48 protein-coding genes, 2 tRNA genes and 1 riboswitch (1 of these 51 running past the window's edge) are annotated in these 57,671 nt (G+C 64.0%); of the genes, 18 read left to right on the top strand and 32 right to left on the bottom strand.

Going from position 1 to position 57,671, the window contains the following annotated elements:
• On the top strand, positions 1-152 hold the 3' end of the coding sequence (locus tag E1809_RS16665; RefSeq protein WP_133205360.1) for a PspA/IM30 family protein. Its footprint begins 637 nt before the window's first position; 152 of the gene's 789 nt are visible here — the last part of the coding sequence; its start codon lies beyond the left edge, outside the window; its stop codon occupies positions 150-152.
• 81 nt (positions 153-233) lie between these two features.
• Here the strand turns inward: E1809_RS16665 and E1809_RS16660 are convergent, their stop codons facing one another.
• From E1809_RS16660 to E1809_RS16640, 5 genes are all read right to left on the bottom strand, one after another.
• Positions 234-1,370, bottom strand: coding sequence for an acyl-CoA dehydrogenase family protein (locus tag E1809_RS16660; protein ID WP_133205359.1), 1,137 nt, complete (start codon positions 1,368-1,370; stop codon positions 234-236).
• A 43-nt stretch (positions 1,371-1,413) separates the two neighbouring features.
• Entirely contained in the window at positions 1,414-2,343 is a 930-nt protein-coding gene (locus E1809_RS16655; RefSeq protein WP_133205407.1) for a cytochrome b/b6 domain-containing protein, read from the bottom strand.
• Positions 2,344-3,329: 986 nt separating this feature from the next.
• The gene (locus E1809_RS16650; protein WP_133205358.1) at positions 3,330-4,838 is read right to left on the bottom strand and encodes a hypothetical protein; all 1,509 of its coding nucleotides are present in this window, start codon (positions 4,836-4,838) and stop codon (positions 3,330-3,332) included.
• A complete protein-coding gene (locus E1809_RS16645) occupies positions 4,838-5,125 on the bottom strand; it encodes a hypothetical protein (protein ID WP_133205357.1) in 288 nt (95 codons plus the stop codon). The genes E1809_RS16650 and E1809_RS16645 overlap by 1 nt, the downstream gene beginning before the upstream one ends.
• Positions 5,122-5,931: an ABC transporter ATP-binding protein gene (locus tag E1809_RS16640; protein WP_165962350.1), complete on the bottom strand. Its 810-nt coding sequence runs from the start codon at positions 5,929-5,931 to the stop codon at positions 5,122-5,124. The genes E1809_RS16645 and E1809_RS16640 overlap by 4 nt, the downstream gene beginning before the upstream one ends.
• A gap of 425 nt (positions 5,932-6,356) precedes the next feature.
• On the opposite strand from E1809_RS16640, the gene E1809_RS16630 reads away from it, so the two are divergent.
• Entirely contained in the window at positions 6,357-6,713 is a 357-nt protein-coding gene (locus tag E1809_RS16630; RefSeq protein ID WP_133205354.1) for a transposase, read from the top strand.
• Between the two features lie 48 nt (positions 6,714-6,761).
• Here E1809_RS16630 and E1809_RS16625 read toward each other — a convergent pair.
• The 4 genes from E1809_RS16625 to E1809_RS16610 form a co-directional block, all read right to left on the bottom strand.
• A tRNA-Met gene (locus tag E1809_RS16625) sits at positions 6,762-6,838 on the bottom strand.
• A 182-nt stretch (positions 6,839-7,020) separates the two neighbouring features.
• Positions 7,021-7,094: transfer RNA gene (locus E1809_RS16620), tRNA-Met, on the bottom strand.
• A gap of 193 nt (positions 7,095-7,287) precedes the next feature.
• Complete coding sequence (locus E1809_RS16615) at positions 7,288-10,275, bottom strand: UPF0182 family membrane protein (protein WP_133205353.1); 2,988 nt, start codon at positions 10,273-10,275, stop codon at positions 7,288-7,290.
• Between the two features lie 132 nt (positions 10,276-10,407).
• Complete coding sequence (locus E1809_RS16610) at positions 10,408-11,577, bottom strand: YlbL family protein (RefSeq protein ID WP_374102705.1); 1,170 nt, start codon at positions 11,575-11,577, stop codon at positions 10,408-10,410.
• Between the two features lie 218 nt (positions 11,578-11,795).
• On the opposite strand from E1809_RS16610, the gene E1809_RS16605 reads away from it, so the two are divergent.
• Positions 11,796-13,226 (top strand): zinc-dependent metalloprotease, encoded by a 1,431-nt coding sequence (locus E1809_RS16605; protein ID WP_133205352.1) that lies wholly within the window; start codon positions 11,796-11,798, stop codon positions 13,224-13,226.
• A gap of 33 nt (positions 13,227-13,259) precedes the next feature.
• On the opposite strand, the gene E1809_RS16600 is transcribed toward E1809_RS16605, so the two are convergent.
• The 3 genes from E1809_RS16600 to nudC are packed head-to-tail and all read right to left on the bottom strand — an operon-like array spanning position 13,260 to position 17,037.
• Entirely contained in the window at positions 13,260-13,922 is a 663-nt protein-coding gene (locus tag E1809_RS16600; protein ID WP_205754222.1) for a M48 metallopeptidase family protein, read from the bottom strand.
• A complete protein-coding gene (locus tag E1809_RS16595) occupies positions 13,919-16,054 on the bottom strand; it encodes an ATP-dependent DNA helicase UvrD2 (protein ID WP_133205351.1) in 2,136 nt (711 codons plus the stop codon). The genes E1809_RS16600 and E1809_RS16595 overlap by 4 nt, the downstream gene beginning before the upstream one ends.
• On the bottom strand, positions 16,051-17,037 hold the full coding sequence (nudC, locus tag E1809_RS16590) for an NAD(+) diphosphatase (RefSeq protein ID WP_133205350.1): 987 nt from the start codon (positions 17,035-17,037) through the stop codon (positions 16,051-16,053). Before nudC ends, E1809_RS16595 begins: the two co-directional genes overlap by 4 nt.
• 145 nt (positions 17,038-17,182) lie before the next feature.
• Between nudC and E1809_RS16585 the strand changes: the two genes are divergently transcribed.
• Positions 17,183-18,562, top strand: coding sequence for a macrolide 2'-phosphotransferase (locus E1809_RS16585; RefSeq protein ID WP_133205349.1), 1,380 nt, complete (start codon positions 17,183-17,185; stop codon positions 18,560-18,562).
• A 74-nt stretch (positions 18,563-18,636) separates the two neighbouring features.
• Here the strand turns inward: E1809_RS16585 and E1809_RS16580 are convergent, their stop codons facing one another.
• The 3 genes from E1809_RS16580 to E1809_RS16570 all read right to left on the bottom strand — a co-directional run bounded on the left by E1809_RS16580 (position 18,637) and on the right by E1809_RS16570 (position 26,050).
• Positions 18,637-22,176, bottom strand: a complete 3,540-nt coding sequence (locus E1809_RS16580) for an ATP-dependent helicase (protein ID WP_133205348.1) — start codon at positions 22,174-22,176, stop codon at positions 18,637-18,639.
• A complete protein-coding gene (locus E1809_RS16575; RefSeq protein ID WP_235835651.1) occupies positions 22,173-25,544 on the bottom strand; it encodes an ATP-dependent helicase in 3,372 nt (1,123 codons plus the stop codon). Before E1809_RS16575 ends, E1809_RS16580 begins: the two co-directional genes overlap by 4 nt.
• Positions 25,545-25,633: 89 nt before the next feature.
• Positions 25,634-26,050 (bottom strand): MGMT family protein, encoded by a 417-nt coding sequence (locus E1809_RS16570; protein ID WP_133205346.1) that lies wholly within the window; start codon positions 26,048-26,050, stop codon positions 25,634-25,636.
• Between the two features lie 87 nt (positions 26,051-26,137).
• Between E1809_RS16570 and E1809_RS16565 the strand changes: the two genes are divergently transcribed.
• From E1809_RS16565 to E1809_RS16550, 4 genes are all read left to right on the top strand, one after another.
• Positions 26,138-26,848 (top strand): 3'-5' exonuclease, encoded by a 711-nt coding sequence (locus E1809_RS16565; RefSeq protein ID WP_133205345.1) that lies wholly within the window; start codon positions 26,138-26,140, stop codon positions 26,846-26,848.
• Between the two features lie 339 nt (positions 26,849-27,187).
• Positions 27,188-28,141, top strand: coding sequence for an ABC transporter substrate-binding protein (locus tag E1809_RS16560; RefSeq protein WP_133205344.1), 954 nt, complete (start codon positions 27,188-27,190; stop codon positions 28,139-28,141).
• 12 nt (positions 28,142-28,153) lie between these two features.
• Positions 28,154-28,927: an amino acid ABC transporter permease gene (locus E1809_RS16555; RefSeq protein ID WP_133205343.1), complete on the top strand. Its 774-nt coding sequence runs from the start codon at positions 28,154-28,156 to the stop codon at positions 28,925-28,927.
• Positions 28,924-29,661: an amino acid ABC transporter ATP-binding protein gene (locus E1809_RS16550; RefSeq protein ID WP_133205342.1), complete on the top strand. Its 738-nt coding sequence runs from the start codon at positions 28,924-28,926 to the stop codon at positions 29,659-29,661. Before E1809_RS16555 ends, E1809_RS16550 begins: the two co-directional genes overlap by 4 nt.
• A 114-nt stretch (positions 29,662-29,775) precedes the next feature.
• Here the strand turns inward: E1809_RS16550 and E1809_RS16545 are convergent, their stop codons facing one another.
• The 10 genes from E1809_RS16545 to hemE form a co-directional block, all read right to left on the bottom strand.
• Positions 29,776-31,122, bottom strand: coding sequence for a glycoside hydrolase family 3 N-terminal domain-containing protein (locus E1809_RS16545; protein ID WP_235835644.1), 1,347 nt, complete (start codon positions 31,120-31,122; stop codon positions 29,776-29,778).
• Positions 31,123-31,203: 81 nt separating this feature from the next.
• Entirely contained in the window at positions 31,204-32,523 is a 1,320-nt protein-coding gene (gene hemL / locus E1809_RS16540) for a glutamate-1-semialdehyde 2,1-aminomutase (protein WP_133205341.1), read from the bottom strand.
• A 31-nt stretch (positions 32,524-32,554) separates the two neighbouring features.
• A complete protein-coding gene (locus E1809_RS16535; protein WP_133205340.1) occupies positions 32,555-33,631 on the bottom strand; it encodes an LLM class flavin-dependent oxidoreductase in 1,077 nt (358 codons plus the stop codon).
• The gene (gene hemB, locus E1809_RS16530) at positions 33,631-34,611 is read right to left on the bottom strand and encodes a porphobilinogen synthase (RefSeq protein WP_133205339.1); all 981 of its coding nucleotides are present in this window, start codon (positions 34,609-34,611) and stop codon (positions 33,631-33,633) included. The genes E1809_RS16535 and hemB overlap by 1 nt, the downstream gene beginning before the upstream one ends.
• On the bottom strand, positions 34,608-35,546 hold the full coding sequence (locus E1809_RS16525; RefSeq protein ID WP_308166966.1) for a uroporphyrinogen-III synthase: 939 nt from the start codon (positions 35,544-35,546) through the stop codon (positions 34,608-34,610). Before E1809_RS16525 ends, hemB begins: the two co-directional genes overlap by 4 nt.
• The gene (gene hemC / locus E1809_RS16520) at positions 35,533-36,519 is read right to left on the bottom strand and encodes a hydroxymethylbilane synthase (protein ID WP_133205338.1); all 987 of its coding nucleotides are present in this window, start codon (positions 36,517-36,519) and stop codon (positions 35,533-35,535) included. Before hemC ends, E1809_RS16525 begins: the two co-directional genes overlap by 14 nt.
• Positions 36,516-37,760 (bottom strand): ferrochelatase, encoded by a 1,245-nt coding sequence (locus E1809_RS16515; protein WP_133205337.1) that lies wholly within the window; start codon positions 37,758-37,760, stop codon positions 36,516-36,518. The genes hemC and E1809_RS16515 overlap by 4 nt, the downstream gene beginning before the upstream one ends.
• Positions 37,757-38,458, bottom strand: coding sequence for a hydrogen peroxide-dependent heme synthase (hemQ, locus tag E1809_RS16510; RefSeq protein ID WP_133205336.1), 702 nt, complete (start codon positions 38,456-38,458; stop codon positions 37,757-37,759). Before hemQ ends, E1809_RS16515 begins: the two co-directional genes overlap by 4 nt.
• A gap of 72 nt (positions 38,459-38,530) precedes the next feature.
• A complete protein-coding gene (hemG, locus tag E1809_RS16505; RefSeq protein WP_133205335.1) occupies positions 38,531-39,979 on the bottom strand; it encodes a protoporphyrinogen oxidase in 1,449 nt (482 codons plus the stop codon).
• Between the two features lie 5 nt (positions 39,980-39,984).
• Positions 39,985-41,142, bottom strand: coding sequence for a uroporphyrinogen decarboxylase (gene hemE / locus E1809_RS16500; protein ID WP_133205334.1), 1,158 nt, complete (start codon positions 41,140-41,142; stop codon positions 39,985-39,987).
• 161 nt (positions 41,143-41,303) lie between these two features.
• Between hemE and E1809_RS16495 the strand changes: the two genes are divergently transcribed.
• The gene (locus E1809_RS16495; RefSeq protein ID WP_133205402.1) at positions 41,304-42,665 is read left to right on the top strand and encodes a glutamyl-tRNA reductase; all 1,362 of its coding nucleotides are present in this window, start codon (positions 41,304-41,306) and stop codon (positions 42,663-42,665) included.
• Positions 42,666-42,894: 229 nt separating this feature from the next.
• Here E1809_RS16495 and E1809_RS16490 read toward each other — a convergent pair whose 3' ends face one another.
• Together E1809_RS16490 and moeB are read right to left on the bottom strand one after the other, a co-directional pair.
• Positions 42,895-43,881 carry an SDR family NAD(P)-dependent oxidoreductase gene (locus E1809_RS16490; RefSeq protein WP_133205333.1) on the bottom strand — a complete coding sequence of 329 codons (987 nt, stop codon included), beginning with the start codon at positions 43,879-43,881 and terminating at the stop codon, positions 42,895-42,897.
• Between the two features lie 52 nt (positions 43,882-43,933).
• Positions 43,934-45,145, bottom strand: a complete 1,212-nt coding sequence (moeB, locus tag E1809_RS16485; protein WP_165962348.1) for a molybdopterin-synthase adenylyltransferase MoeB — start codon at positions 45,143-45,145, stop codon at positions 43,934-43,936.
• A gap of 87 nt (positions 45,146-45,232) precedes the next feature.
• On the opposite strand from moeB, the gene E1809_RS16480 reads away from it, so the two are divergent.
• The 3 genes from E1809_RS16480 to E1809_RS16470 are packed head-to-tail and all read left to right on the top strand — an operon-like array spanning position 45,233 to position 46,520.
• Positions 45,233-45,889, top strand: coding sequence for a TetR/AcrR family transcriptional regulator (locus E1809_RS16480; RefSeq protein ID WP_374102704.1), 657 nt, complete (start codon positions 45,233-45,235; stop codon positions 45,887-45,889).
• Positions 45,890-45,941: 52 nt separating this feature from the next.
• A complete protein-coding gene (locus tag E1809_RS16475; RefSeq protein ID WP_133205331.1) occupies positions 45,942-46,166 on the top strand; it encodes a DUF3107 domain-containing protein in 225 nt (74 codons plus the stop codon).
• A gap of 51 nt (positions 46,167-46,217) precedes the next feature.
• Positions 46,218-46,520 (top strand): hypothetical protein, encoded by a 303-nt coding sequence (locus E1809_RS16470; RefSeq protein ID WP_133205330.1) that lies wholly within the window; start codon positions 46,218-46,220, stop codon positions 46,518-46,520.
• A gap of 94 nt (positions 46,521-46,614) precedes the next feature.
• Here the strand turns inward: E1809_RS16470 and E1809_RS16465 are convergent, their stop codons facing one another.
• The 4 genes from E1809_RS16465 to thiO all read right to left on the bottom strand — a co-directional run bounded on the left by E1809_RS16465 (position 46,615) and on the right by thiO (position 49,401).
• Positions 46,615-46,962 (bottom strand): 4a-hydroxytetrahydrobiopterin dehydratase, encoded by a 348-nt coding sequence (locus tag E1809_RS16465; RefSeq protein ID WP_133205329.1) that lies wholly within the window; start codon positions 46,960-46,962, stop codon positions 46,615-46,617.
• 61 nt (positions 46,963-47,023) lie between these two features.
• Positions 47,024-47,830, bottom strand: coding sequence for a thiazole synthase (locus E1809_RS16460; protein WP_133205328.1), 807 nt, complete (start codon positions 47,828-47,830; stop codon positions 47,024-47,026).
• A gap of 3 nt (positions 47,831-47,833) precedes the next feature.
• Positions 47,834-48,070 carry a sulfur carrier protein ThiS gene (gene thiS, locus E1809_RS16455; RefSeq protein ID WP_133205327.1) on the bottom strand — a complete coding sequence of 79 codons (237 nt, stop codon included), beginning with the start codon at positions 48,068-48,070 and terminating at the stop codon, positions 47,834-47,836.
• Positions 48,067-49,401: a glycine oxidase ThiO gene (gene thiO / locus E1809_RS16450; protein WP_133205326.1), complete on the bottom strand. Its 1,335-nt coding sequence runs from the start codon at positions 49,399-49,401 to the stop codon at positions 48,067-48,069. The genes thiS and thiO overlap by 4 nt, the downstream gene beginning before the upstream one ends.
• A riboswitch (TPP riboswitch) is annotated at positions 49,393-49,512 on the bottom strand. (Overlaps the previous gene by 9 nt.)
• Positions 49,513-49,539: 27 nt before the next feature.
• Between thiO and thiE the strand changes: the two genes are divergently transcribed.
• From thiE to E1809_RS16430, 4 genes are all read left to right on the top strand, one after another.
• Positions 49,540-50,229: a thiamine phosphate synthase gene (gene thiE, locus E1809_RS16445; protein ID WP_133205325.1), complete on the top strand. Its 690-nt coding sequence runs from the start codon at positions 49,540-49,542 to the stop codon at positions 50,227-50,229.
• A gap of 93 nt (positions 50,230-50,322) precedes the next feature.
• The gene (locus E1809_RS16440; RefSeq protein ID WP_133205324.1) at positions 50,323-51,846 is read left to right on the top strand and encodes an RNB domain-containing ribonuclease; all 1,524 of its coding nucleotides are present in this window, start codon (positions 50,323-50,325) and stop codon (positions 51,844-51,846) included.
• Positions 51,847-52,104: 258 nt separating this feature from the next.
• Positions 52,105-53,796, top strand: a complete 1,692-nt coding sequence (locus tag E1809_RS16435; protein ID WP_133205323.1) for a DEAD/DEAH box helicase — start codon at positions 52,105-52,107, stop codon at positions 53,794-53,796.
• A gap of 8 nt (positions 53,797-53,804) precedes the next feature.
• Positions 53,805-54,668 (top strand): DNA-methyltransferase, encoded by an 864-nt coding sequence (locus E1809_RS16430; protein WP_133205322.1) that lies wholly within the window; start codon positions 53,805-53,807, stop codon positions 54,666-54,668.
• A 50-nt stretch (positions 54,669-54,718) separates the two neighbouring features.
• On the opposite strand, the gene E1809_RS16425 is transcribed toward E1809_RS16430, so the two are convergent.
• On the bottom strand, positions 54,719-55,564 hold the full coding sequence (locus E1809_RS16425) for a PHP domain-containing protein (protein ID WP_133205321.1): 846 nt from the start codon (positions 55,562-55,564) through the stop codon (positions 54,719-54,721).
• Between the two features lie 80 nt (positions 55,565-55,644).
• Here E1809_RS16425 and E1809_RS16420 point away from each other — a divergent pair, with 80 nt between their 5' ends.
• Together E1809_RS16420 and E1809_RS16415 are read left to right on the top strand one after the other, a co-directional pair.
• Positions 55,645-57,228, top strand: a complete 1,584-nt coding sequence (locus E1809_RS16420; protein WP_133205320.1) for an aminopeptidase P family protein — start codon at positions 55,645-55,647, stop codon at positions 57,226-57,228.
• Between the two features lie 200 nt (positions 57,229-57,428).
• Positions 57,429-57,671 (top strand): helix-turn-helix domain-containing protein (locus E1809_RS16415; protein ID WP_133204173.1); only part of this gene is annotated, 243 nt, incomplete at its 3' end.

The raw sequence follows: 57,671 nt of genomic DNA, 5'->3' as shown, positions 1-57,671 counted from the left end.
AGTTCAACCAGCTCGAAGACCTCGGCGAACAGACCGAGATCGAAGCCCGCCTGGCCGCCCTCAAGTCCGGCGGATCGAAGGCCGCGATCGGTGCAGGCAGTGCCGCACCGGCCGAAGATACCATCGACGAATCGGACTTCGACAAGCTCTGACAAACAGCCGCAACGAAAGGATGGCCGGACCCGTACGGGTCCGGCCATCCTTGTTTCTGGTGCTGTTCGGGCGTGCAGCCTTTATGCCCCTACCGCTAGCCTGCCGATAATTAGTCGCATGATCTCGTTGCTGCCTTCGAGAATCTGATGGACCCGCAAATCCCTGGCGATCTTCTCAAGGCCGTACTCGGACAAGTACCCATAGCCGCCGTGCAGCTGGATGGCTTTGTTCGCCACATTGAATCCGGCGTCCGTGGCCACTCGCTTCGCCATGGCACAGAGCCTCACCGTATCCGGGGCGCCCCTGTCCAAGGCGTCTGCCGCGCGCATGACCAGCGTCCGTGCGGTCTCGAGTTCCGTGTCCATGTCCGCAATATCAAACAGCAGGGACTGCTGGTTGATGAGAGGGCCGCCGAAAGCCGAGCGTGATTTAAGGTACGCGATGGACTTGTCCAAGGCCGCTTGGCCACCCCCGAGTGAGCAAGCCCCCATATTCACCCGCCCGCCGTTGAGGCCTTTCATCGCAATGCCGAAACCGCTGCCTTCCTCGCCGAGCCGGTTCGCCACGGGGACGCGCACGTCCTTGAAGATGACTTGGCGGGTAGGTTGGGCGTTCCAGCCCATCTTCTTTTCGTTGGGGCCGAACGAGAGGCCGGGCGAGTCTGCCGGCACAACGATCGCCGTGATTCCGTGGCTGCCCGTGTCCGATGTCCGGGCCATCACCACATACAAGCTGGAGACTCCGGCGCCCGAAATGAACTGTTTGGTCCCGTTGAGAACGTAATTGTCGCCGTCGAGCACTGCCTTGGTGCTCAGCGCGGCGGCGTCGGAACCCGCTCCCGGTTCCGTGAGGCAATAGCTGCCCAATTCCTCCATGGCGGCAAGTTGCGGAACCCACTGCGCCCGCTGTTGATCGTTTCCGAAGGCGTCGATCATCCACACCACCATGTTGTGGATGGAAATGTAAGCCGCGATGGTGGGGTCGGCCTTGGACAGTTCCTCAAAAATCAGCGCGGCGTCCGAACGCGTGAGCCCCGAACCGCCGAACTCCTCGCTGACATAGATACTGCCCATGCCAAGAGTGCCGGCCTCGCGAAGGACATCCACGGGAAAGTGCTTGGTCTCGTCCCACTCGGCGGAGTGCGGCGCGATGGCCTTGGCGGCGAAGTCACGCACCATCTCCACCATCGCTTGCTGGTCCTCTGTGAGCTCAAACATTGGCACTCCTTCTGCCGGGTTGTCCGGCCTCATGGTTATGCGTTTACTTGCTGACTTTCCCCATCAACGAAGCGACAGGGCGGAGGAACAACGGCCTGGCAAGGAACCACGCGCCGACAATCACCAGGAGAGACACCGCGAAAATCGCGAAGCCCACCCAGTTGATGTCGTCGCTGCTGCCGTACATGTGGTTGAGGTTCCTCAGGGCCCCTGTGGCGAGGACCAGGGTGACATGCACGATGGTGAACAGCACGAAGTACACCATCGTGGGGAAGTGCACCGCCCGGGCCCACTCGATGGGATAGAACTTGTTGACCGCCGCCTTCTTTGGCCAAGCCGACGAGGTGCGAAGGCCCGTGAGGATGGCAAGCGGGGCGGCAATGAAGACGGTGACGAAGTAGGTCAGGAGCTGCAGGGCGTTGTAGTTGACCCAACCGTCCTCGGTAGGCCAATTCAACGAGGCGTACTGGAGTGCTGCAGAAATGGCGTTCGGGAAGACATCCCAATTGGTGGGGATGATCCGCATCCACTGGCCGGTCGCAAAGATCACGATGAGGAAGATAATGCCGTTCAGTACCCAGAGAGCGTCCAGGGTCAGGTGAAACCAGAGATCCAGGCTGATCTTGGTCGGGGCACCCTTGGTACGGATGAAGCCCTTGTTGTTCCGGGTCCACATGGCAGGAGGCCTCTTGGCCGTACGCACCTGCCATCCTGAGCGGACGATCAGCACCATGAAGAAGACATTCAGGAAATGCTGCCAGCCAAGCCAGGCCGGAAACCCGACGGGAGCATTGTCCGGCAGGCTTGACGCACCCGGATAGTCATGCAGGAACGATTGCACTCCCGACAAGCCGGTCAACCATTTGGCCAACAAGACAATGAGCAAAAGCACAATCAGCACGCCTGGAACCACCCAGAGGGGTTGGGACCATTTGCTTCTGGCAGCCGTCGACTTTTTGGCGGGGGTGGACATCTTCTCAGACACCTCTCGGAGGAACTTTGCAATCACGGACGCATCAAGCTAACAGGCTTCGGGCTGAACCGGCCAAAGCCTGTTACGCCGTCAGTTGCATCGGGCCATTGTGAGGCGGGTTTTGCACCGTTCAGCCGGGCCCTGCACGTGCTTGACGAGCATGGCGTTCTTCATTCAACAGCTCCCTCGATGCGGATGAACTCGCGTTGAGACGAGAATACTAGGAAATCCTAGTATTTGCTACGGAGCGGTCCAGCGGGCCCTGCCTCAGTGCCTCGCGCAGCATTTGTCCGTCGCCATCGTTGCGGAGCAACAAGGCAAGATGCGACACCGCCACCACCATTGAGGTCCAGAACGGGATGGGTATCCAATGATGGAGAGGTACCAGCAAAGCTGGCAGGAAGAACGCTCCAATCGGGCCCGCGATCGTTACCGTGAGGTCTTGATGCCTCGGCAGAGAGCATCGAATGAACCGGAACCTCCCTGCGCGGACTGTGAATAGAGCAGGGGTAGCCGGCGCATAGAACCGGAAGACCAGGATGTGTCCAAGTTCGTGCAAAATAAGTGACACGAGGACAAAAAAGACTAACGAACACAGCAAGGCAAGGACGCGCAGACCGGCGACCTCCATTCCACACCAGACTGCAGCTGTGAGCACGAGAGGCCACCCCAGACTTCTGAGCATCATTACTAGCACCCGGGCTTGTGAAGGCCCTTTGCCGGAAGGCACAACAATCGATTCAGTCGCGGGCAGAGCATCAGTTCGGAGCAATTTGCCCAGAAGATTGCACCGGCCAGATCGTCGAGCCGACGCTAGGCCAAGATCGACCGCCTCGCGCGCGCGTACAAATGCCTCGGGGCAGCTGTCCGGCGTGAGTAGCAGCGGAGGGGCGGGAATGGATATTCCTAGAGGCGGGTAGTCCCACATTCCATTCTGCTGGACAATACCGTCAACCGGGCGAAGCACGGTCCACCCGGCGATGCGGTCAAACATCCTTGGAAACACGCATCACGACAAGTCCTAGAGCCAGAGCTTGGATGAGTCCGATAGGCACGCTGGCGATGGCTTCTCCGAGGTAGGCTACATCGCCGAATTGCTTTCCGAGCTGCGCCCCCGCCCACCGTGCTGCAGAAGATGAAGCGCAGTAGATAAGGAATATGGTGAAGCCCGTGGCACCGCTAGCCAAAGGCTGCTCCCGACTGAACGGAACGAGGACTCCTCCAATCATGGCAGCGGTCCAGGCCAGGACGGCATCGGGTATGAGACGGGGCCATTGCTCGGCTGTGAGAAGACCCGCAGCGAACAACGCTCCGACAAATAGAACGCCAATCGCAAACGAGATCGTTGCACACGCAATGATTTTTGGTGCCGCCCACGCATTTGCACGCGCAGTGAGGTGGCGTTGGAGCCAATGGGTTCGACTTGTCAGCCCATAGGACTGCATGCCGATGAAACAGGGGGCTATAGCTAGACTCGGTGCCGCCGCCGCTGCGAAGAGTCTGAGATCAGGCTGGCTGCCCAAGGTAACGACACCGCCTAGCCCGATCGCTAATAGGAGAACCAACACCATGAATTGGTGACTCCGCAGTAATTGCATTCCGTCAATGTATGCCGCAGCAAGAATATGGTTCCGGGGAAATGGAGCGTTGGCGAAAAGCCGGAGCGTCACATCCTCCTGATTGTCGACGTCAAGACGGGCTACGAGAAGCATCAGACCCAGCGGAATCACGAGCCAAAGCAAGGCCAATACGAAGTCAAGCCACCAAAGAGGGACCCCGGTCCACAACGGGGCAAGTGTCCGCCCCCAAACGCGATGCATTGCAAAATTACGGGGGGCTTCGACCGTATCAGCCATACTCTCCGGCAGGGGCAGGGCATCGACCCAGACCAGCAGAATGCTAGCTGCAAAACAGCAAACTCCCGCGAAACTGGAGGCATAGTAGCGGGGCAGCCGAAGCCAACGCCTGAACCCAAAACCAAGACTTTGGAACAGCGTCAAGATCAGCAACTGGGCGGAGGCTAGGAAAGCCACAAGAAGAATTGATGCGACGGCAGCCGACCACCAATCAACCTTGCTACGCCACAAAACGGCGAGCGACGGGATGCAAAGGCTGAAGGACAGAATATAGGACAAAGCCAAGACCGGGATCTGCAATCCAACGAAGACTGCCCGCCGAGAAACGGGCAGCATCTCCAGCACGGTCGCTAGGCAGTTTCGAGAAGGGCCGAGGACCGAAAACAATGTAGTGAGAAACGCGATCGTCAGGAACGAGCCGCCCAGCATGAAGGAAAGCGATCCGGGCGTTAGAGTGAGCTGCAGTGCTCCTTCGGTGCCCGAGACCATCAACGCAAGAATTGTGCCAAAAGCTACTGCCCCGACAACAGACAGAGCAGCGAACACTTTGACGGTAGAACCGGGAAGCCGGAGCTGCCCGGCTGTCTCCCGCGTCCAGGCTGTCAGAGTGAATCGGGCGACCGTGATTACGGAGCTCATCAGCGGTGACCCGAGGATCCGTGATTGCCGCCTCGCATAGCGACCAGGACATTAATCAATGCAGTCAAGCAAACGACCGCGGCAATTCCGAGAAAGCTGGGTTTGAACTCCAGAGCTAGCGCACCGTTCTCACTCCCAGCAGTTGCGGTGAAAAGGCCAGGCAGGGTGGCCGTGGCGTCCGTTGAAATGGCAACCACACTGGTGGCTACGCACAGGATAAACGCAATAGCGAATCCCGCACCGAGTCCACCAATTGCCGCCGCGATAAGTCTTGAAGTCTTGTTCATCTAAGCTCCTCCCCATGTTGGTCAAAGCTGAGCGCTGCCCGTAGCTGTTCCCGGCGTCGGACCTGAAACTCGTCAAGTTTCGTTGCTTGAAGGAATACGTCCTCCAGCGATGCAAGGCCTCCATACGCTTCGCGCAGCGCAGACGGGCTGCCCAAGGCCGCTTGTTCACCGTTATAGAGGATCATTACTCGATCGCAGTCGAGCTCAGCTCGCAGCATGTCATGTGTGGCAATTAGCACAGAACCACCGGCACCGGTGAAAATTCGCAGTAGATCCCGAAGCACGGAGGATGCCTCGGGGTCGAGGCCGCGAAACGGCTCATCGAGAATCAGTAAGTCAGGGGAATGCATAACGGCCGCAATCAATTGCAGCTTCCGCTTCATTCCATGTGAATAGCTGCTGATAGATCGCCCGAGAGCGCCAGAGAGGCCTAGCGCTTCGGCCAAACGGATGGCAACCTTCCGGTCATCCCGCTTCCGAAGCCGATGGTGAAGGTTCAGGTATTCGACAGCCGTCAAGGACACGGGCAACGGTAGGTCATCGGGCGCGAACCCAATCCATTGCCGGGAATCCTTGTCCTTAATACAAACGCCATTTACTTCGACGCTGCCCCGGTTTGCATCCAGCAACCCCGTGAGGATGTGGAGGATCGTTGATTTGCCCGACCCGTTGGGGCCGAGGAGACCGAAGACTTCCCCAGGCACGAGGTCGAACGAGATGTTTCGCACGGCCTGCACCTTTCCATAGTCTTTTGCGAGCTCCTCGACCCTGCAGGTGAAATACAAAGAATTCAATGGTTCATTCACCTTTATTGGGCTCTAAGCCTTGCAGTAGAGCTTCCAGGTACCCCCGGATTCCCAACTCGGCATATCCATTGCGGGCCAAGCTCCGCGCTGCTGGCAATACCAGAACCAGGCCCCGACCAATCCCATGAAAAGGATGGCCGCGATTGGGATAACGACCAGGAACCAAACGGCGTCGTTTTGGCGGGGTCCGATGAGGCTCACCGCCTGCTGTCGCATCTGCACCGGCGCTGTTAGCAACATCGTTCCGACTTTCTGCATTACTTCCTCCTGTTTCCTTGAACTGACAGGGGAAAACTTCAACCACCATATGTGGTTCCCCCGTCTAAGAAAGTAATCCCGCCATGTCCCGTCCAGGAGCTCAGAGCTGCGAAAAGGCACCCAAATTAGGTGTGAAATGCCGCTTCTAGGTGTGCTTTAGGCCGGACATGAGTGTTTATTGGGGTTTACACCTAGGCGTGTCTCCTAAATCGTCGCCGGTGATCAGGGACGATTGGACCATGTCATCTACCTCTGTTCTGACAGACGGACAATGGGACCGCATTCAACCATTGCTTCCCTCTTCTGCCGGTTGCCGGGGCCGTCCGTTCCGCGACGATCGACGGGTAGTTGAGGGCATGATTTACCGGTATCAGCACGATTTGGCGTGGCGTGATCTGCCGGCCGAATTCGGCCCCTGGCAGACGGTCTGGAAGCGGGAGAACAGGTACAGGAGCGACGGCACCTGGGGCAGGATCTTCACCGAGCTGCTGGGTGGCCCAGAGCCACTTTGGCCGAGTGGATAAGTGGGAAAAGCAAAAGAGCCCATCCATACGGACGGACTCTTTGCCTTTTGGTTGCGGGGACAGGATTTGAACCTGTGACCTCTGGGTTATGAGCCCAGCGAGCTACCGAACTGCTCCACCCCGCGGCGATGAATCAACTCTACCGCATGCCGAGCGACTCTCAGGACATAACGAATGTGGCATCCGGCACATTGGTGGGTTAGCGCCCAGCGGAGATCCCAAGGACGAAAACACCGGGCGAAAACACCGAGGGAAAAACAAATAGGTCCGGCACAATGTTTCCACTGTGCCGGACCTTTTTCTCCAGTTGCGGGGACAGGATTTGAACCTGTGACCTCTGGGTTATGAGCCCAGCGAGCTACCGAACTGCTCCACCCCGCGTCGCACCTACTACTTTACCTGCCGGTGAATGGCAGGCCAAATCCAAACGACGTGATCTCCGTCTCCGTGCAGTCGGGGCCAAGCCGCTCCTCACAAACGAAGGCCGGGCCAGCCCATTTGTGATGGACTGACCCGGCCTTCGTTCAAGCAATCCCGGTACGGCCGAAGCCTGCCGAGGTTCTCGATGGTCCGCCTATTTGCTCGGTGACGGAGACGCCGTCGGTGACGGCGTGGCACTTGCCGACGGCGCAGGTGCCGGAGCGACGCCTAGCCGAGCCTCGGCGTTGAGCGCCTGTTGGATGGCGTTGTTCAATATCGACTGCTGGGTGCCGTAACCAGCGAAGTCACCCTTGGCCAGGGCGGCCTGGCCGTCCTGGATTGCCTTATTGGCTTGGTCCAGCGCGGCCTTCAATTGGGCTTGGGCATCCGCCGTGGCGGGCGGAGTTCCTCCAGGCGTCGCCTGAGTCTGTCCATTGTTCGCCGAGTCTCCTGCCGAGGCACCGGAGTCGCCACCGAAGAGGATCTTCAGCGCGGCATCGAGCGTGGAGGCGAAACCTACCTTGTCGCCAAAGGCCACGAGGACTCGCTGAAGCGTTGGATAGGACGTTTCACCCGTTGACTTCACATACACCGGCTGCACATACAGCAGGCCACCACCAACGGGAAGCGTCAGAAGGTTGCCGTTAAGCACATCGGAGGCTCCCTGTCTGAGCAGGTTGAGTTGCTGGGAGACATCAGGATCGGAGTTGAACTTGTTCTGCGCCTGGCCAGGGCCCGGTACTTGGGTATCCGTGGGCAACTGGAGTAATCGCAACTGGCCATACGAGTCCGCCTTCACCCCCTTCTGGCTACCGGCGTCGGAATCGGCCGCGAGGAATCCGTACAGGATATTCCGAGCATTCCCGTTGACCACCTGCGGGATAAAGGAGGACGTCAGCTGGAACGCGGGCTTGCTCTGGTCAGGCATCTGCAAGGACAGGTAGTACGGAGGTTGCCGGACGGGATCCGTGACAGTCGGATCGTTCGGGACGCTCCATGCGTCGTTGTTCTGGTAGAAGCTGTCCGCATTGGTCACGTGATAGCGTCCAAGCAGTTCCTGCTGGACCTTGAAGAGGTCCTCTGGATACCGCACGTGGCTCATCAGCTGTCCGGACATCTCAGAGATCGGTTTGATCGTGCTAGGGAAAATCTTCTGCCACGATTTCAGGATGGGGTCTTGGTCATCCCATGCGTACAGCGTCACTGAGCCGTCATAGGCGTCAACAGTGGCCTTGACTGAGTTTCTGATGTAGTTGATGGAGTTGTTCGGCAGGGCCGCAGTGCGACCGGAGGTCGTCTGCGAGTCAGCGGTAGCGGTTTGCAGTTGCTGCTGCTGCGAATAAGGGAAGTACTGGCTGGTGGTGTAACCGTCCACAATCCACTTCACCCGGCCGTCAATCACCGCGGGATAAGCGCTGCCATCCACGGTCAGGTACGGAGCGACCTTTTCAACCCGATCGCGCGGGGAGCGGTCGTAGAGGATCTGGGACTTCTCATTGACGCCGTCGGAGAGCAGCAGATCCGAGGACTGGAACTTGATGGAGTACAGGAGCTTGTTGAACCAGTTACCGACGCTTGGACCACCGTTGCCCGTGAAAGTGTACTGCGTCTCAGTGGTGCTGTCCGTGGCGGAGGGGCGGTCCTGCTCACGTTGCGGAGCGCCGTCCGGAGCGCCGACCACCGAGTAGTCCGGCGAATCTTCACCGAAGTAGATGCGGGGTTGGTAACTCGTATCGCTGCCGAGGACACCCATGGACGGGATGCCGGACAGCAGGAAGTCCGGCTTTCCGTCAACGGTGACCGTGTTGCCCTTGGCGGCAACGACGCCGTAACCGTGCGTGTAGACGATGTGGCGGTTGACCCAGGTCTGCTGGCTGGCATTCAACCCGTCCTGGTTCAACTCGCGGACCGCGATCACGGTGTCCTGGGTCTTGCCGTTCACGGTGTAACGGTCGACGTTCAGAGCCTTGGGGAACTGATAGTAGGGCCGGTACTGCTCCAACTGGGAAAACGCTGAGGAGACCAGGTTCGGATCCAACAACCGGATATTGGCAGTCGTCGCCGCATCCTTGGCAAGCGCCCCCGTTTTGGCATCCGTGGTGGCGTTGTACGGGGATACCTGGATCTTGTCCAAACCGTAGGCGGACCGGGTCATCGAGATGTTGCGGTCGATGTACTTGTTTTCCAGCGTCTGCTCGGAAGGACGGACTTGGAACTGTTGGATAACCCAGGGGTAGACGCCGCCCGCGAGGATGGAGGTGATAATCAGCATGGCCGTACCGATGACCGGCAGGCGCCAGCGGCCTATCACAGCGGCCACAATGAAGAGGATAGCCACTAGACCCGCGGCAACGGCCAGGATGGTCTGCGTGGGGATCACGGCGTTGACGTCGGTGTACAGGGCACCCGCCCAGTGTCCGCCTTGGTTTTGAACGGTGCCGTAGACGTTAAGCCAGAAGTTGGCTCCGAGCAGCAACAGGAAAACCGCACCTGTCACGGCGAGGAAGATCTGCGCCGATCGGCTCGTGAAAATTCCCCGTTCCATGAGCCGGATGCTGCCGTAAAGGTAGTGCGTCAGGATTCCGGCGATGCCCGCAACCACCACGACGCTCATGAGGAAGCCTGTCACGAAGCCAAGGAACGGCAAGGACATGAGGTAGAAGCTGATGTCCAGGCCAAACTGGGGATCGGTTTGGCCGAACGGCACCTGGTTGAAGAACAGCAGGATCTTTTGCCATTGGCTGGCTGCGGCACTTCCGGCGAAAAGCCCGAAGAGCACCGGGATGCCGATCATGACGACGCGCCGCACGGGCTCGAGCTGGGCCTGGTACCGGTTCATGTTGTCCCTGGACTCCGAGTCAGGGGCATAGACCGGCCTTGCGTGGTAAGCGACGCGGATTGCGTAGAAAACCGCGAGGAACATCAACGCGAAGCCCACCAGGAACGTCAGGATCCGGGCAAGGTTTTCCGTGACGTAGACCTCGATGAAGCCGAGCTGCTGGTACCACAGGACGTCGGTCCACACGTTGGCGAAGAAAATGAATCCCACCACCACGACGGCGACGACGATCAGGGTAGGCGTCAGCGCACCCCGTCTCAGCGGCGGTCTTCCGGGCGGGTTGGTGCTGGCTGGACGGGACAAACTCGGTACCTCATAGCTAGTCGTCAGTAAACGGACATCGGTGCGTGTGTTCGCCGGCCTTTACCGTGAAGCATGTGGCTGGGGCCGTCATATGTGCCACGAGTGGCGGTAGAGCTAAGTTCCATCGTCAGTCTAGTTGCTGGAGCAGGTCGGAAGCCGGGACATATCCTGCCCCGAGGCAAGTCGTTCCACGGCCGACTTGGCGTCCGCCAAGGTCTCCACCTTGACGACTTGGAGTCCGCTGGGAACATGCCCCACCACCTCGTTGCAATTGGCTGCCGGCGCGAGGAAGAGGGTAGCGCCACCGTCCCGGGCGCCACGCATCTTCTGGGCAATTCCGCCGATCGGTCCCACAGTGCCGTCCGGGGCAATGGTTCCGGTACCTGCCACGTGCTTGCCGCCCGTCAGGTCGCCGGGAGTAATGCTGTCGATGATGCCCAAGGCGAACATCATGCCGGCACTTGGTCCCCCCACCTGGTCGAGCGAAATCTTGACGTCGAACGGGAAGGTGTACTGGTATTGCAGCGTCACGCCGAGAATGTATTTCCCGGCTGAGCTCTTGCCGGGCGTGATGGTCGCCGTCACGGGCTGGCCCTTCCGGTCGACGACGACGGCGGCAGGGGCGCCGGCGCCGTCGGCCAGCGCGTTTTGGATGACACTAAGGGACGTGACCGGCTTTCCGTTGATCGAGGTAAACACGTCCCCAACCTCCAGTTTGCCGTTCGACGCGGAGCCATCGGACAAGCCCGCGACCTGCAGCTTCTGCTGGTAGGGGATGTTTTCCTCCTGGAGTGCCGCAGCCACCGCGTTCTCCTGGGAAGTGGTCATGGCAAGGGCGCTTTCCTGTTCGGATTGCTGCTTGGTAGTGCCCTTGGGATACAGGAGTTCTTCCGGGTAGACGGCTTTGGAACTGTCCAGCCAGGCTTGGAACGCCTCGAAAATGTTCACCGGGCCATTGGGGCCGCCGTTGATGTAGACGGTGGTCAGGTCCAGTTCCCCTTTGGCCGGATAGCTCTGGTGGCCGGTGATGGTGATGACGGGTTTGTTGTTGTCCGTCCCCAGGGTGTTGAAAATGGGCCCGGGCGACTCCACTACATAGGGCACGGGAAGTGTGGCGGCCGCGATGCCGAGGAGGAGGGTCAATGCACCGGACACCAGCATGGCGAAGTATCGTCCGTCGCGGCGCCGTGCCGGACGAGGTGCCGGAAACTGGTCAGGTTCCTGGCCGCCGTCGTGCACTTGTGCAGGTCCGAGAGGCTGTCCGGGCTCCCCGGACGCTCCGGGGCTCGGCAAACTAGTCAATGGCAGACCTCTCCGCGCCGGGATATTTGAGTCCAACGCTACCGTTTCGGCCATCGCAAAACGCAAGGCCGGTAAACATACCAACGATCCACCCTACGACGCTGTGCCCGTCCGGCGTGCTTTGCCTATAGCGAACGACGTGCGGTTGAGGCAGACAGCCTCCGGGCATCGCGGTACCTTGAAAGTGATCACCAGTCACATCGACGATCGGCGGTACCATGACCTCCAACCCCAATACCCCCTCCAACGGAGACGATTCACCTCAGGATCCTTTGGCCGAAATGCTGAAGAACCTGATGGGCGGGCAGGGCATGGGCAACATCGACCCCGCTGAGCTGGCGAAAGCCGCCGGGCTGCCGAACGATCCGAACATGCTGCAGCAGATGTTCGCTCAGGTCCAGGCCATGATGAGTTCCACCTCCGAAGGCCCCGTCAATTGGCAACTCGCACACGAGAACGCGCGCCGCGTCGCGGCGGCGGGCACCGATCCGTCGGTCAATGCGCTGCAATCCCGCGAAGTCGACGAGGCACTCCGCCTCGCGGAGCTTTGGTTGGACCCGTTCACCGACCTTCACGCAACCGGTCTGATCGGCCGTGCGTGGTCCCGCGCCGAATGGGTCGAAGCCACCTTGTCCACGTGGAAACGGCTCACCGAACCTGTGGCCAACAGCATCGCGAACGCCCTCTCGGATGCGCTCACCCAGCAAATGCCGGAAGAAATGAAGGCAATGATGGGCGGTACCTCCTCCATGCTGCAGAACATGGGCGGCGCCATTTTCGGAATGCAACTGGGCCAGGCAATCGGCGCCCTGTCCGGCGAAGTGGTCAGTTCCACTGACATCGGCGTTCCGCTCGCCGACCTCGAAATGGCCCTGCTGCCGGCCAACGTGGCCAAGTTCGGCGAAGGACTGAGCATCCCCGAGAACGACGTGCGGCTGTTCCTGGCCGTCCGTGAGGCCGCGCACGCCCGCCTGTTCGTCCAGGTTCCTTGGTTGAGGGGCCACCTCCTGAGCGCCATCGAAGCCTACGCCCGCGGCATCCACATCGACATGTCACGGGTCGAAGACCTCGCCCGCGACCTCGATCCCGGCAACCCCGAAGGTATCCAGGAAGCCTTGTCCCAAGGCGTGTTCATGCCCGAACGCACGGCCGAACAGTCTGCCGCGTTGGAGAAACTCGAGACCGCATTGGCACTCGTTGAAGGCTGGGTGGACGAACTCACCGCGGCAGCCACCGAGAAAGTACTACCGTCCGCCGTCGCGCTCCGTGAGACGGTGCGTCGCCGCCGGGCCACCGGCGGCCCCGCCGAACACGCCTTTTCCTCCCTCGTGGGCCTCGAGCTTCGTCCGCGTCGCCTGCGCGAAGCGGCAACCCTGTGGGCCGCGTTGAAGGATGAGCGTGGAATCGCGGGGCGCGATGCGATCTGGCAGCACCCCGACCTACTGCCGACGGCGCAGGACTTGGATGATCCCGCCGGCTTCACGGAACGTCGTCGCCTCGCCGAGGCCAGCGACAGCGAAGTGGACGACGCCCTGCAAAAGCTCCTTGAGGGCGGCTACGACGCGCCGACCGAAGGTGAATCGGACGCTCCTAAATCAGACGACGGCGATACCCCGGGCAGCACGGATCCAGACGAGCCCAAGGATTAGGCCCACAACCCCGGCAACATCGCACGGAAGCGCTTAGTCGGCGTCGGTGCCCCAGGCCTCGGCTGGTGCACCGGCGCCGCTTTCGTCTCCCCCACCACTTAGCTCGCGGTCCAAGCCGCGCGACGTCGCAAACGCCACGCCTTCCAGGAAGGCCTTGGCGCGTTCGGTCTCAGGGTAGGCGTCCAAGTGCCGCCAGAATCCGGCGTTGTGTCCCGCCACGAGAAGATGGGCCAATTCGTGGAGCAACACGTAATCGACCACCCAGGACGGCATGCCCTGGAGCTTGTCCGAAAGCCGGATGGTCCCGTCCGCCGGCGTTGCCGAGCCCCATCGGGACTTCTGGTTGCTTACCCAGCGGACCGACGTCGGAACAGCCCGTCCGCCCAGGTACTTCGCCGACAAATTCGCGGCATGGTTTGCAAGGGCGACGTCGCCTGTCCGTCGGCCATTGCCGCCGCCTCCGGCTTGCTTCTCGCCTTGGCGCTTGAGCTTGTCCAGCATCCGCCGGACCCATTCGCCCTCTTGCGCCTTCGAAAAGTGGGCGGGGATCGCTACGACCGCTTTCCCGTCCTCCCAGAAGGCGGCCACGGTCCGGCGACGCCTCGCCGAGCGGCGAACGACGACGGGCGCCCCGTCATGCGTTGTCAGTGGTTGGGCGCTGGCTCCCCCGGCTGAATTTGGCGCGCGCCGAGTCACGAGGAAGCCTCGCTCTCAGCCAGGACCGCCAGGACGGCTTCGCCGTACTTTTCAAGCTTCGAAGGCCCCACACCGGCAAGTTTCGCCAGTTCCTCAAGGGACGCCGGCCGCGCCTCAGCGATGGCAGTCAATGTGGCATCCGTGAACACAACATAGGCAGGAACGTCGTTGCCAAGGGCTTCTTCCTTACGCCATTGGCGCAAAGCCTCGAAGGTCTGTTCCTCGTATGAGGGCGGGCATTGACTGCAACGCCCCACCTTGCGCTCGGCTCCCGTCGCAAGCATGGTCCCGCACACCCTGCACGACGCCGGCGCGGCCACCTTGCGCCGCGGCACCGCGCGGCTGCGGGCACTGGCGCCGAGGACGGAATCCGGGCGCAGCCCGTCGAGGAACCGCGACGGCTTCCGATTCGCCCGACCACCGGGAGTCCGTGCGGTGGACCAGGACAAGCTCAAGTGTTCGCGTGCCCGGGTGATTCCCACATACAGCAGACGACGTTCCTCATCGACGCTTCCCGGGGTATCGGCAAAGGAAATCGGCATGAGCCCTTCGCTCAATCCCACCAGGAACACAGCGTCCCACTCAAGGCCCTTCGCCGCGTGGAGCGACGCCAAGGTAACGCCTTGAACCGTGGGTGCGAACTGGGCGACGGAACGCTCCTGGAGTTCGTTGACGAATTCCACCAAGGTAAAACCGGCGCCCCGGCTCAAAGCAAGCTCATCTGCCAGCGATACCAAAGCCGCAAGCGACTCCCACCGTTCACGCAAGGCGCCCCCGCTGTGCGGCGCGGCGTCGGTGTAGCCCAGGGAAGCCACGATGTCCCGCACCAATTGGCCAAGCGGCTCCTTGGTGGAATCCTCCGCCACTGCGCGTGTGGCAGCCCGCAATTGCAGGATGGCGTCCCGTACTTCCTTGCGGGCGAAGAATCGCTCGCCGCCCCGCAGCTGGTAACCGATACCCGCGGAAGCAAGGGCTTGTTCGTACGCTTCGGATTGCCCGTTGGTGCGGAACAGGACTGCGATCTCACTCGGTTTGACACCGGCGTCGATCAGCTCCTTGATCCGGCCGGCAACCACTGCGGCTTCCGCTTCGTCGTCAGGACACTCCATGAACCGCGGCTCCGGCCCGCCGGCGCTTTGTGCCACAAGCTGCAGCGGCTTCGCCCAGGCAGCGTCGGCAGCAGGACCGCCGCTGCGCCGGGAACCCAGGAGGTCGTTGGCGAGCTTCACCACTTGCGGGGTGGAGCGGTAGTCCCGGACGAGCTTCACAACACTCGCTTCGGGGTACTGGGCCTTGAAACCGAGAAGGTGCTTCGGAGACGCCCCCGTGAAGGAATAAATGGTCTGGCTCGCGTCACCGACGACACAGAGTTCGTCGCGTCCGCCCAGCCACAGCTCAAGGAGCCGCTGCTGCAAAGGGGAAACGTCCTGGTACTCGTCCACTACAAAGTGCCGGTACTGTTCGCGGACGGTGGCCGCGACTTTCGGATCCTCCTGGAGAATGCCGACCGTGATCAGGAGGACATCCTCGAAATCGATCACGTTCCGATCGGTCTTCACGTCCTCATAGGACTGGAAGACCCTCGACACCGCTGTGAGGTCGAAGCCGCCGGGAGTGCCACGCCCTTGGGCATTTTCAAGGTAGTTGGCCGGCGTCAACATCGAAACCTTGGCCCACTCGATTTCGGCGGCAAGGTCACGGATGGACGCGCGATCGGTGCTGAGCCGGAGGCGCCGTGCGGCCTCGGCGATCATGTTGGCCTTGTGGTCGAGCAGGTTCGGCAGAACTCCGCCGATCGCCTGCGGCCAGAAGAACTGCAATTGGCGAAGGGCCGCGGCATGGAACGTGCGGGCCTGGACGTTACCTACTCCAAGATCCCGCAGCCGGCTGCGCATTTCGGCCGCGGCCCGGGACGTGAAAGTGACAGCCAGGAGGCGTTGCGGGCTATAGACGCCTGAATGGACGCCGTAGGCAATGCGGTGCGTGATGGCTCGGGTCTTCCCTGTCCCGGCTCCGGCGAGGACGCACATCGGTCCTTTGAGGTTGCTGGCGACCTCCCGCTGTTCGGCATCGAGGCCTCCAAGGATGCGCTCTTCGAGCGTGCCGGAGCCGTTGAAAATCACCTCGGTCACTGTTGGAGATCCTCGATGACTCCGCCGTACCAGTGCTCGATCAGGGACCGGGCGATCGAGAGCCTCGTGGGAACCGTGATCTCGCCGCTCAGCACCGCCGCTTGGACTTCCTCACGACTGAACCAGCGCGCCCGGGTGACCTCGACGCCGTCGGGCCGTGCATCGACGTCGTCCGTGGAAGCAGTGAACCCGAGCATGAGCGAAGCCGGGAACGGCCACGACTGGGAGCCAAGGTACTGGCACGCGGTGACCTTCACCCCGACTTCTTCCAGGATTTCGCGGGCCACGGCCTGCTCCAGCGATTCACCAGGCTCCACGAAACCCGCAAGGGTTGAATAATTCTTCGCGTTTGCCGGACCGCCTCCGCCCAGCAGCACCCTGCCGTCCGAGCCGACAACCGTGACGATGATGGCGGGATCCGTCCGTGGGTAGTGCTCGGAATTATCGCGCGGGCACCGGCGGACCCAGCCCCCGGCTTCAATCGCGGTGGGAGTGCCGCACTGCGGGCAATGGGTGTGCGTAGCGTGCCAATTGGAGATTGCGCTCGCCTCAACGAACAGGGCGGTCTCCGTGGCGTCGAGGCGCGCGGCGATCTCCCGGAACCCTGTCCACGATCCGTCAGTCGGCAGCCCCGCGGATCCGGGAACCGGCTGCTCGTCGGAGACGAAAAGGACTATGGGCGTCCGCTCAGGAACCGAGGACGGCGCCAGCGTGCGGCCCAGGTAGATTGCCGTGACTTGCCCGGCAACCCCTTGAAGGGAGTCAGCGAGGGCTTGGGCGTCGCCGAGCCACAGCTTGTCGTCGAGAATGAGGGCTTGGCGTTGCGACAACACCATGGCCTTGGCGTTGCCCGAAGCGATCACGTCCTGGACCATGCCTGGCTTCATCCGGTCAGCCGACCCCCGGTCAACCACGGCCGGACGTACCGGAAGAACGGTGTCAATGAGGTGATTTGCGGGGGCCCGGAACTCGGTGAAACTCATGTATCTACCGTACTGACTCCCACCGACAAATGACATTTGCCTCCAGGAGGCGGACAAGCTGCTGGGATACCTGTTTTCTCGCGGATCTCAAGACTCGCCGCGCTGCATCGCCCCCATAGCCGCCAGTCAATCTACCGTGGAACACGTGAGAAGAACACCGTTCGAACTGGCCGCTATTGCAACTGCGGCGGTGCCCGGCCTGACGCCGACGGCCGCCGCGTCCGCGCCGGATGATGCTGCCGATTTCGATTCGGCGCTCCTTCTGGACTCGGAAGGCAAACGATGGCGTGTCCGATCGCCCCGCCACCCCGAAGCCAGTGCGCGCTTGGAAACCGAGTTCTTGATCCTCAGGGCATTTGCGCCGGCAATCCGGGCAGAGTTGCCCTTCCTGATGCCGACTGTAGCCGGAACGGTGCGCCAGGGCGCCCTCAGCACTTTCGTCTACGCTCACTTGGCGGGCGCGACGCGCAGCATCGAAGAGCTATCGGCCGGCCATGATGCCTTGGCCAAGGAGATCGGCGTCGCCTTGGCCGCCGTGCACGACCTGCCCCAGTCGATCGTCAACAACGCGGATCTCCCCAGCTACACCGCCAACGAATTCCGGCAGCGCAAGCTCAACGAACTGGATCAGGCCGCAACCACTGGAAAAATCCCGTCCGCCTTGCTGCGCCGGTGGGAGCATGCGCTTGAGGACGTGGCGTTGTGGCGTTTCAACCCCTGCGTGGTCCACGGCGACCTCCATGAAGACAATCTCCTCATCGACGGCGATAACGTCACAGCCCTGACGGGCTGGACCGAGCTGCGCATTGGCGACCCGGCCGATGACTTCGCGTGGCTCGTGGCCTCCAATGAGCAGACCTTCGTGGAGTCGGTACTACGGCACTACACCTCAGCCCGACGTGATGCCCCGGACAGCCACTTGCTGCGCCGTTCCGCCCTGCTCGCCGAATTCGCTTTGGCGCAATACCTCGTCAAGGCCATCGCCGCGGGCCACCAGGAAATGACCGCGGAAGCCGAAAGCATGCTCAAAGCACTCGCCGACGATATCGAACAACAGAATGCACTGGCTGCTGAAGAAGCCGCGGCCATGGCGGCCGCTTCCGTGCCGCCGCCCGGGACACCGCCTACGCAGGTTCCTCCCGTTCCTCCGGTAGCGCCGAATGCCGCGGCAACATCGACGGCTCCAAGCTCGGCCTCTACAGGGCCGGCCTCTGCATCTTCGGCTCCTTCCGGTCCTGCCGTTTCCATTGCCGTTCAAAGCGATCCGACGAAACCCGCAGTGACCGTGACAGCCATACCGGAGGCCGAAGAACCGGTCGCTTCGGCCGATCGCACTGAAGAGAAGCCGGTAATCCCTCCGGTCACGGTGGAGAGCCTGGAAGAGGACGGACCGTCCACTTCATCCGGTCCTGCCTCCGATGACGTTGACGCGAAGCCTGCCGCTGCGGGCGAACCGGACGACACCTCGACCACGGCCCTCAAAGTCGTGGACTCCGAGTATCTGCAGGAAGCAAAAGACGCATAGGAGTGGGCTCAGCCTGGGAGGACGCCCAGGCTTTTCGCGCAGGGCGCCCTCCTCTGTCAGGCGGTCGGGACTTCCTATGCAGTGCCCAGTGCCGAGGCGATGATCTCCTCCAGCTCTCCGGCGCTCCCGAGGTCGTGCGGCCGGACGACGGCGTCGTCGGCGACGTAGTAGAACGCCGCACTGACCTGGTCCAACGGAACACCCTTGAGCCGCGCCCATGCAAGGCGGTAGACGGCAAGCTGCACGGAACGCGTCTTCAGCTGCCGGCCTGCCGGACGACGTCCCGTCTTCCAGTCCACGAGCTCCCACGTACCGTCAGCCCCGCGGAAGACGGCGTCGATCCGTCCACGCACCACGACGTCGCCGATCCTGGTTTCAACGGGAACCTCCACAAAGGCCGGAGCGCGATGTGCCCACTCTGATGACCTGAACGTCGCAACCATCTCGTCCAGTCCATAGGCTTCATCGATGTGGGCGTCGGAGCCGGGCATTTCGTCGAGGTCCAGCATGCCGGTGGTCCCGAAGTACTCCTCCACCCATGAGTGGAAAGCCGTGCCTTTGCGGGCCGAGACACCGGGTTGCCGCGGCACGGGGCGCCGGAGCTGTGCCAGGACGGCGGAGGGGTCGTCCCCGAGGTCGACGAACATGGAGGCGGATATGTGTCCGGGCAGGTGAACATCCTGGACCGGCTTCCTGCGCAGTTGCCGATCCAGTAAGAGGGCTGCTTCCTCCGCCCAGCCTGCCGCGGCGCCGCGGAGGGGCTCACGACCCGACGAACCGGCGTCGACGGCGCTCCCTCCCTCCGCCGAAGCATCAAGGACCAGGGGCGAATCCGGGAGCAGCTGCTCAATGGCGGACCTGACCCGGGCGGCCGCGGCATCCATGGCGACGCGACGACCGCGGACGAGGCGGAGCCGTTCCCCTGTCCGAGGATCGCTGGGACCCTCAAGGGGATCGTAGGGGAACAGCGCGACTTCCATACCTACAGTCAACGGACTCTCCGTGGGCAGGGCGTCTTCCTCCAAGGACTGGGGGTGCACAACAGCAACCGTGCCGCCGGCAGATCCGTTGCCGGGCTCACCCGTCAGCCGTGCGAGCTCTGCGAGGAACGGCGACGTTTCCGCGATCCCTGCCCGCGATCCATTCCACGCGGCGCTGGAGGCCCACAGAACGAATTTCGCGCGTGTATACGCTACATACGCGAGTCGCCGCTCTTCGGCCTCGCCGTGGTACTGGACATCGGCTTTGAATTCCTTTTCCGCGTCCAGCCAACCTTTCTGGTCGTGCTGGTCGAGATCCCACTGGGGCAAGTCCGCGCGGTCTCCCCGGAGCGGCCAGGGCAAAGCCGCGGCGCCGCTGCTCCACCGCGAGTCCCGATTGCTCGGAAAGGCGCCCGCATTGAGCCCGGGGACGAAGACGACATCCCATTCGAGGCCCTTGGACGCGTGGACCGTCAGCAACTGCACTGCCTCGTGGTTCACCTCGGCAGCCGCCATGTCCAAACCGCCTTCTTCGGAGGCGGCCGCTTCGAGCCAACTCAGGAAGGCCAAAACGTCCACCCGCTGCGAAGTCTGAAGGAAGCCTGCCGCGGCGTCGTGGAAGGCATCAAGGTTCCGGCGGGCTTGGTGGATGCTCGTGCCTGGCTTCGCTGCGACCTCAATGTCCAACAGCATGGCCCGTTCCACTTCGCCGAGCAGCGTGCTGAGGTCATCGCCCATGAAGCCCCGGAGGTTCCGAAGTTCGGCGGACAGCCTGTGCAGGCGATCAAGGGCTGCCGGGCTCAAGGAACGGCCGTCGGCCGAAGTCCACCCAGGCCGCGGCAGGAAATCCAGTGCCTCCACGAGGCTTGCGGCATCGGTGATGTCGCTCTCCACGACAGCCGCGGCGTCGTCCTCTGCTGCCTCCTCCGTGGACAGGCCTTGGGAGCGCCGCCTCGCGAGGAAACGGGACCAGTCGCGGAACGCCATGAGGTCCGCGGGGCCGATTCGCCACCGCGCGCCGGCGAGGAGGCGCATGAGTGCGTCCGACCTGCCGGGATCGGCGAGGACCCGGAGCGCGGCCACAAGGTCGACAACCTCGGGGGTGTCCAGCAGTCCGCCAAGCCCCACAATTTCGTAGGGGATTCCTTGGACTTCGAATTCCCGCCTCAGGCATTCCATTTGTGCGCGACGACGGCACAGAACGGCCACCGTCGGCGAAACCGGCGCACCGTCAGCTGCTGTTTCATAAACCGTGCGGCGATAGCGACGGACAGCGTTGGCAATCTCCCCGGCTTCATCCTCGTCCGTGGCAAAACGGCCTATGATCACATCGCCGTGGACCGCCACCGGGCTCGGCCGCAACGCTGGTACGGTCACGGAGTCGCCGTCGGCTTTGTCCCCCGCGGCCTTACCATTCAGTGCCACCTGGTTGAGCGGCGCCGAAATGACGTTCGCCGCCGCCAGGATGTTGCGGCCGTTCCGCCAGGCGGTTGTCAGGTACGACGTCGGTGCAGTTGCCCAGTCTGGTGTTCCGGCGTGGTTGTCTACGCGGACGGGAAACTCCTGGACGAAGTGGAAGAGCTGTCCCGCCGAGGCGCCCCTGAAACCATAGATTGATTGGTTCGGGTCGCCGACCGCGGTGACGGCATGCCCTCCTCCGAACAATCTCGAAAAAAGGACCAATTGGGCATGTGACGTGTCCTGGAATTCGTCGAGGAGCACCACTTTGTAGCGCTCCTTCTCGGTAGCGGCCGCCAAGGGTATGTCCCGCGCAATCTTCGCCGCGAGCGCCACCAGGTCGCCGAAGTCAAGGACTCCGCGGTTCCTCTTTGCCTCTTGGTACCGTCCTACCATGTCCGCGACACTGGCCCGGGTCCGCAGCATGGCGCCAAGATCCCCCGCGGCTTGGGTCGGGTTCTTTTTAGCTCCGGCTTGATAGGGCAAGTCTTCGTATTCCGAAACACGATCCATCAGCCAGGCCTCAACCTCAGCCGGTTCCCGAAGGTGCTCCGCGCATTCGCCTGCCATCTGGATAACGGCGTTGACCAAGGTCGACTTGGCTGCGGTGAAGTGCTCGTAGTCGCCGTCGTAGGCTTCGACGACTTCACTGGCGAGCTGCCACGCCTGTGCACCCCCCAACAGCACAACGTCGCGTTCAATACCCAGGCGCAGGCCGTAATCCGAAACGATGCCGCTCGCATACGAGTGGTACGTGGAGACCTTCGGTTCGAGTTCGTCAGAGCCGGCAACGCCTTCCGGAAAGCCGTGCCGTCCATCGTCAGAAGCGGCGATTCGTTGAAGGGTAGCCAGTTTGGCTCGGATGCGGCTGGCCAACTCCCCTGCCGCTTTGCGCGTGAACGTGACGCCCAGGACCTCTTCAGGGCGGACCCATCCGTTGGCGACGAGCCACACCACCCGGTCGGCCATGGTCGCGGTCTTTCCCGAGCCGGCACCCGCGATCACCAGCCGAGGGGTGAGCGGCGACGAGATAATGGCCGCTTGCTCATCCGTGGGACGGTTGCGTTCGCCCAGGATATCCGCCAATTCGCCTGGGGAAAACCGTGGCGCGGGAAGCTCCCCGGGTTCGCCGACGCCATCCCCGAGGGCGAATCCTGCAAGCGTCTGGATGGTCATTCGGTAACCTGCTTTCCCCTGGCGCACAACGGGCAAATATCGGGCAGGCGGCAACCGTGGCCGCCATGCCCGCTTTTCGAAGGATCATGGCGGGCCTCGAAGCTGGCTCCCGCCATGAGGACGGCTGCTTCTGCTACCAGGTCCTGTGCCCAGTTTTGCCCCGGCTCCAAGGGGTCCTGGGCTTGAATGGCCGGGGCCTTCGACTTGGTCCCGAGCTGTGCCAGCACGGCGCCTCCGGGAACGGGCCCTTGGGGATTTGCCGGCTTGTCGACCCCTTCCGGAGGCTCGAACGCTCCGTGCAGCACGGCGGCCTGGTAAGCGCCGAGTTGCGGATGCCTCTCGAGTTCAGCCTTGCTCGGCTGGCGCTTGCCGGTCTTGAGGTCAACAATCACCAAGCGGCCTTCCGGATCGATTTCCAAGCGGTCTACTTGGCCACGCAGGACAGCATTCCGGAACTCGCTGGTCCCTTCCCGCTGGCCATTTTCGTCCGGGGCTGCCGACGAAACTGCGGCCGCCAGCGAAGCAGAAGGAACAACGGAAACCGGCGCCAAAGGAACGTCGAAATCCACTTCGACGCCGGCGAGGCTACGGCCCTCAAGCCGCATGGAAATGACGTACTGGGCCAGCTTGCGGACCATCTGCTCCGCACGTTGGAAATCGAGCCTGCCTTCCCAGTTGTCCTTCATTCCAAGGGTCGGCCATCGACGCAAGAGTTCGGCGATGTACTCGGCTCCTGAGGCGTCGGGCAGCTCTTGCGCGATGGTGTGCACCAGCGTTCCCAGGCTGCGGGCGAAGTCGGTGGCCGCTTCTCCCCCGGCCGCCTGAACGAACCAATCCAAGGGAGACTTATGCACTGTCTCAACCTTGGACGGAGAAACAAACACTGTGCCTCCCTCCGGCACGACCGGTTCGGCGCTGCTCAGGGGTGCCAGTCCCCACCAGGAATCGGGGTGCGCTCCGGGGACCGCAGGCTGGACGGTGGCGAGGTGCGCGAGGACCCGCGCAGCTTCGGTGGCCTCCGCTGCGACTGCCGGTTGCGCAAGTCCGGCGTCGTCGGGCTGGACCCGCTGGCGCAGTTCGGCAACCAAGGCACGCAACGTCATGGGCCGGTCCACGGGTGTGTAGTCGCGGCGGAACTGGCCGGATTCGAGGGGCGCCACGTAGTCAAGGAACGCCGATTGCTGCTCATCTTCGGACGAAACCGCCGTGCAGATGAGATGTTCCCTGGCACGCGAAACAGCGGCGGAAAAGCTTCGGAGCTCGTCATAGCGGATATCGCGGAGCCTGCTGAGGGCGCCGCGCTGCAGGGCATGCGCGGCTCCATGTTCCACGGCATCGGCGAACAAGGTGCTTCCAAGGAGTTCACCGCGAAGCCTCGTGTTTGGCCAGACTCCTTCTTGCAAACCGGCGACGATGACCACGGGCCATTCCCTCCCGGCAGCGCTGGCCGGCGTCATGAGCTCGACGGCATCCTCCAACTGGGCCCGCGCCGCGAGGGTATCCATGGGCAGTTCTTGACTGAGCAGGTACTCCAAAAACTGTTCCGGACCGGAACCCGGAAGCTGGGTGACATACCGCTCAGCCGTGTGGAACAGCGCCATCATGGCGTCAAGGTCACGGTCCGCACGGGCGCCGGCCGGACCGCCGTCGAGCGCCATTTCAGCCCAGCGAACCGCCAGTCCCGTGGCTTGCCACAATGCCCACAACACAGACTCCGCGTTGGCGCCGGCCTCTTCGGCTGCCGTGCGCCCGGCAGCAATCACGCGTGCCAGCCGCCGCGCGGAACTACCCTCGATGCCGAGGGAACCCAATGCCCCGGGCTCCACCAGGGCTTCCACGAGCAAAGCATCACTGGACCGCCCACCGCCACCCAGCAATTCCTCCCGGCGCAACGATTGACGGAGCCGCCGCAGCTCGATGGCCGTAGCGCCCCCGATCCTTGACGTCAGGAGGGAAACGGCCAGTTCCGGCGTCAGCTTCCCGGCATCGAGCACAACCCCGAAGACTTCCAATAACGGACGGACAGCCACTTCGTCGCGGACTGCGGAATCGGCGACCGGGACCCGGACGGGAATCCCCTGGCCGCCCAAGTAGCGTTGCAATTGCGAAAGTTGTCCGCCGTTGCGGACGATCACCGCGATATCCCCGAAGGCGCGGTTCTCCCGCAACTGCGCTTCCAGGATGCGTTGTGTGACGTAGCGCAATTCGTGGACCGCAGACGGCAGGACGTGTGCCTCCACGCGGCCCTGCCGCTGCTCAACTCCGGCAGCGTCCACGAGTGCTGCGTTATCGGGTGCCGCGTTATCGGGTGCCGCACTAACAGGAATCGGATCCAAGCGGCGGGCAAGCTGACCACCAGCCCGCTGGGAAATCCTCTCTGCCACGCCGGTCCAGGCATCGGCGAGCGCGGGAAGATGGCGGTGGGTATGGCGCAAGGGAAGCTCCAGGACTTTGCCGTCGATTCCGCCGAGGAGGGACGGCAGTTCCGCGACGAGGTCCGGACGGGCACCACGGAACCCCTGGACCACGGTGTCAGGAGAGGACGCAACCAAGACATCCTTGCCTTCCGCAATGTCCGCGAGGAGCTCGAAGACTGCCGGATTCGCTTCTTGGACATCGTCCACCAGGATCAGCTGTAGGCGGTCACGTTCAGCCGCGAGGAACTCCGGCGCATCCTGGAAAATCTGCCGTGCCGCAGTGATGATGCCGGCGGGGTCGAACGCCTCGGGCATCCTCAAGTCCAGGACGTCGCGGTATTCCGAATACAGGTCCGCCGCGGCGATCCAGTCCGGCCTCCCGCATTCGTAAGCCAGGGACCTGAGATCGTCGGCGGTACGCCCGGATTCGATGATGCGGTCAAAAAGTTGCCTGACCTCCTGCCGGAAGCCGCGCGTCGGCAGTGCCGCGGACAAATCCTTAGGCCACGGAAGCTCGAAGCCCGGCAGCTGGTGTCCTTCGAGGAGTTCTTTGATGATGAGGTCCTGTTCGGGGCCCGAGAGCAACTTCGGCGGGCGCTGCAGCGGAAGTATGCCTTCGGCCTTGGCGCGCCGGATCAGATCGAAAGCGTACGACGCCCAGGTGCGTGCCGGCGTCGTACTCAAACTGCGGTCCAGGCGGCCCGTAAAGGAATCCCGGAGCGCCGACGCCGCGTGCCTGCCTGGCGCTAGGATCAGGATCCGCTCCGGATCCACGCCGTCCCGCTGTACGCGCCTCACGGCGGTTTCCACCAGGACGGTGGACTTGCCCGTGCCTGGAGCGCCCGGTACCAGTACCGGGCCAGAACCGTGCGGGAGTTCGACGACGGCAGTTTGGTCGACCGACAGCACAGGCGCCACCTGCTTGACCTCGCGGGGCGGAAGCAACCGCAGCCTGGCCGTACCGGCCGGTGCCTGGGCTGTTGCTTGCGAAGTTTCCTGTTGCTTTTCCTGTGGAGTTACTGGGGGTGCTGCTGATCGACTCACACAGTCATTTCATCATCGGGCACTGACAATTTATGGAGCTGGCGTTCGAGTCGTTCGGAGATGGCATCGATCGCGTCGAAATCGTCGTCGCTCGGAGCCCACCGCGCAAGGGTGAGGTCAACACGCCAGCGGCCTTCGCCAGTCCGGAGATATCCGGCGTAATCACCGTGGAGGGGCGTCCCTTCCTGCACGTAGTGGCGCAATGCCTCGGCTTCGAGGCCGGGCGGAGCTTCGCCGCTCGCGCGGAGGACCCGCCACCACGCGACCGAGCTGCCGTGATGGCTCATGACGGATCCGATCTGGCGTGGTCCGCCGGAGCCAAGAAGCTCGGCGATATCCCCGTAAGCCACCGCTACACCGGGCGGCATGAGATCCACGACAGCCAAAACCGCCGTCACAAACTCCGTCCGCATCCTTCCAGCGTATCGGCATCGTGTGAGGTTCGTAGCAGCGGGAGTGTCGGGCCTTATCTTGTCCTAGGCCGCCGGTAGCGTGGTGGCATGAGCTCCTGGAACACCCTCCCCCGCGCCGCCTTCGATCTCGAAACCACTGGACGCAACTCGCGCTCCGCGAGGATCGTCACGGCGTCCATCACGGTGGTGGATGATAAGGGAGGGGTCATCAAGGAGCTCGAATGGTTGGCCGATCCTGGCGTGGAGATCCCGGAGGAAGCCAGCGAAATCCATGGAATCACCACGGCCAAGGCCCGGGCCGAAGGGCGTCCGGCCGCGGACGTCACGCGCGAAGTCGCCGCGGCCCTCCAGGAACTTTTCGACGACGCCGTCCCGGTCATCGCGTTCAATGCCAGCTACGACTTCACGGTCCTGGCAGCGGAATCCGCCCGTTACGGTGTCCCGCAGTTGACCCGGTTCCCGGTGTTGGACCCCTACGTCATGAACAAGCAAGTGGACCGCTTCCGCAAGGGGAAGAGGACCTTGACGGCCTTGTGCGAGGAATACGGCGTGACCTTGGACAACGCCCATACCTCTGCCGCTGACGCCCTTGCTACCCTGCGTGTGCTGGATGCCATGGCCGGCAAGTTCCCGAAGCTCCACATGCCTGCTTCCCAGCTCCACCACCTCCAGGTCGATTGGGCGGCGGCGCAGGCGGCGGACTTCCAGAGCTACCTCCGCCGAAGCAAGCCCACGGCTGTTATTGAGGGTGATTGGCCCGTGCTTCCGCCGCAAGACGCAAGCCGCGGCGACTTCTAGGAACGCCGTCCACGAGCCGGACATTTTCCCGCCGTCCACATGGTGGGACGTACGTCACATTGCCCGCTGGAAGCTGAAAGCAAGCTGGGCGTCAGTCATCTATTCCACGCCTGCCCATTTCGACGCTCCGGATTATGCGCGGCAAGCGGGAATCAGTGAACTTTATTCGATGTTCGAAGCTTTTCTTTCGCGAATCGTCGCCTCACAGGGGTCGAATAACGTGGTGACATAATTAAGTTTGGCGGGTCGAGTTCTGATATTGCGGCCAAAGCTGCTTCGGCCGCGTTCCCCGCCCGCCTCGCTAAGAACGTATGTTCCCCGATGAAAGTGATTTGCTTGATGAAAATCAAAGCCCTGAAGTGGTTCTCTGCTGTCCCCGTGGCCGCGGTCCTCGCTGTGTCCCTCGCGGCATGCGGCGGCGGTTCGGGCAGCGCCAGCAGCGCTTCGCCTACCGACGCCCTCCAAGGCAGCGACCAGAAGACGCTGGACAAGTACACCACCAAGGACGTCACCCCCCTCGACAAGATCGACAAGTCCAAGCTGGGCCTCATCACCGACGGAACCCTGCGCGTCGGCACCTTGTCCGACGCTCCGCCGAACATCTTCATCGATCCCTCGGGCAAGTTCACCGGTTACGACAACGAACTCCTGCGCGCCATCGGCGCCAAGCTCGGGCTGAAGGTCGAGTTCGCGTCCACCGACTTCTCCGCGCTGCTCTCCCAGGTCAAGAACAAGCAATTCGACGTCGGATCCTCCTCGATCTCCACCACGGACACGCGCCGCCAGACGGTCGGGTTCACCAACGGCTACGACTTCGGCTACATGGCCGTCGTCACCAAGACGGACTCCAAGGTCAAGGGCTTCGCGGACCTCAACTCCGGCGTACGGATCGGCGTTGTCCAAGGCACGGTCCAGGACGACTACGTCACCAACACGCTTAAGCTCGAGCCCGTCCGCTTCCCGGACTACAACACCGTGTACGCCAATGTGAAGAGCGGCCAGATTGACGCTTGGGTTGCTCCGTCCCAGCAGGCCACCGGCCAGGTCAAGGACGGCGACAACACCAAGATCGCCGAAAAGGTCGTCAACACCCAGAACTTCACTGCCTACGCCGTGAACAAGGACAACCAGGCCCTGATCGACGCACTCAACTCCGGCCTTGACGCCGTGATCGCCGACGGCACGTGGAGCAAGCTGACGGCCGAATGGTACAAGGACCGCCCGACCGCGGCTGAGCAGACCCCGCAGGGCTGGAAGCCGGGCAGCAAGGCCGTCCAGATCCCGGCCAAGTAACCCCGGCGCTCCATGGATCTCCAGGAAATCCTCAAACAACTCGGCGAAACGTTCCTCGATTGGAACGCGATGGGCGAAGTCATCCCCAAGATGTTCGCGGTCGGCTTGCCGAACACGCTTGTCCTGGCCGTCACGTCGGGTATTATCGGCACGCTCATCGGCATGGTGCTGGCCCTCATGGGGATCTCCCGGAATCCGGTCGCGCGGTGGATTGCCCGGATCTACACTGACGTCCTCCGCGGTCTCCCGGCTGTGCTCACCATCCTGGTCATCGGCCTCGGCTTCGGCCCGATCATCCGCCAACTGACAGGCTCAACCAGTCCGTACCCGTTGGCGGTTGCCGCGCTTGCCCTGATGTCGGGCGCCTATATCGGCGAGATCTTCCGCTCCGGAATCCAAAGCGTCGACAAGGGGCAGCTCGAAGCAACCCGCGCCCTCGGGTTCGGCTACGGCGCTTCCATGCGCCTCGTCGTCGTGCCCCAGGGCATCAGGCGGGTCCTGCCGGCGCTCGTGAACCAGTTCATCGCCCTGATCAAGGACTCGTCGCTCGTGTTCGTGCTTGGAGTTCTGGCCTCCGAACGGGAAGTCTTCCAGATCGGCAAGGACCTTGCCGCGACAAGCGGCAACCTGTCACCGTACGTGGCAGCTGGATTGTTCTACCTGGTCATGACGATTCCGCTCACGCATTTCGTGAACTGGTTGGACCGCCGCTTGCGGACGGGACGGCCTGAAAAGAAGGAACCGGACGAGGCCGCAGCCGTCGTCGGGAAGGGAGCCCAAGCATGAGCGAGTTCGCCTCCGGAACACTGACTGCCAAGAACATTCATTTGTCCTTCGGTTCGAACCACGTGCTGCGCGGCATTGACCTGCACGTCGAGAAGGGCACCACGGCTTCCGTGATCGGGCCCTCCGGCTCGGGCAAGTCCACGCTGCTGAGGGTCATGAACCGGCTGATCGAACCTGCAAAGGGCGACATCCTGTTGGATGGCCGTTCGGTGCTCAAGGACAACCCGGACGAGTTGCGCCGACGCATCGGCATGGTGTTCCAGCAGTTCAATTTGTTCCCGCACAAAACCGTCGCGGACAACGTGTCGTTGGCCCTGCGAAAGCTGCGGGGCATGTCCAAGGAACAGGCCCGCAGCGAGGCTTTGGCCCAATTGGACCTCGTCGGGCTCAAGCACAAAGCTGACGCCCGCCCGGCGAACCTTTCCGGCGGCCAGCAGCAACGCGTGGCCATCGCCCGAGCCTTGGCCATGAAGCCCGAGGTCATGTTCTTCGACGAAGCAACCTCCGCCTTGGACCCGGAATTGGTCAAGGGCGTACTCGCCCTCATGACGGACCTCGCACAGGGCGGCATGACGATGGTTGTGGTGACGCACGAAATGGGCTTCTCCAGGAATGTTTCGGACACCGTGACGTTCATGGACGGCGGCTTGGTGGTTGAGTCAGGATCACCCGAGCAACTCTTCACGGAACCGAGGACCGAGCGCTTGAAAGGCTTCCTTTCGGACGTGCTCTAATACTCCGAAGCGCCAAAGAAATCCCCGGTGCTCCCGGTCTTCCCTTGCGAGGGAGGACCAGGAACACCGGGGATTTTTCGCGTCCGGGGGTCCAGTTAGCTTCCGGGGATCCCGCTACTTCCCGGATTTCACGCGGATGACGGTCAGGGCGGCGTCGTCCACGTCCTTTCGGAACCCTGGATCGCTCGACGCCCGTTGCAGGACCTGCCCATACATTTCCGGTATCGCGGCCGGATCGGCACAGAGGACCATGGTTCCGCCGGCACCGATGAAATTGGTGGCCCTGTCCCCCATGCTCCATGGGGACAATTGCACGGCGTTGCACAGGTCATCGGAAACGATGACCCCACTGAAGCCGTCGTCGGCCCGCAGCATGGTTCGCATGATGGCGGGCGAAAACGGGGCGACATGGTCCGGGTCGATCTTGTCGTAGTAGGCATTCGACACCATTACCCAGCGCACGCCGCCGTCGATCGCTGTTTTGAATGGAGCCACGTACGGGTCCGTACGCGTGGTCTCGGTGTCGTGGACGTTGCCGCTGACGTCTGTGTTCAGGCTGACCCGGCCCATTCCCGGGAAGTGCTTCACTACGGGGACCACTCCGGCGTCCCTCAGTCCGGCGGCCATCGCGTTCCCATGCCCGGACACGGCCGCGGGCGTGAATCCATATTCGCGCTGGAAGGCACCGATCGGCTTGTTGGAAGGCGCAAACCCGGGGCTGGGAACAGTGTCCAACACTGGTGCAAGGTCCATATTCACGCCGGCTTGCAGCAACTGGGAACCCCACGTCCGGGCGTCGGAGCGAAGCTGCGCAGGGTCCGCATTGCCTTGCGCCAAGGCCGGCGGAATCTGCTGGAAACCGGGCCCGCTGAGCACTTGCACGGCGCCGCCTTCCTGGTCGGTGGCGACGTACAACGGGATGCCGCGGGAAGAGCTCGGAGACACTGCCGCCTTGAGCCGGTCCACGACGCCAGCCGTCGCGGCAACGCCGGCTTGGCTGCGTCCGGCGAGGTACACGTTGCCGATGTGGTTATCGAGCAGGCGGCCCACGGTGGCGGCATCGCTTCCGTCGGCCTTCGCTGCGACCATGAACAACTGGCCCACGCGCTGTTCGAGCGTCAGGGCAGCGAGTTCCTGCTCCGGCGTCTGACGCAGTGGCGGTGGCGGGTCATGCGGTGGGGCCGGAACGGCGAAAGGAGACTGCGTCCGACGGAACGGAAGCGGATCGGCTACCGTTCCGTCCGGAATCGTTCCCTTCGACGGCGCCTGCGAGGCGCTCGGGGCCCGGGAAGCAGACCCGGCCGCCGGCGTCGTGGCGACGTCCACCGAATCCGAGCGCGCGACGCCGGCAAGGGCGGCAACCGTGAAGGCCGCCAGCAGGAGCGATGCAATTTTCGAAGACGTGCTTTTCGAAGACCTACGCAGGGGAACCATCGCCTTGTTGACTCGTTCGTTGCCCACGGCCCGCTCCTTGCGCATTCACGCTGACCGCATTAACGCTTACAAGGAGCAGGCCGTCTTACCTCAGGGGAATGCCTGTGTTCAGGCAGTCGCCTCGGCTGCGGCCTTGGCCGCCGCCGGCAGTGCGTCCAGAATCCGGTTCATGGCCGCGTCGTCGTGGGCCGAGGAGAGGAACCAGGCCTCGAAGACCGACGGCGGCAAGTAGACGCCGGACTCCAGCATGGAGTGGAAGAAGGGTGCGTACCGGAAGACCTCTTGTGCCTGGGCATCCGCGTAGTTATGGACGCCATTGGCCGAGGTGCCGAACGCTACCGAGAAGAGGTTCCCTGCCCGCTGGATCGAGTGGTCCACGCCGGCGGCGTCGAGTGCCGCCGAAAGGGCCGTCGAAAGTTCCGTGGAGCGGGTATCCACGTAGCTGTACACCTCCGGAGTCGCGTGGGTCAGGGTAGCGACGCCCGCGGCCATCGCCACCGGGTTGCCGGACAGCGTCCCCGCCTGGTACACCGGCCCGAGGGGGGCAAGGTAATCCATGACGTCGGCACGGCCGCCGAGTGCCGCCGTCGGCATTCCACCGCCGATGACCTTGCCGAAGGTCAGCAGGTCCGGTACCCAGCCTTCCTGGCGACCGCTCAGGCCCCAATAGCCCGCGTAGCCGGTGCGGAAACCGGTCAGGACCTCGTCCAGGATCAACAAGGCGCCATGCTCGCGGGTGATGCGTGACAGCCCCGCATTGAAGCCCTCGTTCGGTGTCACCACACCCATGTTGGCGGGAGCTGCCTCCGTGATGACAGCGGCGATCTTGTCGCCGTGCGCTGCGAACGCGGCTTCCAAGGCGTCGAGGTCGTTGTAGGGAAGAACGAGCGTCTCGGCAGCGGCCGCCTCGGTGACACCGGCCGAACCGGGAAGAGCCATGGTGGCCAGGCCCGAGCCGGCGGAGGCCAGAAGACCGTCGAGGTGGCCGTGGTAGCAACCGGCGAACTTGACGATGAGGTTGCGTCCCGTGAAGCCGCGGGCGAGGCGGACTGCCGTCATGGTGGCTTCGGTGCCGGTGGATACCATGCGGATGCGTTCGACGGCGGAGACCCGCTCCTTCACGATCGCGGCGAGGTTCGCCTCGTCCGGAGTGGAAGCCCCGAAGGACAATCCACGGTCGACGGCGGCGTGGACCGCTTCCAGGACCGCCGGGTGGGCGTGGCCGAGCAGGGCCGGTCCCCAAGAGCAGACGAGGTCCACGTACTGGCGTCCATCGGCATCGGTCAAGTACGGGCCCTGGGCGGAAACCATGAACTTCGGGGTACCGCCCACGGAGCCGAAGGCACGTACCGGCGAGTTGACGCCGCCGGGCATCAGGGTCCGGGCGCGGTCGAACAGCTGGTCGGAAACAGGGGTGTGTGAAGTCATGGTGTCCATTCTTTCAGGGATTGTGGCAGGCTCAGGCCGCGGCAAGGAGCTCCGCTACACGCGGGGCGACCTCCGTGCCGAAGAGTTCGATGCAGCGCATCATGGATTCGTGGGGCAGCGTCCCGTTGCTGTACTTAAGGTCGAATCGGTCGACGCGGAGGTTTTCCTTCAGCCGTACGATCTTCCGGGCAACGGTCTCCGGAGAGCCGACGTAGAGCGCACCTTCCGGACCGCACATGGCGTCGAATTCGCCCCGGCTCGCCGGGCCCCAGCCGCGCTCCGCGCCGATCCGGTTGCGCTGGGCGAGCCAATGCCGGAAGAGCTCCTCGCGGGCTTCCTCGTCGCTCGGCGCGACGTGGCCCGGTGAATGCGTGGCGATCTGCTGCATGGGGTGACCGTATTTGCCCATCGCTTCGCGGTAAAGCCCGACGAGCGGGGCAAAACGTCGCGGTTCTCCGCCGATGATGGCAAAAATGATCGGATAGCCGTACTCGGCACAGCGCAACACGGATTCAGGAGTGCCGCCAACGCCGATCCACGTGGGCAACAGGTGGTTTTCCAACTGCGGGAAGACACTCAGGCCGTGCACGTTCGGCCGGGTCCTGCCCTCCCAATGCACGGGTTGCTGGGCGCGGACCTTGTCGAACAGATCCAGTTTCTCTTCGAAAAGGAGCTCGTAGTCGGCGAGGTCAAGGCCGAACAGCGGGAAGGATTCCACGAAGGAGCCGCGTCCCAGCATCACTTCGGCGCGGCCGTTGGAGAGCGCGTCGACGGTGGAAAAACGTTGGAATACCCGGATGGGGTCGTCGGAACTGAGCACCGTCACGGCGGAACCGAGCCGGATGCGGGAGGTCCGGGCCGCAGCCGCGGCGAGGAACACTTCCGGGGCCGAGACCGCGAAGTCGCGACGGTGATGCTCGCCCACGCCAAACGCGTGAAGTCCGACGGCGTCCGCCAACTCGGCTTGTGCGAGCAGCTCCCGCAGCACCCGGGCGTGCGGTTTCGGGTTGCCTTCGGCGTCCACCCCCGCATCACCGAAAGTATTCAACCCGAGGAGGATCTCTCCCGGACCCACCGGAGCAGTGGGCCCGGAAACCGAGGTAGTCATCAGGATTCCCTGAGCCAGCCGGCGAGCTCGGAGGCCCAGTACGTCAGCACCATGTCCGCACCGGCGCGCTTGATGCCTAGGACGGATTCGGTGATGGCGCCGCGGCGGTCGATCCACCCGTTCGCGGCGGCCGCTTCGATCATGGCGTACTCTCCGGAGATTTGGTAAGCGGCAACGGGAACGGGGCTCATGTCCGCGACGTCGGCCAGGATGTCGAGGTAGCTCATGGCCGGCTTGACCATCACCATGTCGGCGCCTTCCTCAAGGTCAAGTTCGACCTCGATGATGGCCTCACGCCGGTTGGCCGCATCCATCTGGTAGGTCCGGCGGTCGCCCTTGAGCTGGGAGTCGACGGCTTCGCGGAACGGACCGTAAAACGCGGAGGCGTACTTTGCCGCGTAGGCGAGGACCGCCGTGTTCTTGTGTCCCGCCACTTCAAGTGCCTGGCGGATCACGGCGATCTGGCCGTCCATCATCCCGGAGGGGCCAAGGACATGGGCGCCGGCGTCGGCTTGGGCCACCGCCATTTGCGCGTAGATTTCCAGGGTCGCGTCGTTGTCTACGTAACCGTTGGCGTCGAGGACCCCGCAATGGCCGTGGTCGGTGAACTCGTCCAGGCACACATCGCCCATGACCACGAGGTCGTCGCCAACCTCTGCGCGGACATCGCGGATCGCTTTGTTGAGGACGCCGTCGGGATCGAGCGATGCCGTGCCCCGGGCGTCGCGGACAGCGGGAACGCCAAACAGCATGATGCTGCTGACTCCCAGCTCCACGGCTTCCGCGGCGGCGCGCTTGAGCGAATCCGTGGTGTGCTGCACGACGCCGGGCATGGACGTGATGGGTGCGGGCTCGGTGATTCCTTCACGGATGAAGGCGGGCAGGATGAGGTCCGCGGGCGCGAGCCGGTGTTCGGCGGTCATCCGGCGCATGGCAGGGGTAGTGCGGAGCCGGCGCGGCCGGTGGTTGGGAAAACTCAACTTTCGTTCCCTTCGGTGTCGAATACGGTACGGAGGGCGGTCACTATCCCTGCAGGCGTCGGCTCTTTGGCCGTCGCCGCGACAGGCAGGCCAAGCGCGGCAGCCTCTGCCGCCGTCGAACGCCCGATCGCAATGAAGCGGCACTCCCGCAGGGGCGCCAGTGACTCGTGGATGCGGCGGGCAGCGCTCGGCGAGGCGGCGACGACGGCGTGGAGCCGGCCGCTGGAAATATCGCCCCGGGCGGCTGCCGGGGTGAGTTCGGGGGCTTCGTTCAGTTCCCCGGCTTGCCAGCCGTTCGCCGCGACGAGCGCGGCAGTGAGCCGGCGTGCGGGATCCGCCGGGTAGTCGACGGTGTGGTAGGCCGTCACCACCTGGACTTCCGCTCCTTTGGCACTGATCCCGGCTGCCAACGCGGAGTCGGCGATGTCCGCTTGGGGCAAGAGAACGGTGGCTGTTCCTGACGGCCAGACGGCCACCAGTCCAGCGGCGGACTGCACGTCCTCGGGTGCGAGGTCCACGGCGACACCTTCGGCCTCCAGGACCCTTCGGCTGGATGGACCGATCGTCGCCACGCGGACCGTTTCGGGAATCAGGTCCCTCAGCTCCACGCGCCGCTCGGTCGCCAGTTCCTTCAGCGCCCGTACCGTGGTGATGCTGCTGACCACCAGCCAAGCAAAGGCCCCTGCGCGCAATGCGTCGAGGGCGACTTCGAGGGAATGCTGGTCACGGGCGCGCTCGAAGTCGATCAACGGGAGGAGCAACGGTTCGGCGCCGGCCTCCTTCAAGGCCGCCACGAGCGACGCAGCCCGGTCAGGACTGCGTGTGATGAGGATCCGGGCGCCCTCGAGCGCCCGGGCCTCTCCTGGCTTGGCTGCGCTGTGCCGTCCCATGGTCTCCTGTTGGCCCTGTTCCACTGCCAGTTCAGGAAGCGGCAAGGTCGGTGATTTCCGCCGCCCCCGCCGCGAGCAGGAGTTCGGCAACTTCGATGCCCAGCAGCGTCGCACCGACCTCGGTGAGCCCGTCCGTCGCTTTCTTCTCGCGAACGGTCTTGGTTCCGTCAACTGCGCAGACAATGGCTTCGAGGTGCAGCATGCTGCCCTTCCGGTAGGCGTAGGCGCCCACAGGCGCGGCGCAACCGGCCTCAAGCCGTGCGAGGACGGCCCGTTCGGCAGTGACGGCCAAGCGCGTGTCTTCGTCGTTCAGGGCGGCGAGTGCCTGGGCGAGCGCGCCGGCCGGACCCGGTTGGCCGGGAGCGTCGGCTGTCCGGCACTCGATCGCGAGCGATCCTTGGCCCGGAGCAGGAAGCATGACGTCGGTCTCGAAGAATTCCGTCACGACGTCAAGCCTGTTGATCCGTTCCAGCCCCGCTGCGGCGAGGACGACGGCGTCAAGGTCGCCGCTCTTTCCGGGAACCAGTGCCTCCGGTGCGTTGCCGGCGAGGCCGGGAACGCGTCCGAGCCGGGTGTCCACGTTTCCGCGGATGTCCACGACGTCCAGGTCCGGCCGGGCGGCGCGCAACTGCGCCGCGCGGCGCGGGGAGCCGGTACCGACCTTCGCTCCTTCCGGAAGGTCTGCCAGCTTCAGCCCGTCGCGTGCGCACAGGACATCCCTGACATCCACGCGCTTGGGCGTCGCCCCGATGGTGAGGCCGGGAGCCGCCCCCGTCGGGAGGTCCTTCAGGGAGTGCACCGCGGCATCGCATACATCAGCCAGGAGCGCCTCCCGGAGGGCGGCAACGAACACGCCGGTGCCGCCCATCTGGGAAAGCGAGCCGGTCCGGACGTCGCCTTCGGTCTTGATGTGTACAAGTTCCACGGAGAAGCCCCCGACGGCGGCCAACTGGTCCGCGGCCTGCTGGCTCTGTGTGAGCGCGAGTTTGCTCGCGCGTGTCCCGATCCGGACGGTCATTTCGCCCCTTCTCCCACGGGGTAAGGGTCATGGCCCGTGCCGATGGTGGTATCCGCACCCGCAATGGTTGGCTTTTCGCCGCGGAAGTTGGCACAGCAGCCCGGACGGCAGACGTCGTACCACGGGCCGAGGCTGGTCGTAGCGGGGCGGTCGGCAATGTTGTTGGCGACCGTCCGTTCGCACACGAGGTCCACGAGGCCGGACACGAATTTGCGGTGTGTGCCGGGGGTAGGAACGCGGGTCGCGGCGATGCCCAGGTTCGTGCAGGTTTCCAGGGCCTCTGTATCGAGGTCCCAAGCCACTTCCATGTGGTCCGAGACGAAGCCGAGGGGAACGATCACGATGCCCTTGATCCCCTGCCCGGCAAGCTCTTCGATGGCGTCGTTGATGTCGGGCTCAAGCCACGGAACATGCGGCGCGCCCGAGCGGGACTGGTAGACAAGGGACCACGGAGCCGTGAGTCCGGATTCGGCCTGGACGCGCTGGATGACCTCTGTGGCGGCAGCGAGGTGCTGGGCCACGTAGGCCGAGCCTTCCTCGAACTCCCGGGGTTCCCCTTCGGACCGTCCGGCAGCTTCGGCGTCGCGCGTCGGGATGGAGTGCGTGGCGAAAAGGATCTGGATCGGAGCGTCCTCGAGGCCGGCCGCGGCCAGCTTCTCCCGCACTTCGACGAGCCCGGCAGCAGTGCCTTCCACGAACGGCTCCACGAAGCCCGGGTGGTCGAAGTACTGGCGGACCTTGTCCACCTCAAGCTTGCCGTCCAGGCCGGTCTCCGTCAGGGCCATGCCGATGTCCTCGCGGTACTGGCGGCAGCTGGAGTAGCAGGAGTAGGCGCTCGTGGTGACCATCAGCAGTTTGCGGTGGCCGGCGTCGTACGCGTCCTGGAGCGTCTGCGGAATGTAGGGATCCCAGTTACGGTTGCCCCACAACACCGGAAGGTCGATGCCGCGGGACGCGAGCTCGGCCTCAAGCGAAGCTTTGAGGTCCCTGTTTTGCTGGTTGATGGGGCTGATGCCGCCGAAAGCGCGGTAGTGGTGCGATACCTCTTCGAGGCGTTCATCCGGGATTCCGCGGCCACGGGTGACGTTCCGCAGGAAGGGGATGACGTCTTCCTGTCCTTCGGGTCCGCCGAAAGACGCAAGCAGGATGGCGTCGTAGTCTTTGGGAGCCATGCGTCCGGCCTCGGTAACATCGTTCACTTCGGTGAGGCTCGCCGGCCCGCTGGCGTGGCGGCCACTCATGCGAGGACCTCGGCAATCTCTGCGGCGTCGATGCGGCGGCCGGTGTAGAACGGGATTTCCTCGCGGACGTGGTTGCGGGCGTCGGTTGCGCGCAGGTGGCGCATGAGGTCCACCAAGTCGACGAGTTCGGGAGCTTCGAGGCCGAGGATCCATTCCCAGTCGCCCAGCGCGAAGGAGGAAACGGTGTTGGAGATGACCTGCGGGAAGTCACGGCCCAGCATGCCGTGGTCGCGGAGCATCTTGCCGCGCTCTTCGGCGGGCAGCATGTACCACTCATAGGAACGGACGAACGGGTAGACGCAGAGCCACGTGCTGGGCTGGACGCCGCGGGCGTAGGCGGGGACGTGGTTCTTGGCGAATTCGGCTTCGCGGTGCACACCCATGGCGGACCAGACGATCTCGGTGCCGCCGAAGAGGGCGCTGCGGCGGATGTCCCGGACGGCCTGCTGCAGGTTCTCGGCCCGGGCTCCGTGGAGCCACACCATGACGTCGGCGTCGGAACGCATCGCGGAGACGTCGTAGCTTCCCCGCAGGACGACGCCGTCCGCTGCAAGCTTTTCGGTCAGTTGCTCAAATTCCTGGACAGCGTCGGCGCTGCGCGGAACCTCGCCCGACCGCTTGAAGACGGTCCACAGCGTGAAGAACTGCTCCTCGGTTTCGGCAGTTTTAGTGACAGATTCGGCGAAAGTGTGGCTCATGGTACAAGTTTGCCCCGTCGATGCCCCTAAGTCGAAATAAAGATCTTCTACAGCACGTAGAAGTGCTTTATTTCACAATGTTGCGCCGATCTGAGCCCGGGTATCCGCAACCACGGCAGCCAAGCCGTTTCCGGCCAGCCAGCCCCCAACAACGGTCAAGCCCTCCGCCCCGGCACAAATCCGCCGAACTTCGGCAACCCGTTGTTTGTGACCGACAGCCGCGAACGGCAAAGCACCCGCCCACCGGACAACGTCCCAATCGAGGACATCTTCGCGGGCGATCGGCACTGTCAGCAACGTCGAAGCATCCCGTAGCGCCGCCGCAAACAATGCGTCGTCATCGAGCGCGGCCACCGATTCCGGGGCACCCTCGCCTTCGCCACGCCCATATGACAAGCGCAACACATGGGTGCCGGGCCCGGCTTCTTCGGCCAGCCAGTCCCATTTAGCGGTGGCGTGGGTGAGCGCCTTCGCTTCGATGCCGGCGGTTTGCGGCGCCACGAGTATGCCCGTGCCCCGGGGCCGACGGTCCAGTTCGGGAACATCAACCACCAGGGTCACGAGGCTTACCAAAGGGCCAGCGGCAGGCCGCAGGCCTGAAAGCCCGGGAACCGAGGACTCAAGTAGCCCGACGGCGGTCGGACCTTCGAGCGCAACTACGAGCCGTCCGGCGTCGTACGCTTCATCCCCGGCCATGACGCGCCACTCCTTGCCGGAGCGCGTGATGGAATCCACCCTGGCACCAGGTCGAAGAACAACACCCAAGGATCGCAACTCAGCCACGAGGGCGGTCACGAGTGTGTTCATGCCGCCCTTCAAGCCCCCGACGGCGGATCCGGCTTTCGCGGTCGCCGCACCGTTGGAGGCCTGGGCAGCCGGAGCCGGAGCCGTCTTGCGCTGATTCGCCACGGCCGCGGCCAACGAACCATGCTTGCGCAATCCCGCACGCAACCCGGGCGCCACCATGTCGACGTCAAGCAGGCCGGGATCAGCCGAGTGCACTCCTCCGACCACGGGCGACACAAGCCGCTCAAGCACGCGCTTGCCCATCCGCGAGCGGACCAACGCGGAGACACTCGTCAGCTCTGCCGAGGTGCCCACGGAGGCGGGCAGGAAGCGGTCGAGCGATGCCCGCAAGGACCCGGCGAGGCCGAGCGAGCGCCGCACTTCGGGGTCCCAGGGATTGGCGGGGATGCCGAGGACGCCGGTCTTGGGAAGCTCCTGCGCGCCGTCGGGCAACTGCACCCAGGCGCCTCCGGGGCGGGGTGAGACTATGTTGTTCCCCAGCCCCAGTTCGCGGGCGAGGTCAGCTACCGCGGTGGACCGGGTAGCAAAGGACTCGGCACCGCTATCGAGCCCAAGACCGCCAACGGTATGCTTCCCGACGCACCCGCCCCAAGCGTTGCTTGCCTCCAGCACCGTGACGCGCTCGCCGAGCTTCGCCAAAGAGCGGGCGGCGAGAAGTCCGGAAATTCCTCCGCCAACAACCAGTGCCTGCAGGGGCGCCGTTTTATCGCGCATGCCCGTTACCCCACGGGGATCGAGTGGATGAGTTCCACAACCCGGGTCAGGACAGCCGGATCGGTTTCGGGGGGAACGCCATGGCCCAGGTTCACCACGTGGCCGGGCGCGACTGAGCCAGCGGCGATCACGCCCCGGACGTGGGCTTCCAGGATCTCCCAAGGAGCAGACAAGAGGGCGGGGTCGATATTCCCTTGAAGCGGCACGCTGCCGCCAAGCCGCCGGTTCGCTTCGTCCAGCGGCAGCCGGTAATCCACGCCCACAACGTCAACGCCCACGTCGCGCATGGCGACGAGCAACTCGGAGGTTCCGGTCCCGAAATGAACCAGGGGCGCGCCCAAGTGGCGGACGTGGTCAAGCGCGCGGCTAGACGCCGGGGCGACGTACTTCGAGTAGTCGTTCAGGCCGAGGGATCCGGCCCACGAGTCGAACAGCTGAGCTGCGGATGCACCGGCTTCGAGCTGGGCTTGGAGGAACATGCCCGAAGCGTCCGCGGCCCAGTTGGCCAGGGCCGTCCAAGTATCCGTATCGGCGTGCATCATGGTGCGGGGGCCGAGGTGGTCGCGGGACGGCTTGCCTTCAACCATGTACGCGGCGAGGGTGAACGGCGCGCCGGCGAAACCGATCAACGGGGTGGTGCCGAGTTCGGCGACCGTCAGGCGGACGGCCTCGCGAATGGGTTCGAGGGCTTCCCAGCTCAGTTTCGGCAGGGCTGCGATGTCCTCAGCCGTCCGGATCGGCTTGTCCAGGACAGGCCCGACGCCGGGAACGATGTCAACGCCGACACCGGCCAGCTTGAGCGGGATGACGATGTCGGAAAAGAAGATGGCGGCATCGACGTCGTGGCGGCGGACGGGCTGCAGCGTGATTTCCGATGCGAGTTCGGGACGAAGGCACGAATCGAGCATCGCGATGCCCTCGCGGACCTTGAGGTACTCCGGGAGCGATCGGCCCGCCTGCCGCATGAACCATACAGGACGCCGCGAAGGTGCCCCGCCGCGGTATGCCTGGATAAGCGGGGAGTCCGCAGTGCGGCCATCCATCAGCGGGTGGTTCTCGCCGAGGCCGGAAACGGCAGTGCCGGCTACGTCTTGGGCAGGTGCGGAGGGGGCCGGCACGGAGTTGACCGACACGGACGGCGGCAGTGCGGAGCTGGAAGTCATGCCTTCGATTGTGCCGAAAATCGGGGGCAAAAGATAACGACAGCTTGTCCTGTTCCACCGGGGATTCGCCCGAAGTGACGCGGGTCACTCTGATGCGTGCGAAGAACCACGGCTGAAGCATTGTTCTACAGGGCACCGAAAAAGCTATGATGACTCTTGCTGTGGTTCTTTTCTCATTGGTGGCTACACACGCCGACATCGACCTCGAGACCGTCGCTCAATTGAGCAACGGTTCATCTGAGGTTGCCTCCTCCGCCCTCGCCGATTCCCAACTCGTTTCGGGCGCCGTGGTCCTTGCGACCTGCAATCGCTACGAAATCTACGGCGAGACGCCCCATGCGGACAACCTTGAGGCGGCCCGTTCGGAATTGATCAGCCAGATCAGCAGCCTGAGCGGACTCAACGAGCAAGTGGTCTCCCATGCCTTCAGCACCCGGAGCGGCCCGGAAGTCAGCCGGCACCTCTTCGCCGTCAGCGCCGGACTGGATTCCGCCGTCGTCGGAGAACGCGAAATCGCCGGCCAGGTCCGCCGCGCCCTGATCACCGCCCAGCACGAAGGAACGGCGAGTTCCGGACTGGTGCGCCTGTTCCAGGCGGCTTCGAAGACCGCCAAGGACGTTGGAGCGCAGACGGCTTTGGGATCACGGGGATTGTCCATCGTGTCAGTGGCACTTGACCTCGCCACCGACCTCTCGGACAGCACCGATTGGACCACGAAGAAAGTGGTGGTCTTCGGGACGGGCGCCTACGCCGGCGCAACCATGTCCTTGCTCCGTGAACGTGGCTGCACCGACGTCTCCGTCTACTCCTCCTCCGGCCGGGCCGAGGCTTTCGTGGCAACGCGTGGCGGAACAGCGCTCGACGCCGAAACTCTTCCAGCCGCCGTCGCCGCGGCTGACGTCATGATCGGCTGCAGCGGCTCGGATACCCGGGTTGAGGCCGCCGACCTCGCGAAGGTGCGCGAGTCGTCCACGCAGACCCTCATCGCGATCGACCTCGCACTCACCCACGATTTCGATCCCGCGGTCGGCGAGCTCGACGGCGTCGAGCTCCTGACGCTCGAATCCGTCCGATTGGCTGCACCCCAGGAACAGGCGGAATCGCTGGCCCAGGCGAGCACGATTGTGTCCGGCGCTGCGACTGCCTTCGAGCAGGCACGCGAAGCCCGCTCGGCCGATTCCGCCATCGTGGCCTTGCGGCGGCACACCATGAACGTGCTCGACGCCGAGATGGAGAAAGTCCGGGCCCGCCACGGTTGCACTGCCGCCGCTGAAGAGGTGGAGTTCGCTTTGCGCCGCATGGTCAAGCAATTGCTCCACATCCCCACGGTTCGTGCCCGTGAGCTCGCCGCCAACGGCCAGCAGGACGAGTACGTCGCGGCCCTGGAAGCGCTATACGGCATCCAGGTTGAGCAGCGGCCCCCCAAGGCTCCGGCTGCCGAATGCCCGGTAGATCACGAGCCCGAAGCCGAGGAAATGGGTCCCGGCGGCGGTCCCGGCGGGCTTCGCGCGGAGAGCGCCTAACCCCACTCCCCCTGAGCATGCTCCGCGCTCACGGCCACCACTGGGCATAACCCCGCTATGCCCATCCCTCACCACAAACACCGAGCATGCTCCACGTTCGCCGGCACCGACGGGCATAACGCACCCAAGCCAATGAGCATGCGCCGCGCTCACGGCCACCACTGGGCACAACCCCGCTATGCCCATCCTTCGCCACAAAGAATGAGCATGTCCCTAGGTAAGGACAGGGTCAGGCGAACGCGTTGACTCCGGTCATTTCCGCCGAAACTTCCCACAACCGTGCCGCGGCTTCCGGGTCAATTGCGTGCGCATCGACCCCTTGGTACCGGGCAAGGGGGGATTCCGGATCTGTGGGCTTGGCGATATCGCAGTCTTCGCAATACACCCCGCCCTTTCCTTCGAGGGCCGGGGAGGTCGCAGCCCAAGTCGATGTCGCAGCTCCTTGCTCGGGAGTCTTGAACCCTTCCCGTACGTTGCCTTCGGCATCCATCCATCCTGCGGCAACCATTTCTTCGCGGGGCAGGTGACGCTGCAACTCCGTCATGATGCCGCCGGGATGCACGGCAAAAGCCCGGACGCCGGCGGATTTACCCAAGCGGTCCAGTTGGACCGCGAACAACGCATTTGCTGTCTTCGCCTGACCGTAGGCCTTCCATTTGTCGTATCCGGCGTCGAAATTGATGTCCTCGAAGCGGACTGGCGAAAGCTTGTGCCCTGTGGAGGACAATGCGACCACGCGGGCCGAACCGGCAGCAGCCAAGGCGGGCCAGAGTGTGTTGACGAGGGTGAAGTGGCCCAAATGGTTCGTGGCGAACTGCGATTCCCAACCGGGGCCGATGCGTTGTTCCGGGCTCGCCATGATGGCCGCGTTGTTGATGAGGATGTCCAGCGTCGGGTTGGCGGCGAGAAACCGCGTCGCGAAGTCCTTCACGGCTTCCTGGTCCGCCAAATCCAAGGCCTCGACCGTCACGTCCGCGCTGGCAAGGCCGGCTGCCGCAAGCACTTCCCGGGCGTGTTCGGGCCGCCTCGCGGGAACGGTCACCCGCGCACCGGCCGAACTCAGCGCCCGCACGGTTTCGAGGCCGAGCCCGGAATAGCCTCCCGTGACGATCGCGGTCTTGCCATGCAGGTCGATGCCCTCGATGACCTCCCTGGCGTTGGAATAGTGCCCGAACCCCGATCCAATGGGCTGCTGAGGTGTGGATTCTTCGCTCACGTCAAGGCCTTTCGTTTCCGTCCAATGGGAATTCCGCCCCGAAGGGTACTGCTCAGTACACCGGCTTGGCCGGTTCGACGTCGCGCACCCACGCCAGGATCCCGCCGTCGAGATGGCTGACGCGGGTGTAACCGGCGCGCTGCGCCGCCGCAAGCACGGCCGCCGAGCGCGTGCCACCCTTGCAGTGGAACACAATGTCCTTGTCTTGCGGAAGGTCCGCCCACGCTTCCCCGGCCAGGATGCGTCCTTGCGGGATGAGCACCGAGCCGTCGATGCTCACAATCTCGTGCTCGCCCGCTTCCCGGACGTCGATCAACTCGAAGTCGCGTTCGCCGGCAGCGCGCGCCGCGAGCATCCCGGACAATTCGGTAGCAGTCACAGTTCGGACGGCGCCGGCGGCGGGCTCGGGCGTGATTCCGCAAAACGCTTCATAATCCGTCAATTCGGTAATCGGCTCGGCTGCGGGATCCTTGGACACTTTGATCTCGCGCCAGCTGCCGCCGAGCGCGTCATAGAGCGCCACTCGCCCCAGCATGGAGCGCCCGACGCCGGTAATCAGCTTGACTGCCTCCGTCACCATGAGGGATCCGACGGCGGCGCACAGCATGCCGAACACGCCGCCTTCACCGCAGGACGGGACAGAACCGGCCGGAGGGGCTTCGGGGTAAAGGTCGCGGTAGCTGGGTCCATACTTGTCCCAGAACACGCTCACCTGGCCGTCGAAGCGGAAGATCGACCCCCACACATACGGCTTACCGAGAATGGCCGCGGCGTCGTTCACGAGATAACGGGTGGCAAAGTTGTCCGCGCCGTCGAGGATGAGGTCGTAGCCGGAGAAAAGCTCAAGGGCGTTGGACGAGTCCAGGCGGGCGTCGTGCAACTGGACGTTCACCAGCGGGTTAAGCGCCTTGATGGCGTCCCGCGCGGACTCGATCTTCGGCCGGCCGACGTCGCCCACGCCGTGGATGATCTGGCGCTGCAGGTTGCTGAGGTCGACGGCGTCGTCGTCCACGATGCCCAGCGTCCCCACTCCGGCGGCCGCCAGGTAAAGCAACGCCGGAGAGCCCAGTCCCCCGGCGCCGATTACGAGTACCTTGGCGTTCTTGAGACGCCGCTGACCCGTCGCTCCGATTTCGGGAATAATGAGGTGGCGCGAGTACCGCTCAACCTCTTCCGTAGTCAGCGCATCCGCCGGTTCCACCAGCGGGGGCAAAGTGGACGAGGTCGGAGACGGCAAGGATTGGGCAGCAAAAGTAGTGGCCATACTTCAAAGTATCCCTGCCGCTGCCGCCAGGTCATATTACCGCGCAGTATTGTGGTCATAACTGCAAAGGGGAAAGGCGGCAGACAAGTGGCTGAGAGTTCACGTACCAAACAGGAGGCCCAGGTCAAGCCTGATCGGACCGTATCGCAGCGCTCGGCGAGGCTGCCCCGCGATGAGCGCAGGGCCCAACTCTTGAACGCCGCCTTGGAGGTATTCGTCGCCAACGGTTTCCATGGCGCGGCCATGGACGAAATCGCGGAGACGGCGCACGTCAGCAAGCCCGTCCTCTACCAGCACTTCCCCTCGAAGCGGGACCTCTACATGGCCCTCCTGGACAGCCACCTGGCCACGCTCACGGACTTGATGCTCACTGCGCTGAACTCGACGTCGGACAACAAGGAACGTGTCCAGGCCGTCATGCGTGCCTACTACCGCTTTATTGCGAGCGACGACCAGGCCCACCGGCTGGTCTTCGAATCGGACCTCATCAACGACCCCGATGTCAGTTCCAGGTTGGAGACTTTCAACCGGACGTTTGCCGATGCCGTCGCGAAGGTGATTGCCGAAGACACCAAGCTGCCGCACTTGGAGGCCCAATTGCTGGGCCGCGGCCTTGCCGGGATGGCGCAGGTGAGCGCCCGGTATTGGCTGGAGACGGACGGCAACCTGGACATCGATGTGGCGAGCGACTTGATCTACCGTTTAGCTTGGCGCGGAATCAGTCGCTTCCCCAAAGAGTCCTAAGCTACAAATAGAGCACTGAGTAAATTCTTTTGATTGGCTGGGAGGCCCTGCTGTGGAAATAAAGATCGGCATTCAGAACGTTGGCCGTGAGATCGTGCTGGAGTCCGCGTTGGATGCCGACGCCGTTGCCAAGATCGTGGGCGAGGCCATTTCCAGCGGCAAGGACCTGCGCCTGACGGATGAGAAGGGGCGCCAGGTCATCGTTCCCGGCAGCGTCCTGGGCTATGTGGAGATCGGCGCCGAGGAAGTTCGCCGCGTCGGCTTCGGCGCCCTCTAGGCAACACCCGACGCCGGCAATTTCAGGAACACCAGCGAGCCAGGAGTCCGCATGCTTTCACTTGTCATCGTGGTGCTAGCCACTGTCGCCACGGGCTTCATCGTCTGGGGCAACGACAAACGCCGTGGAACGTATGGAATCGCCTTGCCCGCAGGCGCCTCGGTGGCCGTTGCCATGCTTAGTTGGATGGTCTTCATCCAACTCGGCTTTGGCTATCTGCCCGGAGTGACCTGGATTCCTTGGGTTTTGCCGATCGCCCTGGGCACTGTGGCGGCTATCTTGCTGGCGTTCTTCCTGGGCCGTACCCGGGCAAAGCACGACCTCAAGAAGCTGACGGCAGCCCTGAAGCTCTGACCGCGACTTAGCGGCAGCGAAGCAACAGTGACCACGCACCGGCGGTGCGTGGTCACTGTTGTTTAACGTCACTGTTGCTTAACGTCAAGACCGTCTAACCCGGCTCGGTATCGGGGTAGCGTTCCGGCTGAGGCGCCGCTCCAAGTTCCCGGGCGGTCCTGCCCACCTCGGTGGCCGCGCTGATGTCGCGCTCGGTCACCTCACCGCCGGCATCGTGCGAGCTGTAGCGGACGAACACCCGGTTGTAGCGCCAGTCCAGGTCCGGGTGGTGGTTCTGGGCCTCAGCGATGCGCCCGACGGCGGCAATCAGCTCAAGCGCGGCAGCCGACGTCGGGCATTTGAAGACGGTGACCACCGCACCAGAGCGGTATTTCCAGTCCGGCAGCGCCGCCAGGGCGGCGTCGAGCGCCGGTCCGGTGAGGATTTGGTCCTTGCCCGCCATGTTCGTTCCTTCCCCGCCGTGCCTCCGTTCCTGGAGGCTTTACGCAACGGGCTGAATGCCGCTAGAGGAACTCGGCGCGTCCTTCCATGGCCGAGGACGCCAATGCGTGCTCCCGCCGCGGGATACGGCCCGCTTGCCTTGCAAGCCTACCGGCGATGACGGCATGTTTGAAGGCTTCGCCCATCTGGACCGGGTTCTGTGCGCGGGTGACCGCCGTAGCCAGCAGAACAGCATCGCAACCGAGTTCCATGGCCAGGGCGGCGTCGGAGGCGGTGCCGATCCCGGCGTCGAGCACCACCGGCACGGAAGCACGCGACACAATCAGTTCGATGTTGTGCGGATTCAGGATGCCGAGGCCTGTGCCAATCGGTGCGCCCAGAGGCATCACGGCGGTAGCCCCAAGGTTTTCCAGGCGAAGGGCGAGGACGGGATCGTCGTTCGTGTAGGCAAACACCTTGAAGCCGCGGTCCACGAGCTTCTCTGTTGCGTCCACGAGCTCGACGGCGTCGGGAAGGAGGGTGTGTTCGTCGGCGATGACTTCGAGCTTCACCCAGTCCGTTTCGAGTGCTTCCCGGGCCAGTTCGGCCGTCATCACGGCGTCTTTGGCCGTGAAACAACCGGCGGTGTTGGGCAGGACGCGGATTCCGTGGTCTACGAGCAGTTGGAAAAGAGAGCCGGTTTCCGACGGCGAGTACCTGCGCAGTGCCACCGTGGTGAGTTCGGTTCCGGACGCGAGCAGGGCTGCGCCCAGTCCGTCGAGGCTCGGTGCCCCGCCCGTCCCGGTGATGAGGCGCGAACTGAATTCGACGCCGTCGATCACCAAGGAATCGATAACAGTGCCCGCACTTTGGGTGCTTGTTGTTGTCATGGTTCAGCCTCCCTGGACTGCGGTAACGATTTCGAGTTCGTCGCCCTCTGCGAGCGCCGTGGCCGCCCATTGGCTTCGCGGCACCACTTCGGAATTGCGTGCGACGGCGACTCCGATCTTGAGTCCGTCGCTCGCCTGGCCGTTGGCGTCCAGTGCGCGTCCGGTGATGTGGCTGACGACAGTAGTGACCGATGCGCCCTCACCCAGGGTGTGTTGGGCGCCGTTCAGTTTGATGTTCATGCGTAATCCTTCGAGAGGTGTTGGCAGGTCAGGTCCTGGTCTCCGTCGGCGGAGGCAGTTCCTGTGAGTGGTCGTGAGAAGCGGCCGGGCCGGAATTTGTTCCAACGCGGATCGGCAGCGTTGTCCATGATGTCGACGCAGATCCGGGCGGCTGCCGGGGTGAGGAGCACGCCGTGCCGGAAGAACCCGGTGGCGATGATGAGGCCCTGCACATCCTCGCCGCCAGTGTGACCCGTGGTTCCTGGGCTTTCGACGCGTCCCAGCAGCGGCGCGTTGTCCGGTGTGCCCGGGCGGGCGCGGGCGGTTGCTTCCAGGAGTTCGAGTTCGGACACCGCGGGCACCAGCACTTGGGCGTCGCGCAGCAATTGGTAGACGCCGCCGGCGGACACTGGGTTGTCCGATGTTCCAGCGCCTGACAGGTCGTCTTCCCGTTGCGTCGCCCCGATGACCACGGTTCCGTCTTCGCGCGGAACGATATACACAGGCACCCCGCGGACGATGCCCCGGACAGTCGCCGTCACGAGGGGCTGGAGCTTGTCCGGAACGCGCAGCCGCAGGATGTCTCCATAAACAGGACGGAGCGGGAGGGTGAGCCCATCCGGCAATTCTCCGAGCGCGGCGGAACCGAGTCCGTTGGCGACGATCGTCTCGGTGGCGAGGACTCGTGTACCCGATTCGAGTGCCGCTCCGGCGACTCGTCCGCTGTCCCACAAGAGCTGCTTCGCCCGGTCGGGGACAGTGACGCCGTCGTCGGTTCCCGCGATCCAGGTGGAATCGGCGGGCTCGTGGTCTTTCAGCGCGGCGAGGATGGTGGCCGTAAGCCTGCGGGGATCCACTTGGTGGTCGCCGGGAATGGCGAACGCGCAGGAAATCTGCGGACTCAACAGCGGTTCCTGCTCCCGGGCCTCACGGACAGGCACCGACTCCACCTGGAGGCCGTGGGAACGCTGGACGTCCCGCAGGTCGGCGAGCGCGCGCCGGTCCGCGGCGTCCGCGCCGACGGCGAGGGTCGGCGTCGTGCGGTATCCCGTGCCATGTCCGGAAGCCGAGGCCGGAAGCGATTGTTCGAATCCGGGCCAAAGCGCCGACGATTCGAGCATGAGCTCCAGGAGGTCTTCTTCCTGGTAATGCAATTCGCTGACGGGCGCCAGCATGCCGGCGGCCGCGAAAGTGGCGCCGCTGGCCGGCGCGGGATCGATCAGCGCAACTGAGCGGCCGGATTTTCGGGCCTCCCACGCGATGCCGAGGCCGATGACTCCACCGCCGATCACGGCTACGTCGGCCCGCAGGAGGGCAGGCTGGAATGTGTTCTGGGGTTTTGGCTCGTCCATGGAGTCCTTCCCTACGCCGGTACTAGCCGGATCAGGTCAAGCGGTCGGCGCTGAAGCCCTCTCAGCCGCGCGGCGATTGTGACTGCCGCCGCGGCTCCCGCGGTACCAGCCCAGTTTAGAGGAACTACTCTGTTTTCCATGACCCTGAACGATGTCCACACCACCGCCCGTCTGTACCTCTGCACCGATGCCCGCAAGGAGCAGGGCGATTTTGAACAATTTGTCGATGCCGCGTTCCAAGGCGGGGTGGACATCATCCAGTTGCGGGACAAGAGCATTGAGGCGGCCGAGGAGCTCGAACTCCTCGAGGTCCTGCATGCGGTGGCACAGCGACACGGCCGCTTGTGGGCCGTGAACGACCGCGCAGACATCGCTTCCCTGTCCGGGGCTCCCGTGTTCCACATCGGCCAGAAGGACATTCCGCTGCGCTCCGCCCGGAAGCTCCTCCACGATCCCACTGTTATCGGTCTCTCCACCCACTCGCCGGAGCAGATCGACGCCGCGATCGCCGCATCGCCCGGCCGCAGCGGACTCGACTACTTCTGCGTGGGACCCGTGTGGGCGACGCCCACCAAGCCGGGCCGTACCGCCGTCGGGCTCGAGTTGCTGAAGTACGCTGCCGGCGCAGTGAAGAAGGCGGATGAGGAAACCGTGGGCGGCGTCGTGCTGCCGTGGTTCGCCATTGGAGGCATCGATCTCGGCAACGTCGACGCCGTCGTGGAGGCGGGCGCCAGCCGCATCGTCGTGGTGCGGGCCATCACGGAGGCGACGGACCCGACGGCGGCTGCACAGTCGTTGCTGGCAGCCCTCGACGCGGCGGCCGCGTAGGCGCGCACCCGCGAACAGGAACGGGCCGGGAGACAGCGCCTCCCAGGGGCCGTTTGGCAGACTCCGGGAGTTTTTGGAGTTACCCTGACTTTCGTGTCACATCAGCTAGCCCCGAACGTCAGCGAAGCCGCGAACACGCTGGCGGAAGCGCTTGCGGCCCTTCGCACGGAACTTGAGCTGCCCTCCGGCTACCCCGCTGATGCACTACGCGACGCCGAAGCCGCAGTGTCCCGCCACACGCTGCCCGCCGTCGACCTGACGGACATTCCGTTCATCACAATCGACCCGGCCTCGTCCACGGATCTCGACCAGGCCCTGTTCATCGAACGCGAGGGGAACGGTTACCGGGTTCTTTACGCGATCTCCGACGTTCCATCGTTCGTGCTTCCCGGTGGCGCGCTCGACGCTGAGACCCGCCACCGGGGGCAGACTTACTACGCTCCGGACGGGCGGATTCCGCTGCACCCGGAAATCATCAGCGAACGGGCCGGGAGCCTGCTGGCCGGGCAGACGTGCAGCGCGTTCGTCTGGGATTTCGACCTCGACGCCGACGCCGAGTTCCGTTCTGTCTCCGTCCGGCGTGCAAGCGTCCGGAGCCGCGCCAAGCTCAACTACAAGGGCGTCCAGGCGGAGATCGATTCGGGAACGGCCGATCCGGTCCTTCAGCTCCTCAAGGAGGTGGGGCTCAAGCGGGTGGAACTCGAAAGGCTCCGCGGCGGGGCGAGCCTGAACATGCCGGAACAGGAGATCGTGCAACTGCCCGACGGCGGTGGCTACCGGATCGTTGCCGCTCCGTCGCTGCCGGTGGAGGACTGGAACGCGCAAATTTCCCTCATGACCGGGATGGCCGCGGCCCGGCTGATGCTCGACGGCAAAGTGGGAATCCTCCGCACGATGCCGGCACCCGATGAGCGGTCCTTGCTCCATTTCAAGCGCCAGGCGGGTGCGCTCGGCAAACCGTGGGATGACGGGATCAGTTACGGCGAATACTTGCGGACCTTGGATGCCAAGGATCCGCGGCAACTGGCGATCCTCCATTCGGCCGGGATGCTTTTCCGCGGCGCTGGATACACGCCCTTTGACGGCAAGGTACCGGAGAGCGTGATGCAGTCCGCGATCGGCGCACCGTACGCCCATACGACGGCTCCGCTACGCCGCTTGATCGATCGCTTCGTCCTGGTCATTTGCGAAGCACTCAGTGCCGGGACGGCGATCCCGGCGTGGGCGCGTGACGCCCTGCCGAGCCTGCCGGAGATCATGGCGTCTTCCGACCAGCTTGCGGCCCGGATGGAGCGGCTCGCGCTCGACACCGTGGAAGCTGCCCTCTTGGTGAACCATGTCGGCCAGGAATTCGACGCAGTGGTTATTGCCGGGTCAAAGCCCTCGAAGAACAACGGAAACGGCAATGGAAATGGGAACGGCGCCAACGGTAACGGCAACGGCCACCCCTACGGCACCGTCCAGATCGCAGAGCCCGCGGTCACCGCACGCTGCGAGGGAGAGCTCGAGTCCGGGACGAAGGTCCGGGTAAAGCTACTTGACGCCAACATCGCCACGCGCCAAATCACGTTCGAACTGCTTTCCCAGGCCGATGCCTTGGGCGTTCAGGAGCCCTGATCCGGGTTTTCCCACGTCCTCACGCTAGACTGTGGGGGTAGTAATGGATGCCCGGTCGTTGATTCAGTTAAATTCTTGACATCAACAAGCCCGCCCCTACGCGATCTTGAGATACACCAGCTGGTCCCCAGTGCCAGTATTTAGATAGCCCGCGATCGGCTTCCACTGGATTTGCCCGCGCGCCATCCGTGCTCCGGAACGGCATTGCCACCACCGTTGAGCACGCAGCGCGGCCTAAATGAATAAGGAAACTCCACCGTGAGTGAATTGCACACCCATGAAGTCCTGACAGACGGAACAGAAACGATTGAGCCCGAAGAAACCATCTCTTCGGACGAGACGCCCCACGAGATAGCCGAAAAGTCCTTCGCCGACTACAACGTCCGCGCGGACATCGTCGAATCCCTCGCCGACGCAGGGATCACCCACCCGTTCCCCATCCAGGCCATGACCCTTCCGGTAGCCCTCGGCGGCCACGACATCATCGGCCAAGCCAAGACCGGTACCGGAAAGACCCTCGGGTTCGGCATCCCGGCCCTCCAGCGCATCGTGGGACGGGACGATCCGGGCCACGACAAACTGGCGGTCCCGGGTGCACCGCAGGCCTTGGTGATCGTCCCCACGCGCGAACTCGCCGTGCAGGTGGCCAACGACCTCCAGACCGCTTCCAGGAAGCGCAATGCCCGGATCGCCACGATCTACGGCGGCCGCGCCTACGAACCCCAGATCGAAGCCTTGCAGAAGGGCGTGGAGATTGTGGTGGGCACTCCGGGCCGCCTGATCGACCTCTACAAGCAGCGCCACCTGAGCCTGAAGAACGTCCGGATGGTCATCCTCGACGAAGCCGACGAGATGCTTGACCTCGGATTCCTCCCCGACGTAGAGACTCTCATTGCCGCCACCCCCGCGGTCCGGCAGACCCTCCTCTTCTCCGCGACGATGCCCGGTCCGGTCATCGCGATGGCCCGCCGCTACATGACGCAGCCAACACACATCCGAGCTGCGGATCCGAACGACGAAGGCCTGACCAAGCGGGACATCCGCCAGTTGATCTACCGTGCCCACAGCATGGACAAGACCGAGGTCGTGTCCCGGATCCTGCAGGCCCGCGGCCGTGGCCGGACCATCATCTTCACGAAGACCAAACGCACCGCGGCCAAAGTCGCCGAGGAACTGGTCGACCGCGGCTTCGCGGCTGCGGCCATCCACGGCGATCTCGGCCAAGGTGCGCGCGAGCAGGCCCTGCGGGCCTTCCGGAACAACAAAGTGGACGTCCTGGTGGCAACGGATGTCGCCGCCCGCGGCATCGACGTCGACGACGTCACGCACGTCATCAACTACCAGTGCGTCGAGGACGAGAAGATTTACCTGCACCGCGTTGGCCGCACCGGCCGTGCCGGCAACAAGGGAACCGCGGTCACGTTTGTGGACTGGGACGAAGTCCCCCGCTGGGCCCTGATCAACAAAGCCCTCGGCCTGGACACGCCGGAACCCGTGGAAACCTATTCCTCCTCCCCGCACCTCTTCAGCGACCTCGACATTCCGGAAGGCACCAAGGGCCGCTTGCCCCGGAACCAGCGCACCCTTGCCGGAGTCGACGCGGAAGTCCTCGAAGACCTAGGCGAGACCGGCAAGAAGACTTCCCGTTCGCGCGGCGGCTCGGCCGGCGGACGCTCGGGGCGCGACGGCGGTCGCGACGGACGCCGGGCAGCCAAGTCCGGAGACGCTTCCTCGAAGGAAAGCACGGGCGAGGGCGGACGCACCCGCACGCGCCGCCGTCGTACGTCCAATGGCGAAGCAGCCGCAACAGAAGGTTCGGCCCAGACTGCAGACGCCCAGTCCGGCGAAGCCACCGAGAAGCCGGCCCGTGCCCGCCGCTCGCGCACCCGCCGGCGCAACGGCGAAGTGGTCTCCACCCCGGCCACGTCCGCCGAGAGCACCGAGGCTTAACGGCCTCAATGACTGACATTGTTTGGGCGCCGGACGGCAGCAACCTGGTGGTGCACGCGGACAACGCGGTATTCCTCCCGACGCTGCCGGACGGCGCCTTCACACTGATCTATGTGGACCCGCCTTTCAACACGGGGCGCGTCCAACGGCGGCAAGAGACGCGCATGGTCCGCAACGCCGAAGGCGACGGCGACCGCGTCGGGTTCAAGGGGCGTTCCTACGACACCATCAAGGGCGCCCTGCACAGCTACGACGACGCCTTCAGCGACTACTGGTCGTTCCTCGAACCGCGCCTCCTGGAGGCCTGGCGGCTCCTCGCCGACGACGGAACACTGTACCTGCACCTCGACTACCGGGAAGTGCACTACGCCAAGGTGATGCTGGACTCGATCTTCGGCCGCGAGTGCTTCCTCAACGAGATCATCTGGGCCTACGACTACGGCGCCCGGGCCAGGAACCGCTGGCCCACCAAGCACGACAACATCCTCGTGTACGTCAAGAACCCGGGTAAATACCACTTCGACAACGCGGAAGTGGACCGGGAACCATACATGGCGCCAGGCCTCGTCACGCCGGCCAAGCGCGAACTGGGAAAGCTCCCCACCGACGTGTGGTGGCACACGATCGTCTCGCCTACAGGCAAGGAAAAGACCGGCTATCCCACGCAAAAGCCGGAGGGCCTCGTCCGCAGGATCGTCACGGCGTCCAGCAGGCCCGGCGATTGGTGCCTGGACTTCTTCGCCGGCTCGGGCACGCTGGGCTCGGTGGCGGCGAAACTGGACCGCAAGTTCGTGTGCGTGGACCAGAACGCCCCCGCCATCGAAGTGATGCGGAAGCGGTTGGAAGGAAAGGCCGTCTTCCACCCCTCCTAGGGCGCGGGTCCGCCCAGGGCGCGGTCACTTCCCGCGTCCGGCGCGGGCGGTCAGCGGACGACCTTGCTCCCGGTTCCGAGTTCCTCGATCAACGCCAGGACCTCCGGAGACGTCAGGTTTTCCCCCAGCAGGTTGGGCTTTCCGGTTCCGTGGTAGTCCGAGGAGCCCGTCATGAACAATCCGTGCTCCGCGGCAAGGCGCCGCAGGAAGGCCCGGCCTTCTTCCGGATTGTCGCGGTGATCGACCTCGAGTCCCTGCAGGCCCGCGTCAATCATTTCGCGGTAGGTGCGCTCGCCCACCACGCGGCCCCGAGCCGAAGCGACCGGATGGGCGAAGACCGCTACGCCGCCCGCCGCCCGTACAAGTTCGACGGCGATGGCGGGGTCCGGCGCGTAATGCTGGACGAAGTAGCGCGAATGGGAGGTCAGGATCGCGGCGAAAGCCTCCGACCGGTCCGCCACCGCGCCCGCGGCCACGAGGGCATCGGCGATGTGCGGCCGCCCCACCGTCGCACCGGGCGCCACGTGGTGGATGACATCATCCCAAGTCAAGGGATAGTCCTCGGCCAACAACGTGACCATCCTCTTCGCGCGCGTGAGCCGCGCATCCTTCGCCTTGGTGATTTCGTCAAGCAAGCCGGGGTGCGCGGGATCGTGGAGGTAGCTCAGGAGGTGGACGCTGATTCCCTCCCGGGTGCGGCACGAGATCTCCATGCCCGGCACGAACGCCAGGCCATATTCACGCGCCGCGACTGACGCCTCGTCCCAGCCAAGAGTGGAGTCGTGGTCGGTCAACGCGACGGCGTCCAAGCCTGCTGCAGACGCCGAGGCGATCACTCCAGCGGGAGGCTCGGTGCCGTCGGAAACATTGGAGTGCGCGTGCAGGTCGATCTTCACCCATCAAGCGTATTTGATCGGGGCCCGCTTGCGCCGGTGCGCCGTTGGCCTAGCGTCGGCCTTGATGGGACGATGGGACGGTGAATGATGCACATAACACCCAAAACGGTGAAAACACAGCCTCCCAGCCGTTGGAGGAGCGCGTCAACAACCGCTCCCAGCGGCCCACGTCGGACGCCTTCAAGGCGTTCATGGCCAGCAACTGGGCTCCCGCCCCGCAGGAAACCCCTGCACGGGACGCCGTTGCGGACCATGCGGCAACCCGTCGCAGGGTCATCTCGGAGAAGTTCCCCGCAGTCCGCCTGGTCATCCCGGCAGGTCCTCTCAAGGTCCGTTCGAACGATTGCGACTACCGCTTCCGTCCCCATTCCGCTTTCGCCCACCTCACCGGCCTGGGCCTGGACCACGAGCCCGACGCTGTGCTCGTCCTGGAACCCGTAGAGGAAGGAACCGGCGACGACGGCGGCAACCACCTCGCGACGCTCTACTTCCGTCCGCTGGCGGGCAGGGACACGGAGCAGTTCTACGCCGACTCCCGTTCGGGCGAATTCTGGATCGGAGCGCGCCCGACGCTCGCCGAATTCGAGGCCAGGCTCGGCATCAAGACCGCCCACATCGATGAGCTTGAAATCGCGGTCACCAAGAACGTCGGAGCCCCCGAAATCGGCGGCGTCGCCATCCGCTTGGTGCGCAAAGTGGACGACAACATCGACGCCCTCGTGGACACCGCACGCTACAACACCGCCAAGGATCCGGAAAACCTGGACCTCAGCGAACTCGACGCCTTGGACGAATTGCTCAGCGAAGCGCTCTCCGAGTTGCGCCTCCTCAAGGATGCTTGGGAAATCGAGCAAATGAAGACCGCCGTGGCCGCTACGGTCGAGGGCTTCGCGGACGTCGTCCGGGCCCTTCCCCGCGCCATGACCCACCACCGTGGCGAACGCGTCATCGAAGGTGCGTTCTTCGCGCGCGCACGCGAAGAAGGTAACGAGCTTGGCTACGACACCATTGCCGCCTCTGGAAACAACGCAACGGTGCTGCACTGGACCCGGAACACGGGCGAGGTCAAGGCCGGTGAGCTCCTGCTGCTGGACGCCGGAGTCGAGGCCGATTCGCTCTACACGGCGGACGTCACCCGGACCATCCCGGCCAACGGAAAATTCACGGATATCCAGCGCAAGGTCTACGAGGCCGTCCTGGACGCCGCCGACGCCGGATTTGCCGCTGCCCAGCCGGGCGTGAAGTTCCGCGACATCCACACGGCCGCCACCACCGTGCTTGCCGAACGCCTTGCGGAGTGGGGCCTCCTCCCGGTGTCCGTGGAGGAAGCCATCAGCCCCGACGGCCAGCAGCACCGCCGTTGGATGCCGCACGGCACCAGCCACCACCTTGGCCTGGACGTCCACGACTGCGCCCAAGCGAAGCGCGACCTTTACCTCGACGGAGTCCTGACCGAGGGCATGGTGTTCACCATCGAACCCGGCCTCTACTTCAAGAACGAGGACCTGGCGATTCCGGAGGAATACCGGGGAATCGGCGTCCGCATCGAGGACGACATCCTGATGACGGCCAACGGCCCCGTCAACCTCAGCGCGGCACTCCCCCGTAAGGCGGACGACGTCGAGAACTGGATGGCCGGCATCTACGAGGACGCCGAAGGGTAGGCGCCACCCCCTCAAAGGGAAGGCCACGGGATCAACCATGATCCCGTGGCCTTCCTTTTTGCGTTTTGCAGAACCCCGTCTAGGTGTAAACCGCGTTTTGCACCTAGACGGGAGGTTGCGACCACCTAGATTCACCGATTTTGCACCTAGTGTCGCGTGTCGTTAATAGCTAGACGTTTGGGTGTTTGGGAGGATTGGTTATGGCCAATCGTCCTGCTGCTGCCCTGGGTCTTCGTGATGGTGATTTTGAGGCGTTGAATCGTCTGTCCAGGTCCTCGGCGGGACGGGCGGGACTCGCCCAGCGGGCGCGGATCGTGCTGCTGGCCGCGGAGGGGCTGTCGAACACCGTGATCGCCGAGCGTGTCGGGGCGACACGGACGACGGTCATAGGGTGGCGCAGCCGGTACGAGTCCGCAGGGATTGCCGGGCTGCATGATCAGGAC

The sequence above is a fragment of the Arthrobacter terricola genome (assembly GCF_004354015.1).
Lineage (GTDB): Bacteria > Actinomycetota > Actinomycetes > Actinomycetales > Micrococcaceae > Arthrobacter > Arthrobacter terricola.
Note: the sequence above shows the minus strand (reverse complement) of the source record. Positions and strands in the feature narration are given on the sequence as shown.

Bases quoted from the DNA above. Each gene is read 5' to 3' on its own strand.
- E1809_RS16660 (WP_133205359.1), bottom strand. From the start codon at position 1,370: ATGTTTGAGCTCACAGAGGACCAGCAAGCGATGGTGGAGATGGTGCGT.
- E1809_RS16655 (WP_133205407.1), bottom strand. From the start codon at position 2,343: ATGTCCACCCCCGCCAAAAAGTCGACGGCTGCCAGAAGCAAATGGTCC.
- E1809_RS16650 (WP_133205358.1), bottom strand. From the start codon at position 4,838: ATGAGCTCCGTAATCACGGTCGCCCGATTCACTCTGACAGCCTGGACG.
- E1809_RS16645 (WP_133205357.1), bottom strand. From the start codon at position 5,125: ATGAACAAGACTTCAAGACTTATCGCGGCGGCAATTGGTGGACTCGGT.
- E1809_RS16630 (WP_133205354.1), top strand. From the start codon at position 6,357: ATGAGTGTTTATTGGGGTTTACACCTAGGCGTGTCTCCTAAATCGTCG.
- E1809_RS16605 (WP_133205352.1), top strand. From the start codon at position 11,796: ATGACCTCCAACCCCAATACCCCCTCCAACGGAGACGATTCACCTCAG.
- nudC (WP_133205350.1), bottom strand. From the start codon at position 17,037: ATGAGTTTCACCGAGTTCCGGGCCCCCGCAAATCACCTCATTGACACC.
- E1809_RS16580 (WP_133205348.1), bottom strand. From the start codon at position 22,176: ATGACCATCCAGACGCTTGCAGGATTCGCCCTCGGGGATGGCGTCGGC.
- E1809_RS16570 (WP_133205346.1), bottom strand. From the start codon at position 26,050: ATGCGGACGGAGTTTGTGACGGCGGTTTTGGCTGTCGTGGATCTCATG.
- E1809_RS16565 (WP_133205345.1), top strand. From the start codon at position 26,138: ATGAGCTCCTGGAACACCCTCCCCCGCGCCGCCTTCGATCTCGAAACC.
- E1809_RS16560 (WP_133205344.1), top strand. From the start codon at position 27,188: ATGAAAATCAAAGCCCTGAAGTGGTTCTCTGCTGTCCCCGTGGCCGCG.
- E1809_RS16555 (WP_133205343.1), top strand. From the start codon at position 28,154: ATGGATCTCCAGGAAATCCTCAAACAACTCGGCGAAACGTTCCTCGAT.
- E1809_RS16550 (WP_133205342.1), top strand. From the start codon at position 28,924: ATGAGCGAGTTCGCCTCCGGAACACTGACTGCCAAGAACATTCATTTG.
- hemL (WP_133205341.1), bottom strand. From the start codon at position 32,523: ATGACTTCACACACCCCTGTTTCCGACCAGCTGTTCGACCGCGCCCGG.
- E1809_RS16535 (WP_133205340.1), bottom strand. From the start codon at position 33,631: ATGACTACCTCGGTTTCCGGGCCCACTGCTCCGGTGGGTCCGGGAGAG.
- hemC (WP_133205338.1), bottom strand. From the start codon at position 36,519: ATGACCGTCCGGATCGGGACACGCGCGAGCAAACTCGCGCTCACACAG.
- E1809_RS16515 (WP_133205337.1), bottom strand. From the start codon at position 37,760: ATGAGTGGCCGCCACGCCAGCGGGCCGGCGAGCCTCACCGAAGTGAAC.
- hemQ (WP_133205336.1), bottom strand. From the start codon at position 38,458: ATGAGCCACACTTTCGCCGAATCTGTCACTAAAACTGCCGAAACCGAG.
- hemG (WP_133205335.1), bottom strand. From the start codon at position 39,979: ATGCGCGATAAAACGGCGCCCCTGCAGGCACTGGTTGTTGGCGGAGGA.
- hemE (WP_133205334.1), bottom strand. From the start codon at position 41,142: ATGACTTCCAGCTCCGCACTGCCGCCGTCCGTGTCGGTCAACTCCGTG.
- moeB (WP_165962348.1), bottom strand. From the start codon at position 45,145: ATGGCCACTACTTTTGCTGCCCAATCCTTGCCGTCTCCGACCTCGTCC.
- E1809_RS16470 (WP_133205330.1), top strand. From the start codon at position 46,218: ATGCTTTCACTTGTCATCGTGGTGCTAGCCACTGTCGCCACGGGCTTC.
- E1809_RS16465 (WP_133205329.1), bottom strand. From the start codon at position 46,962: ATGGCGGGCAAGGACCAAATCCTCACCGGACCGGCGCTCGACGCCGCC.
- E1809_RS16460 (WP_133205328.1), bottom strand. From the start codon at position 47,830: ATGACAACAACAAGCACCCAAAGTGCGGGCACTGTTATCGATTCCTTG.
- thiS (WP_133205327.1), bottom strand. From the start codon at position 48,070: ATGAACATCAAACTGAACGGCGCCCAACACACCCTGGGTGAGGGCGCA.
- thiO (WP_133205326.1), bottom strand. From the start codon at position 49,401: ATGGACGAGCCAAAACCCCAGAACACATTCCAGCCTGCCCTCCTGCGG.
- thiE (WP_133205325.1), top strand. From the start codon at position 49,540: ATGACCCTGAACGATGTCCACACCACCGCCCGTCTGTACCTCTGCACC.
- E1809_RS16430 (WP_133205322.1), top strand. From the start codon at position 53,805: ATGACTGACATTGTTTGGGCGCCGGACGGCAGCAACCTGGTGGTGCAC.